Origin of the sequence: Nonomuraea fuscirosea (assembly GCF_035917475.1) — a bacterium.
Classification (GTDB): Bacteria; Actinomycetota; Actinomycetes; order Streptosporangiales; family Streptosporangiaceae; genus Nonomuraea; species Nonomuraea fuscirosea.
In genome coordinates this window covers 5,279,011-5,336,681 of record NZ_CP109074.1, presented here as the reverse complement: position 1 = coordinate 5,336,681, position 57,671 = coordinate 5,279,011, and the positions used below count along the sequence as shown (strand labels likewise).

General features: G+C 72.4%; 51 protein-coding genes (2 of these 51 only partly in view). 22 read left to right on the top strand and 29 right to left on the bottom strand.

Going from position 1 to position 57,671, the window contains the following annotated elements:
* Positions 1–363, bottom strand: partial view of an ABC transporter substrate-binding protein gene (locus OIE67_RS24475; RefSeq protein WP_326644132.1) — the 5' portion only. The gene continues 1,215 nt to the left of window position 1, outside the view; the window shows 363 of its 1,578 coding nt (coding positions 1–363); its start codon is at positions 361–363; the stop codon falls past the left edge of the window.
* 107 nt (positions 364–470) lie between these two features.
* Here OIE67_RS24475 and OIE67_RS24470 point away from each other — a divergent pair, with 107 nt between their 5' ends.
* A complete protein-coding gene (locus OIE67_RS24470; protein ID WP_326644130.1) occupies positions 471–1,115 on the top strand; it encodes an Lrp/AsnC family transcriptional regulator in 645 nt (214 codons plus the stop codon).
* Positions 1,116–1,136: 21 nt separating this feature from the next.
* On the opposite strand, the gene OIE67_RS24465 is transcribed toward OIE67_RS24470, so the two are convergent.
* Positions 1,137–1,472, bottom strand: a complete 336-nt coding sequence (locus tag OIE67_RS24465; protein WP_326644128.1) for a hypothetical protein — start codon at positions 1,470–1,472, stop codon at positions 1,137–1,139.
* A gap of 593 nt (positions 1,473–2,065) precedes the next feature.
* On the opposite strand from OIE67_RS24465, the gene OIE67_RS24460 reads away from it, so the two are divergent.
* Both OIE67_RS24460 and OIE67_RS24455 read left to right on the top strand, forming a co-directional pair.
* On the top strand, positions 2,066–2,833 hold the full coding sequence (locus OIE67_RS24460; RefSeq protein ID WP_326644127.1) for a bestrophin-like domain: 768 nt from the start codon (positions 2,066–2,068) through the stop codon (positions 2,831–2,833).
* Positions 2,834–2,835: 2 nt separating this feature from the next.
* Positions 2,836–3,711, top strand: coding sequence for a hypothetical protein (locus OIE67_RS24455; RefSeq protein WP_326644125.1), 876 nt, complete (start codon positions 2,836–2,838; stop codon positions 3,709–3,711).
* Between the two features lie 201 nt (positions 3,712–3,912).
* On the opposite strand, the gene OIE67_RS24450 is transcribed toward OIE67_RS24455, so the two are convergent.
* The 5 genes from OIE67_RS24450 to OIE67_RS24430 form a co-directional block, all read right to left on the bottom strand.
* Positions 3,913–5,511, bottom strand: coding sequence for a CotH kinase family protein (locus OIE67_RS24450; protein ID WP_326644123.1), 1,599 nt, complete (start codon positions 5,509–5,511; stop codon positions 3,913–3,915).
* Positions 5,512–5,521: 10 nt separating this feature from the next.
* The gene (locus OIE67_RS24445) at positions 5,522–6,199 is read right to left on the bottom strand and encodes a DUF4956 domain-containing protein (RefSeq protein ID WP_326644122.1); all 678 of its coding nucleotides are present in this window, start codon (positions 6,197–6,199) and stop codon (positions 5,522–5,524) included.
* A gap of 4 nt (positions 6,200–6,203) precedes the next feature.
* Positions 6,204–7,118, bottom strand: coding sequence for a polyphosphate polymerase domain-containing protein (locus tag OIE67_RS24440; protein ID WP_326644121.1), 915 nt, complete (start codon positions 7,116–7,118; stop codon positions 6,204–6,206).
* A gap of 87 nt (positions 7,119–7,205) precedes the next feature.
* Complete coding sequence (locus OIE67_RS24435) at positions 7,206–8,753, bottom strand: sensor histidine kinase (protein ID WP_326644119.1); 1,548 nt, start codon at positions 8,751–8,753, stop codon at positions 7,206–7,208.
* A complete protein-coding gene (locus OIE67_RS24430) occupies positions 8,750–9,466 on the bottom strand; it encodes a response regulator transcription factor (protein ID WP_326644117.1) in 717 nt (238 codons plus the stop codon). Before OIE67_RS24430 ends, OIE67_RS24435 begins: the two co-directional genes overlap by 4 nt.
* Positions 9,467–9,567: 101 nt before the next feature.
* Between OIE67_RS24430 and OIE67_RS24425 the strand changes: the two genes are divergently transcribed.
* Positions 9,568–10,341 carry a phosphotransferase gene (locus tag OIE67_RS24425; protein ID WP_326644114.1) on the top strand — a complete coding sequence of 258 codons (774 nt, stop codon included), beginning with the start codon at positions 9,568–9,570 and terminating at the stop codon, positions 10,339–10,341.
* Between the two features lie 27 nt (positions 10,342–10,368).
* Here the strand turns inward: OIE67_RS24425 and OIE67_RS24420 are convergent, their stop codons facing one another.
* Genes OIE67_RS24420 through OIE67_RS24410 form a run of 3 tightly spaced genes read right to left on the bottom strand, consistent with a single transcriptional unit; the run spans position 10,369 to position 13,511 of the window.
* On the bottom strand, positions 10,369–11,277 hold the full coding sequence (locus tag OIE67_RS24420; protein ID WP_326644113.1) for a carbohydrate ABC transporter permease: 909 nt from the start codon (positions 11,275–11,277) through the stop codon (positions 10,369–10,371).
* 3 nt (positions 11,278–11,280) lie between these two features.
* Positions 11,281–12,195 (bottom strand): carbohydrate ABC transporter permease, encoded by a 915-nt coding sequence (locus OIE67_RS24415; RefSeq protein ID WP_106237298.1) that lies wholly within the window; start codon positions 12,193–12,195, stop codon positions 11,281–11,283.
* Positions 12,192–13,511, bottom strand: a complete 1,320-nt coding sequence (locus tag OIE67_RS24410; RefSeq protein ID WP_326644110.1) for an extracellular solute-binding protein — start codon at positions 13,509–13,511, stop codon at positions 12,192–12,194. Before OIE67_RS24410 ends, OIE67_RS24415 begins: the two co-directional genes overlap by 4 nt.
* Positions 13,512–13,933: 422 nt before the next feature.
* Between OIE67_RS24410 and OIE67_RS24405 the strand changes: the two genes are divergently transcribed.
* From OIE67_RS24405 to OIE67_RS24380, 6 genes are all read left to right on the top strand, one after another.
* Positions 13,934–16,429, top strand: a complete 2,496-nt coding sequence (locus OIE67_RS24405; RefSeq protein WP_326644109.1) for a glycoside hydrolase family 3 N-terminal domain-containing protein — start codon at positions 13,934–13,936, stop codon at positions 16,427–16,429.
* Positions 16,413–17,435, top strand: coding sequence for a LacI family DNA-binding transcriptional regulator (locus OIE67_RS24400; RefSeq protein WP_106238197.1), 1,023 nt, complete (start codon positions 16,413–16,415; stop codon positions 17,433–17,435). The genes OIE67_RS24405 and OIE67_RS24400 overlap by 17 nt, the downstream gene beginning before the upstream one ends.
* 104 nt (positions 17,436–17,539) lie before the next feature.
* Positions 17,540–18,622: an NAD(P)-binding domain-containing protein gene (locus OIE67_RS24395; RefSeq protein WP_326644106.1), complete on the top strand. Its 1,083-nt coding sequence runs from the start codon at positions 17,540–17,542 to the stop codon at positions 18,620–18,622.
* 236 nt (positions 18,623–18,858) lie between these two features.
* Positions 18,859–20,535, top strand: a complete 1,677-nt coding sequence (locus tag OIE67_RS24390; RefSeq protein ID WP_326644104.1) for a serine/threonine-protein kinase — start codon at positions 18,859–18,861, stop codon at positions 20,533–20,535.
* 112 nt (positions 20,536–20,647) lie between these two features.
* Positions 20,648–21,658 carry a coiled-coil domain-containing protein gene (locus OIE67_RS24385; RefSeq protein ID WP_326644103.1) on the top strand — a complete coding sequence of 337 codons (1,011 nt, stop codon included), beginning with the start codon at positions 20,648–20,650 and terminating at the stop codon, positions 21,656–21,658.
* A gap of 593 nt (positions 21,659–22,251) precedes the next feature.
* Positions 22,252–22,992, top strand: coding sequence for a dienelactone hydrolase family protein (locus OIE67_RS24380; RefSeq protein WP_326644100.1), 741 nt, complete (start codon positions 22,252–22,254; stop codon positions 22,990–22,992).
* Positions 22,993–23,345: 353 nt separating this feature from the next.
* Here the strand turns inward: OIE67_RS24380 and OIE67_RS24375 are convergent, their stop codons facing one another.
* The 3 genes from OIE67_RS24375 to OIE67_RS24365 form a co-directional block, all read right to left on the bottom strand.
* Positions 23,346–23,822, bottom strand: coding sequence for a hypothetical protein (locus OIE67_RS24375; protein ID WP_106237317.1), 477 nt, complete (start codon positions 23,820–23,822; stop codon positions 23,346–23,348).
* Positions 23,823–23,996: 174 nt separating this feature from the next.
* Positions 23,997–25,487: a sugar ABC transporter ATP-binding protein gene (locus OIE67_RS24370; protein ID WP_326644097.1), complete on the bottom strand. Its 1,491-nt coding sequence runs from the start codon at positions 25,485–25,487 to the stop codon at positions 23,997–23,999.
* Between the two features lie 100 nt (positions 25,488–25,587).
* Positions 25,588–26,388, bottom strand: a complete 801-nt coding sequence (locus OIE67_RS24365) for a DeoR/GlpR family DNA-binding transcription regulator (protein WP_326644095.1) — start codon at positions 26,386–26,388, stop codon at positions 25,588–25,590.
* A gap of 163 nt (positions 26,389–26,551) precedes the next feature.
* Between OIE67_RS24365 and OIE67_RS24360 the strand changes: the two genes are divergently transcribed.
* From OIE67_RS24360 to OIE67_RS24340, 5 genes are read left to right on the top strand one after another with little or no spacing between them, the layout of a single operon-like run.
* Complete coding sequence (locus OIE67_RS24360; RefSeq protein WP_326644093.1) at positions 26,552–29,089, top strand: PA14 domain-containing protein; 2,538 nt, start codon at positions 26,552–26,554, stop codon at positions 29,087–29,089.
* Between the two features lie 60 nt (positions 29,090–29,149).
* Positions 29,150–30,217, top strand: a complete 1,068-nt coding sequence (locus OIE67_RS24355; protein ID WP_326644091.1) for an ABC transporter substrate-binding protein — start codon at positions 29,150–29,152, stop codon at positions 30,215–30,217.
* A 1-nt stretch (position 30,218) separates the two neighbouring features.
* Positions 30,219–31,766, top strand: coding sequence for a sugar ABC transporter ATP-binding protein (locus OIE67_RS24350; protein WP_326644089.1), 1,548 nt, complete (start codon positions 30,219–30,221; stop codon positions 31,764–31,766).
* Positions 31,747–32,727, top strand: a complete 981-nt coding sequence (locus OIE67_RS24345) for an ABC transporter permease (protein ID WP_326644087.1) — start codon at positions 31,747–31,749, stop codon at positions 32,725–32,727. Before OIE67_RS24350 ends, OIE67_RS24345 begins: the two co-directional genes overlap by 20 nt.
* Positions 32,724–33,677, top strand: a complete 954-nt coding sequence (locus tag OIE67_RS24340; protein WP_326644085.1) for an ABC transporter permease — start codon at positions 32,724–32,726, stop codon at positions 33,675–33,677. Before OIE67_RS24345 ends, OIE67_RS24340 begins: the two co-directional genes overlap by 4 nt.
* Before the next feature lie 142 nt (positions 33,678–33,819).
* On the opposite strand, the gene OIE67_RS24335 is transcribed toward OIE67_RS24340, so the two are convergent.
* The 4 genes from OIE67_RS24335 to OIE67_RS24320 all read right to left on the bottom strand — a co-directional run bounded on the left by OIE67_RS24335 (position 33,820) and on the right by OIE67_RS24320 (position 37,196).
* A complete protein-coding gene (locus OIE67_RS24335; RefSeq protein WP_326644083.1) occupies positions 33,820–34,047 on the bottom strand; it encodes a hypothetical protein in 228 nt (75 codons plus the stop codon).
* 167 nt (positions 34,048–34,214) lie between these two features.
* Positions 34,215–35,162, bottom strand: coding sequence for a pirin family protein (locus OIE67_RS24330; RefSeq protein WP_326644080.1), 948 nt, complete (start codon positions 35,160–35,162; stop codon positions 34,215–34,217).
* Positions 35,163–35,203: 41 nt separating this feature from the next.
* On the bottom strand, positions 35,204–36,325 hold the full coding sequence (locus OIE67_RS24325) for an MBL fold metallo-hydrolase (RefSeq protein WP_326644078.1): 1,122 nt from the start codon (positions 36,323–36,325) through the stop codon (positions 35,204–35,206).
* An 85-nt stretch (positions 36,326–36,410) separates the two neighbouring features.
* Positions 36,411–37,196, bottom strand: a complete 786-nt coding sequence (locus OIE67_RS24320; RefSeq protein WP_326644076.1) for an oxidoreductase — start codon at positions 37,194–37,196, stop codon at positions 36,411–36,413.
* 112 nt (positions 37,197–37,308) lie between these two features.
* Between OIE67_RS24320 and OIE67_RS24315 the strand changes: the two genes are divergently transcribed.
* Positions 37,309–37,878, top strand: a complete 570-nt coding sequence (locus tag OIE67_RS24315; RefSeq protein WP_326644074.1) for a TetR/AcrR family transcriptional regulator — start codon at positions 37,309–37,311, stop codon at positions 37,876–37,878.
* A gap of 27 nt (positions 37,879–37,905) precedes the next feature.
* Here the strand turns inward: OIE67_RS24315 and OIE67_RS24310 are convergent, their stop codons facing one another.
* Both OIE67_RS24310 and OIE67_RS24305 read right to left on the bottom strand, forming a co-directional pair.
* The gene (locus OIE67_RS24310; RefSeq protein WP_326644072.1) at positions 37,906–38,619 is read right to left on the bottom strand and encodes a DUF3152 domain-containing protein; all 714 of its coding nucleotides are present in this window, start codon (positions 38,617–38,619) and stop codon (positions 37,906–37,908) included.
* Between the two features lie 101 nt (positions 38,620–38,720).
* Entirely contained in the window at positions 38,721–40,004 is a 1,284-nt protein-coding gene (locus OIE67_RS24305) for an NAD(P)/FAD-dependent oxidoreductase (protein WP_326644070.1), read from the bottom strand.
* Between the two features lie 266 nt (positions 40,005–40,270).
* Here OIE67_RS24305 and OIE67_RS24300 point away from each other — a divergent pair, with 266 nt between their 5' ends.
* A complete protein-coding gene (locus OIE67_RS24300; RefSeq protein WP_326644067.1) occupies positions 40,271–41,149 on the top strand; it encodes a hypothetical protein in 879 nt (292 codons plus the stop codon).
* A gap of 35 nt (positions 41,150–41,184) precedes the next feature.
* On the opposite strand, the gene OIE67_RS24295 is transcribed toward OIE67_RS24300, so the two are convergent.
* From OIE67_RS24295 to OIE67_RS24260, 8 genes are all read right to left on the bottom strand, one after another.
* Positions 41,185–41,742, bottom strand: a complete 558-nt coding sequence (locus OIE67_RS24295; RefSeq protein ID WP_326644065.1) for a dihydrofolate reductase family protein — start codon at positions 41,740–41,742, stop codon at positions 41,185–41,187.
* A gap of 78 nt (positions 41,743–41,820) precedes the next feature.
* Positions 41,821–42,744, bottom strand: coding sequence for a sigma-70 family RNA polymerase sigma factor (locus OIE67_RS24290; protein WP_326644063.1), 924 nt, complete (start codon positions 42,742–42,744; stop codon positions 41,821–41,823).
* 410 nt (positions 42,745–43,154) lie between these two features.
* Positions 43,155–44,069 (bottom strand): zinc metalloprotease, encoded by a 915-nt coding sequence (locus tag OIE67_RS24285; protein ID WP_326644061.1) that lies wholly within the window; start codon positions 44,067–44,069, stop codon positions 43,155–43,157.
* A 195-nt stretch (positions 44,070–44,264) separates the two neighbouring features.
* Positions 44,265–47,000: a sugar-binding protein gene (locus OIE67_RS24280; RefSeq protein WP_326644059.1), complete on the bottom strand. Its 2,736-nt coding sequence runs from the start codon at positions 46,998–47,000 to the stop codon at positions 44,265–44,267.
* Between the two features lie 20 nt (positions 47,001–47,020).
* On the bottom strand, positions 47,021–47,821 hold the full coding sequence (locus OIE67_RS24275) for a carbohydrate ABC transporter permease (RefSeq protein ID WP_326644057.1): 801 nt from the start codon (positions 47,819–47,821) through the stop codon (positions 47,021–47,023).
* On the bottom strand, positions 47,818–48,708 hold the full coding sequence (locus OIE67_RS24270) for a carbohydrate ABC transporter permease (RefSeq protein ID WP_219911728.1): 891 nt from the start codon (positions 48,706–48,708) through the stop codon (positions 47,818–47,820). Before OIE67_RS24270 ends, OIE67_RS24275 begins: the two co-directional genes overlap by 4 nt.
* 2 nt (positions 48,709–48,710) lie before the next feature.
* Complete coding sequence (locus OIE67_RS24265; RefSeq protein ID WP_326644053.1) at positions 48,711–50,093, bottom strand: extracellular solute-binding protein; 1,383 nt, start codon at positions 50,091–50,093, stop codon at positions 48,711–48,713.
* A gap of 3 nt (positions 50,094–50,096) precedes the next feature.
* Positions 50,097–51,311 carry a carbohydrate kinase family protein gene (locus OIE67_RS24260; protein ID WP_106237356.1) on the bottom strand — a complete coding sequence of 405 codons (1,215 nt, stop codon included), beginning with the start codon at positions 51,309–51,311 and terminating at the stop codon, positions 50,097–50,099.
* 131 nt (positions 51,312–51,442) lie between these two features.
* On the opposite strand from OIE67_RS24260, the gene OIE67_RS24255 reads away from it, so the two are divergent.
* From OIE67_RS24255 to OIE67_RS24245, 3 genes are read left to right on the top strand one after another with little or no spacing between them, the layout of a single operon-like run.
* A complete protein-coding gene (locus tag OIE67_RS24255; protein WP_106237359.1) occupies positions 51,443–52,201 on the top strand; it encodes a DeoR/GlpR family DNA-binding transcription regulator in 759 nt (252 codons plus the stop codon).
* 10 nt (positions 52,202–52,211) lie between these two features.
* Positions 52,212–53,549 (top strand): 6-phospho-beta-glucosidase, encoded by a 1,338-nt coding sequence (locus OIE67_RS24250; protein ID WP_326644050.1) that lies wholly within the window; start codon positions 52,212–52,214, stop codon positions 53,547–53,549.
* On the top strand, positions 53,546–54,601 hold the full coding sequence (locus OIE67_RS24245) for a hypothetical protein (protein WP_326644046.1): 1,056 nt from the start codon (positions 53,546–53,548) through the stop codon (positions 54,599–54,601). The genes OIE67_RS24250 and OIE67_RS24245 overlap by 4 nt, the downstream gene beginning before the upstream one ends.
* Here OIE67_RS24245 and OIE67_RS24240 read toward each other — a convergent pair.
* On the bottom strand, positions 54,598–55,026 hold the full coding sequence (locus OIE67_RS24240) for a type II toxin-antitoxin system PemK/MazF family toxin (RefSeq protein WP_326644044.1): 429 nt from the start codon (positions 55,024–55,026) through the stop codon (positions 54,598–54,600). The genes OIE67_RS24245 and OIE67_RS24240 overlap by 4 nt on opposite strands.
* Before the next feature lie 51 nt (positions 55,027–55,077).
* Entirely contained in the window at positions 55,078–56,160 is a 1,083-nt protein-coding gene (locus OIE67_RS24235; RefSeq protein WP_326644042.1) for an epoxide hydrolase family protein, read from the bottom strand.
* A gap of 124 nt (positions 56,161–56,284) precedes the next feature.
* Between OIE67_RS24235 and OIE67_RS24230 the strand changes: the two genes are divergently transcribed.
* Entirely contained in the window at positions 56,285–57,229 is a 945-nt protein-coding gene (locus OIE67_RS24230; RefSeq protein WP_326645449.1) for a helix-turn-helix transcriptional regulator, read from the top strand.
* 4 nt (positions 57,230–57,233) lie between these two features.
* A protein-coding gene (locus OIE67_RS24225) for an acyl-CoA thioesterase domain-containing protein (protein WP_326644040.1) crosses the window boundary here: on the top strand, positions 57,234–57,671 show its 5' portion. It continues 339 nt past the right edge of the window; the window shows 438 of its 777 coding nt (coding positions 1–438); it begins with the start codon at positions 57,234–57,236; the stop codon falls past the right edge of the window.

Sequence of the window (57,671 nt, the reverse complement as noted above, 5' to 3'; positions counted from 1 at the left end):
CACCACGTCATCAGCCGTCAGCGGTGAGCCGTCGGCGAACGTGGCCCCCTGCTTCAGCTTGAGCGTCAGCGTCTTGCCGTCCTCGGACAGCTCGTACGACTCGGCCAGCGCCGGCACCGGCTTGGTCACGTCGGCCCCGTCGAACGTCAGCAGCGTCTCGTAGACCGCCTTGCCGATGATCAGTCCGGTCGGCTCGTACGTGCGGCCGGGGTCGGCCGTCTTGAGGTCGAAGGAGGTGTCGATGACGAGGGTCTTGCCCCCGGCCGCGGCCGGGGTCTGGGAGGTGCCGCCGCCGCTTCCGCAGGCGGCGAGGGCGAGTGCACCGGCGAGCAGCACAGCCGCCGTCTGCGAGCGGGTCGCCATGTAGTTCCTCCAAAATTGGACGTTCAGCAGAAGGATGTCGAGGATTGTCCGGCAGAACGTCCAGGCTCTGTGCGGCCAGCGAGACGTATATCAAGTGCGGTGAGGTAATGATGAGTGAAATTTCCAGAAATGGTGTCGGCGGTGGCGGTCAACCTGGACGGATCGGCATCGGGCTCGAACTGGACGACGTCCACATGAAGATCCTCGAGGTCCTGCGCGAGAACGGCCGGATCTCGGTGGCCGCGCTGGCCGAGCGGGTGGGCATCTCGCGGGCCAACGCCTACACCCGCTTCGAGGCGCTGCGCGCCGACGGCGCGATCAAACGCTTCACCGCCGAGATCGACCACGTCAGGACCGGGCTCGGCATCACGGCGCTGATCTTCGTGACCGTACGCCAGCAGATGTGGAAGCAGTTTCGGGCCGAGCTGGCCAGGATGCCGGAGGTGGAGTACTGCGCGATCACCACCGGCCAGCACGACGCGATGATCCAGGTACGCGTCTCCGACGTGGCCGCCGTGCACACCATGGTGACCGATCGCCTGGCCAACATCCCCGCCGTCAAGGCGACCGAGACGGTGTTCATCCTGGACGAGGTGCTCAAGCGGCCGTACGTGCTGCCGAGCGACGGCGACCGGGACCGGCCCCGCTCCCCGCGGCGACCGGCCCCTGAGACGCAGGGGGACGTGCCGCTCGGCATGATGCGCTTCGTCGGCGCCGCCGAAGGCCGCGCCGCCCTCCGCAAGGACGGCTGACCTCTGCGCTCGGCTCGGTGATCAGGCCACTTCGGCGCACACACTCACGTGCGGCGTGTCATCCCCCTCGAACGCGAACTCCTCCACCAGTCGCAGCAACCCGTCCTCCCCGGCCTCGATGCGGCTGATGCTCCTCCCGGCCGCCTTGCCCCCGGCCACCAGCGCGTGCACGTAGGTGATCGACACCTGGTCACCGTCCCTGGTGCCGACGAAGCGCCCCTGGGTCACGGTGTCGCCCGTGTAGCTGCCCCACACCACCTCGTCCTCCTCCCAGTACTCGAACCGGGTGGGGCTGTCGGGGTCCACCACACTCGCCGTGGAGCTCACCATCACGAATTTACGACCGTTGAGATTCACGCCCCCATGGTCCCCAGATTCCCGAAATATCACCAAACCGTTGGACATTTGGTGATGCTCCCCAGTCAACCCGCACCAATCCGTCCAGCAACACCCCACCCGACCCGCGATCACCACCCCCTCAGTCCACCGCCCCCACCCCTGGAGCCCGGAGCAGGGATCACCGACGCCGATGGGACTGCGGGACCGATCGGGCGATGGCGCCGACCGGGACGAGGGAACAACACCCCTTGTGAGGCGGGAGCCCTCGTGAGGCAGCACCGCTTGGGAAGCGGGATCCCTCGTGAGGCGGCGCTGCGACGTGGCAGCTGCTCCACGGGGGCGGCGTCGTGTCACGAGAGCGTCGAATCAACGGCTGACCCGGCCCACCGCCCCACCGCGACACCGGCTCGTCGGCTTCCCTGGGTCGTCCATGGGCGGCCGTCGTTGACGCCGATACCCCCTTGAAAGCCGCCTGTGCCGGTCCGGGTGTGCGACTCGCGGGGCGGGGCGGGGGCTTGCCCGGGACTTTACCTTTCACCGCCTGACGCCATCATTGCGCTGTGTGATAGTAATGTGACACTGCGTATCCGAAAGAGATCCGGGAGATCTTCATGGTGGCGTACACGCTCTCGATCTTGGCGGCGGTAGGCGCGGTGGCGCTCACCGCGCTGCTGTTCAGGCGGGTGAAGAGAGCGGGCGAGGACCGCGATCCCAGCGGCCCGTCCGCCGCGCATGCCGGGGCGATGCTGTCGGCCATGTTCCTGCTGGTGTTCGCGATCGCGATCATCGTGCCTTGGACCACGGCCGACGCAGCCCGGCTCAACACCCACGCCGAGAGTCAGGCCGCGGTCGACGCCTACTGGGCCGCCGCCGACCTGCCCGGCTCCGCGCCGGAGGAGGTGCGGCGATCGTTGCGCGAATACGTCGCGTTCGTCGTGCGGGACGAGTGGCCGGTCATGGCCGACGGCAAGATGCACCCGGTCGGCGCCGAGCGGATGGACGACCTGCGCGGCCGCGTCACCGAGTTGCAGACGCGCGACAACGACGAGGAGGACGCCAAGGCCGGCGTGCTGGAGCAGCTCAGCGCCATCTCCACGGCCCGCGCCCAGCGCACCGCCGACGCCGCCGCGTCGCCGCCTGACGGGCTGCTGCTGCTGACGGTCCTCACCGGCGTGCTGGTCATCGTCTTCCCGTTCCTGGCCGGGGCCAGGCCGCGCGGGCTGGCGATGCTGCCGCTGCTGGCGACGGCGGCGCTGCTGGGCTTCGGCACCTACCTGACCTGGGACATCTCCCACGCCTTCGCCGGTCCGCTGGCGGTCGGGCCTGAGGCGTTCCAGGGGGCGTTGCAGGAGTTCGCCCGGATCACCGGGGGGATGTGACCGTGGCAGCCGGACGCGCGCCCCTGCTGCTCGCCGCCACCCTCCTCACCGCCACCGCCGTCGGCCCCGCCGCCATCCCGGCCTCCGCAGGCGGCAGCCCCCGGTCCGATCGTGTGCCCGCGCCGACCACGGCGGTGCACCCTGGACAGGGTTCGGTGGCGGCCAGGGTGGCAAGCGCCGGGCAAGGTTCGGTGGTGCGCACGGTGGCGGCGGGTGCTGGGCGAGGGCTGGTGGTGCCGGTGGCGGGCTCTGGGCCGGGGCCGGTGACAGTTGCGGGGCAGGGGCGAGGGCCGATGGTGGTGCCGGTGGCGGGTGGTGGTCGCGGGGATTCGGTGGGCCGGGACGTGGGTGGGGGGCGGGTACCGGTGCGGGGGTGGGGTTCTGGGCGGGTGCCGTCGCCTCGGCCTGTGCCGAAGGTGTCCGTACGGCCGCCCGCCCCGCCCAAGGGCGTCACCGTGGGTCCGACGGTGAAGGTGCCCCGGGTGTCGGTGCGGCGCGCGCCCCGGCCCAAGGTGTCGATCTCGATCCCGAACGTGAACCGTCGGGCCAGGCCCAAGATCACGCTGCCCCAGGTGACGATCTACCCGGATGGCGTGTGCTCGGGCGCGGTCGCGGTGGGGGAGTGCCCGCGCCGCAGATCCAGGGCGGAGGCGCGTAAGGTCGTGCCTCCCGCTCCACCCGCGTCCCCCGTACGGCCGGTGCGCGTGTCCCCTCCGCCGGACCCGACCCCGACCGCCACGCCGTCGACTCGATCACACGTCAAACGCCTCGAACCGCCGGCCAGGCGGGGCAACCCCCTGAACACCGTGCTGCTGACCGTCGTACTGGTCACCGCCATCACCTCGACGACTGCGGTCGCGTTCCGCCGCACCCGCTGAGCAAGCGAAAGGCCGGGGACCAGGCGAGTGACTCGTCTGATCCCGCGAGGTGGTGGCGGATCGGATGCGGTGGCTCGTCTGATCCCGCGAGCTGGTGGGGGTCGGATGGGGTGGCTCGTCCGACCCCCCGAGGCTCGTCCGACCCCCCGTGACGCTGGGGATCGGGCGCGTCACTCGGTGGTCATTTGAGTGGGCCGGTGGTTAGGCGAGGGACTTGAGGGCTTCGGTGCGGGTTTCGAGGGTCTTGCGTAGGGTGGCCGCCTCCTTGTCGGCCTTGGCGGTGTCGGCGCCCTCGTTGCGTCCGTACGCGGCCAGCGCCTGGTCCAGCAGGCCTGTGGCCGTTCCGTCGCCCAGGAGTTTGCGGTAAAGAGTGGCGTACTCGCGCTCGTACAGCTTCTTGAACCCGGCGTCGGCGAGGAACTTCTCCTTCAGGGCGTGCCCGATCCGCATGCCGCCTCCCGGCCCGCCCGCTCGCTGCCTGGCCTGGGGCTGTTCCGACTGGGTGGTGCGGGGGGAGCCCATGGTGATCGTGTCGTCGGGGCCGGCGGTGGCGTCGCCGCTGAAGGCGAAGTTGAGGTCCCAGCTGATCACCTTGAATCGGGCCGTGTCCAGGTCGTACCAGAGGTAGTAGTTGCGCCCGGGGCCCGCCATGTCGTCGAAGTTGAGCAGGAGGTTCTGCAGGGCGACGTACCGGGCGAACGACTCCACGTCCAGCCGTGCGGCCAGCCCCGTGGCGAACTCCTCGGCCGAGGACCGCTCCACCCACCTGATCAGGTCGATGACGGGCTGCAGGTCGCGCTCGCCCTTGAGGTTGACCTGCTTGAAGTCGTCGACGTACTCGGTCTGGTCCTCGCCCTGGTAGGCGAACCGGCTGGAGGCCAGGGACTTGTACAGGACGCCGTGGCCGAGGCGTTCGGCGTACCTCTCGTCCAGGTACTCGACCAGGAGACGCGGTGCGGAGGCGCGGCCGTTGACCGCGAAGGAGGCGTACGCCGAGCGCTGCGTCGGCTCGCCCGCCGCGCCCACCATGGCGATGGCCAGGGCCTCGTTCAGGAGGGCCGAGGACTGCGCGGCGGCCGGGCGTACGGCGAGTTGGGTGTGGCCCTGGTAACGGCGGCCCTCGACGAACTCGTCGAAACTGATCAGCCACGGCAGGTTCTCCGGCTCCTCGGCCTTGAGCGAGGCGCCGAATCCGCCGGGCCGCCAGCCCCCTGGCTGATCGGCGCCGTTCTGGGTCTGGCCATTGTTCTGGGTCTGTCCGTCCCCCTGGGTCTGCCCGTTCCCCTGCGTCTGGCCGTCAGGTTGAGCCTGGCCGTCCGGCGGTGGGAAGCCGTTCGGTGGGCGGAGGCCGTCGGGTGGTTGCCCGCCCGGCATGCCGCCCGCTCGTCCGGACCGTACCCGCGACTGCCCCTTCCAGGTGAGCCCCTGCAGCGTCGAGTTGCCCTTGAGCCGGATGCCGACGCTCGGGATCCTGGTCCCGTCGATGGTCAGGTCCGCCTCGACGTACTTCTTGTCGCCGTCCTTGAAGTACTCGCTCAGCATGTCCTGATAGCTCTCGTCCCGGAACGTCAGGGTCACCTGGTGCGGCGCGGAGGCGTCGAACAGTTCCCTGGACCCGGTGAGGTTCCGTACGGCGGCGTCGGTTCCGGCGGTGCCGGAGGCGGTGACGTACGGGCGGATGGTGCCACTGCCGAGCACCCCCCAGCACGTCGCCAGGAAAGCCGCGCACAGGGCCACCAGCTTCCAGTGTTGCCGGAGTTTGACGGGAACGCGGTGCTTGAGCCGCTTCGGCTGTGCCATGACGGGGACCTCACAGGTCCGTCTGGTCGTATCCGGTCAGGACCGTGACCGACTGGCCGTGGTTGCGTTCGCGCAGCGCGGCGATGAGGTCGGCGGGTTCGGCGCCCTTCTTGATCTTCGTCGTGTACATGAGCTCGACCAGCGCGCCCGCCCTGATCGACTCCATGCTGACCAGCTCGAACTCGTCGGTGTGGCGCAGCAGCACGTCCTGGATCGCCTGGGTGTAGTCCTCGTCGGAGGGCACCTGCACCTTGACGACCTGGCGGCGTACGTTCAGCCGGAACCAGTCGAAGCGGTGCATCACCACGACGATCAGCGAGATCGCCACCGCGGCCACCACGGCCAGCAGGTAGAAGCGGGTGCCGACGGCCATGCCGACGCCCATCACCAGGAAGATGAACCCGACGTCGCGGGTCTCCTTGATGGCGTTGCGGAAGCGCACCACCGACAGGGCGCCGACCAGGGCGAAGGCGCGGGCGATGTTCGAGCCGACGACCAGCATGATCAGCGAGATGAGCATGCCGAGGACGACCAGCGTCTGCACGTATGACTGGCTGTAGGAGACGTTGCGGTGCGTCGCCCGGTAGACCCAGCCGATCATCGCGCTGAGCACGAACGACAGGGCCATCGCGATCGCGATGTCGGCCACGCTGAACGTGCCGGACAGGTCCTGGAACGAGAAGTCCATGGGGTCATCCCTCCGGGGGAGCCGTCAGAGCCGACGCGCGGCCGTGATTCAGATCAGAGTCGGGAAAGGGGCCGAGGTCGTGGCCGGGGATGTGGAAGATCGAGCGCGGGGCCAGCCCGTACGCCTCCACGCTCTGGCAGTACTTGGAGACCCGGATCACCTGAAGATTCCGCTTCGCGGTCAGGTCGGTCAGCCAGTACGGCACCCGCTCGTTCGCCTTGACCTCCACGATCGTCTTCCCGGCGGGCACGATCAGCCGGTTCTCGGCGTCGGCGGCGAGGTGGAAGTCCCGGTCCCGCCCGCGGACGCGCTGGTCGAAGGTCACCCGCAGGCCCACGTCGGCGCCGCGGCCCACGTACGCGTGCCGCTGGTAGCCGGTCATCGCGGTGGCCCGCAGATCGAGCCGGCAGACGAGGTCGAGCACCTCCTCCAGGAAGCCCCGCTCAGGCGGCTCGTGCTCGACCAGCTCGCGCCCGTCGCACAGCAGCAGCGCGTCCCGGTACGGCAGCCGCACCCGGCGCTTCTGCGTGACCCGGTTGACCCGCTGCTTGATCTCGACGTGCACGGGGGTGTCGGGCGTGACCGCGAACCGGTCACCGTAATGGCGCACGCGCAGTTTCCTGCGGAACTTCAGGCCCTCGACCTTCTCCCAGTAGAAGCGGAGCCGCCGGGTGTCGTAGTAGACGCTCCAGACGCCGTACCCGGCGTCGCCGCTGTGGCGGTCGCGGTCGAGCAGGCCCTCGATCTCCTGACGCAGCTCGCCGGCCGTCCGGGCGTCCACGAGATACTTGATCTCGTACCGGTTGAACGCGTGCAGCCTGCTGGGCGAGCGCAGCGCGTGCCCTCCCTCGCCGGGGGCCGGGCGGGGGAGCGCGGGCCGGTCGGCCGGGACGGCGCGCCGGCGGAATCCACGCAGCATGTCTCTCCTTCCGTGTCAGCCCACAGGTGACCGCACCAACCTGGGAATAATGTGTGAACCACCCCAGGACGGAAGGTGAACGAGGGCTCAGCCTCCGGGGCCGCGTACGGGGAGCAGGACCTGGAAGACCGTGCCCCGGCCGGGACGGCTGCGCACCTCGATCCGGCCGTCGTGCGCCTCGACCAGCGCCGCCGCGATGGCCAGCCCCAGCCCGGTCCCGCCACCCCGGCCGCCGGTCCGGCCGCAGTCGGAACCACCCGGGCCGCCGGTCCGGGAACCCCCGCCACCGGAGCCGCCACCCCCGCCACCGGAGCCGCCACCCCCGCCACCGGGGCCGTCGGCAAAGTCGCCGCCGGGGACCCCGGGCGGGCCGGCGCGATAGAAGCGTTCGAAGACGTGCGGCAGGTGCTCGGGATCGATCCCAGGCCCCTCGTCACGCACCGCGACGAGCGCCGTAGCCGGATCGCGTTCGCCCACCAGCACCCGTACGGCCGCCTCCTCCGGCGTGTGCGCGACGGCGTTGCCGACCAGGTTCTCCACCACCCGGTGCAGCCGGTGCTCGTCCCCGATCACCCGCGCCGGCTCGTTCAGCACCAGCTCGATCGAGCGCCCGGGATGCCGGGCCCGCGCGCCGTGCACCACGTCACCGGCGATGACGTGCAGGTCCACCTCGGTCAGGTCCAGCGCTCGCTCCTGGTCCAGCCGCGCCAGCAGCAGCAGGTCCGCCACCAGCACGCCCATCCGCTCCGCCTCGCTCTCGATGCGGCTCAGCAGGCGCGCCACGGCCGGGTCCCGCTCGTCGCGGCCGTGCCGGTAGAGCTCGGCGAACCCGCGGATGGAGGTCAGCGGTGTGCGCAGCTCGTGCGAGGCGTCGGCGAGGAAGTGGCGCAGCCGCCGCTCCGAGCGCTCCCGCTGGCGCAGCGCCTCGGCGAGGCGGCCGAGCATGACATTGAGCGCGTGGCCGAGCCGCCCGGTCTCGGTACGCGGGTCGCTGTCGGACACCCGCCGCTCCAGGTCGCCCGCCGCGATGGCGGTGGCCGTACGCTCCATCCTGGTCAGCGGGCGCAGCCCGAGCCGTACCACGGCGTGCGCGAGCGCCCCCAGCAGGACCAGCACCAGCGCGCCCGCCGCCGCCTCGATCAGCAACAACTGCCGTACGGTGGCGCGGTTGTCCGCCAGGGAGATCGAGACCGCGGCCCGGTTGCCGTCCGGCAGGCGCAGCACGAGCGTGCGCCACTCGCCCGCGCCCGACCTGGCCGGCACCGTGAACGGGCCCGGCGGCGGGACGGCGACCGCGCGGGCGGGAACGGCAGGCTCCTGGCCGGAGCCGGGCACGCGGCGCAGCTCCGTCCCCGACGGGGTGAAGAAGGCCACCCGGAACCGGCTGGGCAGCTCCACCTCCCGGCCCGGCGGAGCCGCCGGCGGCCGGGGCAGCGGAGGCGGCGGCGGGCCCTTGGCGAACGAGGCGGCGAAGTCGGTGAGCTGCGTGTCCACCCGCGACATCAGCGACCGGTCGAGCAGCAGCACCCCCGCCGCCGCGAACACCGTCAGCGCCGCCGCCGACAGCCCCAGCAGCGCGGCCAGCAGCCGCCGCCGCAACGGCCACACGCGCCCCATCGGGCGCACCAGCCTCATCGGCCCCGTTCCAGCAGGCTCTGGTCACGCAGCGAATAGCCGACCCCGCGCAGGGTGTGGATCAGCGGCGGCCCCTCGGCGTCGATCTTGCGCCGCAAATAGCTGATGTACGACTCCACGATCCGGCTGTCGGTCCCGAAACCGTGGTCCCACACGCGGTCGAGGATCTGCGACTTGCTGACCACCCGCTCCGCGTTGATCATCAGGTACCGCAGCAGCCCGAACTCGGTCGGCGACAGGTGCACGGGCCGCCCGCTCCGCCGGACGACGCGGGTCTCCTCGTCCAGCTCCAGATCGGCGTACCGCAGCAGCCCGTCGTCGCAGGACTCCTCGCGCGGCCCCGTACGGCGCAGGATGGCGCGGATGCGCAGGACCACCTCCTCCAGGCTGAACGGTTTGGTGACGTAGTCGTCGCCGCCCGCCGTCAGCCCCGCGATCCGGTCGGTCACCGTGTCCCGCGCGGTGAGGAACAGCACCGGCGGCCCGCCGCCGTCCGGCCGCAGCCGCCGCGCCACCGCGAACCCGTCGAGGTCGGGCAGCATCACGTCCAGCAGGATGAGGTCGGGGCGCTCCCGCCCGACGGAGTCGAGGGCCTGCGTGCCCGACGCGGCGGTGCGCACCCGGAACCCGTTCAGCTCCAGGGCGTCGAGCAGCAGCTCGCGGATGTTGGGCTCGTCGTCCACCACGAGCACCAGGGGTGAGTCGGCCGCCATGACGCCCGTTCTACCCGCTCTACCTGGGAATCCGGTGAAAAATGCGGTGCGTGGCCGGAAGACCGCGTGGCACACTGACCGGACGCGATCAAGGAGGGGCGGTGCCCGGGGAAGAGGTGCTGACCGGCGGCGGCGTGAACCACGTGGTCAGGGCGGGCGCCACCGTACGCCGCCCGGCGGGCCCCTGGACGCCGGCCGTGCACGCGCTGCTGCGGCACCTGGAGGCGCGCGGGTTCACCGGCGCGCCGCGCGCGCACGGGCTCGACGAGCACGGGCGGGAGGTCCTCGACTTCGTGCCGGGCGAGGCCGCCGACTATCCGCTGCCCGCGTGGTCACGCACCGACGACGCGCTGACCCGGGCGGCCCGGCTGCTGCGCGGCTATCACGACGCCACCGCGGATTTCGCGCCCCCGCCGGACGCGGTCTGGTACTTCCCGCCGGTCGAGCCGGCCGAGGTCGTCTGCCACGGGGACGTGGCGCCGTACAACTGCGTGTTCCGGCACGGGCGGCCGGTCGCGCTGATCGACTTCGACACGGCGCACCCGGGCCCGCGCATCTGGGACGTGGCCTACGCCGCCTACCGGTTCCTCCCGCTGCACGAGCCCGGCGACCACGACGGCCTGCCGCTCGGTGAGCAGGCGCGGCGGCTGCGGCTGTTCGCCGACGCCTACGGGCTCGGCGCGGCGGACCGCGCGGCGCTGGTGCGCACGGCACGGGCCCGCCTGCATCACCTGGTCGCCTTCATGCGCGAACGTGCCGCCGCGGGCGACGCGGCCTTCGCCGGCCACGTCGCCCGCGGGGACGACCGTTTCTACGAGGCGAACATCGAGCACCTGGGCCGCCACGAGAGCGCTCTCATAAGGGCGCTCACGTGAAGCCCGCCCATCACGCCGAACGGGAGCTCACTTGCTGAAGCCCGCCGTCAGGCCGCTGAGCAGCTGGCGGCGGCCCACCACGTACAGGATGAGGATGGGCAGCGTGGTCAGCACGACCGAGGCCAGCACCGCGGGCACGTTGATGCTGTACTGACCCTGGAACGACCACAGCGCCAGCGGCAGCGTGCGCTTGTCGGGGCTCTGCGTCAGGATCAGCGGCAGCAGGAACCCGTTCCAGATCTGCAGCGAGTTGTAGACGGTCACCGTGACCACGGCCGGGCGGGTCAGCGGGAACGCCAGCCGCCACATCGTCACCTGCTCGGTCGCGCCGTCGATCCGCATCGAGTCGAACAGTTCCTTCGGCACGTCCCTGATGAAGTTGGCCAGGATCAGCACCGACAGGGGGATCGCGAAGGCGATCGAGGGCAGGATCAGTGCCAGCAACGTGTCGTACAGGCCCAGCCTGATGATGATCAGGTAGATCGGGATGACCGTGGCCTGCAGCGGGATCGCCAGCCCCATGAGGAACAGCGAGTTCGTCCAGCGCAGGAACCGGCTCTCACGGCCCGCCCGCACGATCGCGTACGCCGCCATGAAGCTGAACAGCACGGCCGGCACGACGGCGCCGAGCGTGGCGATGACGCTGTTGACGAAGTACTGCGGGAAGTCCGCCTCGATGACCATGCCGTAGTTGGCCAGCGTCGGCGCCGCCGGCGGCGCGAGCGGGTTCTCGGCGTAGTAGTTGCTCTGCGACTTGAAGCTGGTGATGACGATCCAGTAGATCGGCACGATCACGATCGCCAGCCAGATCACGCTGCTGACGCCGGCCAGCCAGTTGGGGCGCTCGCGGCTGCGGCGCTGCCTGCGGCGGTGGCCTCGCGGCTCCGGGCCGCGAGCGGTGAGCCGCTCGGGGGCTCTGGTGGGGACGGTCGTCATGCGTCAGGCCCCTTCGAGCTGGCTGTGGGTGGAGTCGCGGCCGCCGAGCCGGCGCAGCAGCAGCGCCAGGACGAGGCCCACGAGGACGAGGATGACCGCGATCGCGCTGGCCGGCCCCATGAGGTTGGCCTGGAAGCCGCGCTTGTACATGTCCAGGGCCAGCACCCGGGTCGCGTCGCCGGGACCGCCCGCGGTGAGCACGAAGATCAGGTCGAAGAAGGTCAGCGAGCCGACCACCATGAGCGTCGACGACGTGATGATCGTGTACTTGAGCTGCGGCAGCGTGATGCTGAAGAAGCGGCGGACGCGGCCCGCGCCGTCCAGCTCCGCGGCTTCGTACATGGAACGCGGGATCTGCCGCACGCCGCCCTGGTAGATCAGCGAGTGGAACGGGATGAACTGCCAGGACACCACGAAGATGACCACGCTGAAGGCCAGCACCGGATCGCCCAGCCAGTCCTGCACCAGCAGGGGGATCTGCAGCCCCGCGCCGAGACCGAAGTTCGGGTCGAGCAGCGCCTTGAACGTGATCGCCAGCGCCGCCGAGCTGAGCAGCAGCGGGATGAAGTACAGCACCGACAGGATCGCGCGATAGCGCTGGTGCCCGGCCAGGAAGACGCCCATGAGGATGCTCGCCGGCGTCTGGACCGCCCAGGACGCCGCCATGACCAGGAAGGTGATCCACAGCGCGTGCGGGAGACCGGGGTCGCTCAGCACGGCCCGCCAGCTGTCGAATCCGGCGAGGTGGATCTCGCCGAGCCCGTCCCACTGGGTGAAGCTCAGCACGAGGACCCCGATGAGCGGGATCACGCCGAAGGCGACGAAGAACAGCAGGGCGGGAAGGGCCAGCCAGCTGAGGGAGCCGCCGCCCCGGCCCGCCTTCGCGGAGGGCCGGGTGGCGGTCGCTACCGCGCTCACTTGCCGATGACCGCGTTCATGTTCGTGGCGAACTGCTGCGGCGAGATCGACATCTGGAAGAGCTTGGCGATGTTGTCGAGCAGCACCTCGGCGGCGGTCGGGCTGAGCGCCTGGTCCCACGACTGGGCGAAGGACTTGGCGTTGACCGCGATGCCGTACACGAAGTCGAGGAAGGCCTTGTCCTTGGAGCCGGCGAACTGGGCGTCGGCGCCCTTGACGATCGGCACCGCGCCGGTCGACACCCACTCCTTGACGGACTGGTCGCTCATCAGCTCGGTGGAGAAGAACTTCTTGGCGATCTCCTTCTGCTCCGGCGTGGCCTTGGAGGAGATCGACATGTACTGGCCGGGGTTGCCGACGGTGTTGCCGGGGTCACCCTTGCCGCCGTCGATCGGCGGGAAGTTCATGTAGCCGAGGTTGCCGCCGGAGACGAAGTCGCCGCCGTCGGTGGACATGCTGCCGTACGTCCAGCCGCCGTGCAGCATCATCGCGGCCTTGCCGGTGTAGAGCAGCGCCTGGTCGGCGTTGGAGTCGGCGGTGATCGAGGAGAAGCCCTTGACGAACCCGTCGGCCTTGATCAGCTCCTGCATCTTGCCCAGGGCGTCGATCGCGATCGGGTTGTTCCAGGCGTCCTTCTCGCCGTCGAACACGGCCTGGAAGACCTCGGGGCCGCCGAGGCGGTCGAAGAGGAACTCCAGCCACATCATGTTGGTCCAGCGCGACTGCCCGCCGAGCGAGAACGGCGCGATGCCCTTGGCGTTGAACTTGGGCACCAGGTCCATGATGTCGCCCCACGACTGCGGGGGCTGGGCGCCGATCTTGTCGAAGGCGCGCTTGTCGTAGTAGAGGACGATCGGCTGCATCGTCTCGCACGGCATCGCGTAGATCTTGCCGTCGATGGTGGCCGCGCCAAAGGACGAGGGGAACAGCCGGTCCTTGACGGCGGCGTTCTGGTCGAACCACGAGGTCAGGTCGTCGACCTGGCCGGCCTGGACGTAGCTGCGCAGACCGCCGCCGCCCCAGCCCCAGATGATGGTGGGCGCCTGGCCGGCGCCGATGGCCGTCTTGATCTTCGTCTTGTACGCGTCGTTCTGGAACGTCGTACCAGTGATCTTGCCGTTGGGGTTGGCCTTGTTGAACCGCTCGACCGTCCTGGTGCGCACGCCCTCCTGTGGCTGCGTCGACAGGTACCAATAGGTCGCGCCGCCGCCACCTCCACCACCGCCGCTCGTGGCGCCGGTGCCTCCGCCCGCGCCGGTCTGGGTGGGTCCTGAACTGCCGCACGCGGCGAGCGCGGCTCCCAGGGGAAGACCCATGGAGAGGCTGAGGAAAGTGCGGCGAGACGTTGTGCTGGGCTCCACGCTGATCTCCGTACTCGAATGCCGCGGGCCGGGGGGTCGCGGCGCGTTTGGTCACTGGATGCGCAACTGATGAGATGGCCGGCGGTCGTGGAACGGCATCGCGGCGATGCCACTCTTCCACCCCTCCTCGTGTCAGCTCATCGAAACATTTTCGACATGACCGCGGGGTTCGCCAATCTAGGTTTCGGCAATAAGGGTGTCAAGACCTTGTCGATCAACGAAGCCCTGGAAATCCCGGCGAGCGCGTGTAAGGTACTCTCGCGCACGCCTTCAGCTGGCGCTTCGGATGATGAAGGTTCGGCGCGGCAAGTCGGTCACAGTCTCGAAACATTTCGAAAACTTGCGACAGCGCCGCACCTTTTTAAGGAGTGCAGTAGATGACGGCTCTAGACCGGACCCCCACGACGGACCGGGCCCTGGGCCCATGGCAGGATCCGGCGCTCGCCGTGGCCGACCGCGTCGACGCCCTTCTCGCGGAGCTGACCCTGGAGGAGAAGATCGGCCAGCTCGGCAGCCGGTGGATCGGCAACGACATGCTGGAGCCCGATCAGGATCCCGCCCCCGACCCGGGCGCGGGGCCGGAGCCCGAGACGCTCAACGTGGCCCCCATGCAGGACGTGTTCGCCGCCTCCGGCACCGTCCCCCTGGAAGAGGCCGTCCGTGACGGGCTCGGTCACCTCACCCGCGTCCACGGCAGCGCTCCGCTCACCGCCGCCCAGGGAGCGGCCGAGGTCGTCCGGCTGCAGCGGGCCGTCGTCGAGGCGTCCCGGCTGGGCATCCCGGCGATCGTCCACGAGGAGTGCCTGACCGGCTTCACCGCCTACGGCGCCACCGTCTACCCCGCGGCCATCGCCTGGGCGGCCACGTTCGACCCCGGGCTGGTGCGGCGGATGGCCGCCGCGATCGGCCGCGACATGCGGGCCGTGGGCGTGCACCAGGGGCTGTCGCCGGTGCTGGACGTGGTCCGCGACTACCGGTGGGGCCGGGTCGAGGAGACCATGGGGGAGGACCCGTACCTCGTCGCGACCCTCGGCGCCGCCTACGTGGGCGGCCTGGAGAGCGCCGGGATCATCGCCACGCTCAAACACTTCGCCGGCTACTCCGCCTCGCGCGCCGCCCGCAACCACGGCCCCGTGCCGATGGGCCGGCGCGAGCTGATGGACATGATCCTGCCGCCCTTCGAGGCGGCCATCGCGCTCGGCGGCGCCCGCTCGGTGATGAACTCCTACTCCGACGTCGACGGCGTCCCCGCCGGGGCCGACCCGTGGCTGCTGACCGAGGTGCTGCGCGAGGAGTGGGGGTTCACCGGCACCGTCGTCTCCGACTACTGGGCCGTCCCGTTCCTGGCCACCATGCACCACGTCGCCGCCGACCCCGCTGAAGCGGGTGTCCGGGCGCTCAGCGCCGGCATCGACGTCGAACTGCCCGACACCCTCGGCTTCGGCCGGAACCTGGCCGAAGCGGTGCGCCGCGGCGAGCTGCCCGAGGCGCTGATCGACCGGGCCGTGCGCCGCCTGCTCACCCAGAAGGCCGAGCTCGGGCTGCTCGACCCCGGCTGGACCCCCGAGGACTCGGTCGCCGGCGCGGAGTCCGTGGACCTCGACTCGCCGGGCAACCGCGCCCTGGCCAGGGAGCTGGCCGAGCGGTCGATCATCCTGCTCGACGCCGGGACCGCCCTGCCGCTGCTCGGCGAGGGCCGCACCGCGCCCCGCCGCGTCGCCGTCGTCGGGCCCGCCGCCCACGACCCGCGGACGTTCATGGGCTGCTACGCCTTCCCCAACCACGTCCTGCCCCGGCACCCGGGCCTCGGGCTCGGCCTCGACGCGCCGACCGTGCTCGACGCGCTCGCGCGCGAGCTGCCGGACGCCGAGCTGCGTTACGAGCGGGGCTGCGACGTGCGCGGAGACGACCGCTCCGGCTTCGCCGCCGCGCTGGCCGCCGCCCGCGATGCCGACGTGTGCGTGGCCGTGGTGGGCGACCTGGCCGGCCTGTTCGGGCACGGCACCTCGGGTGAGGGCTGCGACGCCGAGGACCTGCGGCTGCCCGGCGCGCAGGCCGACCTGCTGGCCGAGCTGGCCGCCACCGGCACACCGGTCGTCGTGGTCGTCGTCTCGGGGCGTCCGTACGCGCTCGGCGAGGTGCACGCGTCGGCCGCCGCGCTCGTCCAGGCGTTCATGCCCGGCGAGGAGGGCGGAGCGGCCATCGCCGGCGTGCTGTCCGGCCGGGTCCAGCCGGTCGGCCGGCTGCCCGTGCAGATCCCGCGCACACCCGGCGGGCAGCCGGGCACCTACCTGCAGCCGCCGCTGGGCGCCGACAGCCACGGCATCAGCAACCTCGACCCGACGCCGCTGTTCCCCTTCGGCCACGGCGCCTCCTACACCTCCTTCGAGCTGTCCGATCTGCGGATCAGCGACACCGAGGTGCCCACCGACGGGGAGTTCACCGTCTCGCTCGCCGTGCGCAACACCGGCGGCCGGGCCGGCGAGGAGGTCGTCCAGCTCTACCTGCGCGACGTCGTGGCCCAGGTCACCCGGCCGGTCCGGCAGCTCACCGGCTACGCCAGAGTCCGGCTCGAACCCGGGGAGAGCACGCGGGTCAGCTTCGGCGTGCACGCCGACCGCACCGCGTTCACCGGCCGCGACCTGCGCCGCGTCGTCGAGCCCGGCGACATCGAGGTGCTCGCCGGCACCTCGGCGGCCGACCTGCCCTGCCGCGGCACGGTCCGGCTGACCGGGCCGGCCCGCCACGTCGGCCACGACCGGCGGCTCGTGACCACCGTAGAGATCGAGAACGGGAGAACCGACGACATCGAGACCATGATCGAGGGAGCGAACGGCAGCAGGCAGGGGGGTGCCGATGCCGCCCAGTCCTAGACGGGCCACGCTGGCGACGGTGGCGGCCTCGGCGGGTGTGTCGGTCGCCACCGTCTCGAAGGTGCTCAACGGCCGCAGCGACGTCTCGCCCGCCACCCGGTCGCTGGTGCAGTCGCTGCTGCAGGAACACGAGTACGTCGCGCCCGCGCCCCGCCGCGAGCCGGCCGGGCTGGCCACCGTCGAGGTGCAGTTCGACACCGACCTGAACGCGTACTCGACCGAGATCGTCCAGGGCGCGGTGGCCGCGGGCGCCGAGGAGGGCGTCGGGATCGTGGTCAGCATCAGGAGCGGCACCGAGCGCACCACCGCCTGGGCCCGCGAGCTGGTCGCGGCCGGGCGGCGCGCGCTGATCGCCGTCACCGGCGAGCTGACCGCCGGGCAGCCCGCCGCGCTGGCCAGGGCCCGGCTGCCGCTCGTCCTCATCGACCCGCTCAACCTGCCGCGTACCCGCGTCACCAGTGTCGGTTCGACCAACTTCGCCGGCGGCCTGGCCGCCACCCACCACTTGCTGTCCCTGGGGCACCGGCGCATCGCCTACATCGGCGGCCCGGCCACCGCCGCCTGCAACCAGGCGCGGCTGCACGGCTACCGCGCCGCCATGGAGGCCGAGGGCGCGCCCGTCCTGCCCGGCTACGTGCGCTCCAGCCACTTCCGCTACCACAGCGGGGTGGCGGGCGGGGCGGCGGTGCTCGACCTGCCGCGCGCCCCGACGGCGATCTTCGCGGGCAGCGACGAGATGGCCGTCGGGATCATGGAGGCGGCGCGGGCGCGCGGGCTGCGCATCCCCGAGGACCTCAGCATCGTGGGGTTCGACGACACCCAGATCGCCCAGGTGACCTCGCCGCCGCTGACGACCATCCGGCAGCCGCTGCGGGAGATGGGCGGGGTCGCGCTGCGTACGGCGTTACGGCTGGCGGCGGGGGAGCGGATCGACTCCCATCATGTGGAGCTGGCGACGGAACTGGTCGTCCGCGGTTCGACCGCCCCGGTGCCACCGCGCTCCTGACGATCCGCTGCTGACGCGCGGTCGGGAGCCCGGGCCGGCGGCGGACGCGGAGCCCGTCCAGGCCGGGGTTCCCGTCCGCGCGCGGGAAGAGGCGGCGGGGCGGTGTGGTTGCACCGACCGTGGAGCACAGCAGCGAGGTCGTGGTGATCGGCGCCGGGCAGGCGGGCCTGTCCAGCGCGTACTTCCTGCGCCGGTTCGGGTTCGAGCCGGTCGTCCTCGACGCGGCCGAAGGGCCGGGAGGGGCGTGGCGGCACCGCTCGCCCTCGCTGACCATGGACAAGGTGCACGGCGTCTTCGACCTGCCCGGCGTGCCCAGGACGCCCGGCTCCGACGGCGGGCGTCCCGCCGCCGAGGCGGTGCCGGCCTACTACGCCGGCTACGAGCGCGAGATCGGGCTGGACGTCGTGCGCCCGGCCAAGGTCACCGCCGTCGGCCACCTGGACGCCGGCCGGCTGCTGGTCGAGTCGGACGCGGGGCGGTGGGCCGCCCGCGCGGTCGTCAACGCCACCGGCACCTGGACGCGCCCGTACTGGCCCTACTATCCCGGCGCGGCCGATTTCGCGGGCCGGCAGCTCCACTACGCCGGCTACCGGGGACCGGCCGGGTTCGCGGGGCGGCGCGTGGTCGTGGTGGGCGGCGGGGCGTCGGCGATGCACGTGCTGTCCGAGATCGCCGGCGTGGCCGCCGCGACCGCCTGGGTCACCCGGCGGCCGCCCGTCTTCAGGGACGACGACTTCGGCGAGGAGGCCAGGCGGGAGGCCGTGGCCATGGTCGAGGAGCGCGTGCGCGCCGGGCTGCCGCCGCAGAGCGTCGTCGGGGTGACCGGGCTGACCTACAGCGTCGTCGTCCGCGAGGCGCTGGCGAAGGGCGCTCTCGACCGGCTGCCGATGTTCGGCCGCATCGTGGCGGACGGGGTGGTCTGGGACGACGGCACGTACGTGGCGGCCGACACGATCGTCTGGGCCACCGGCTTCCGCTCCGCGCTCGACCACCTCGCCCCGCTCAAGCTGAGGGAGCCGGGCGGCGGCATCCGGGTGGACGGCACGCAGGTGATCAGGGAACCCCGGCTCCAGCTCGTCGGTTACGGCCCCTCGGCCAGCACCACCGGCGCCAACCGAGCCGGCCGCACGGCCGCCCGCAACGTCCGGAACCTCCTGACCGCCCGCCCGCTCCGCCCCGCCGCCTGACCCCGCTCACCTCCTCCGCCCCGCCGCCTGACCTCCGCCCGCCCGCTCAGGCCCGCCCCCTCCCCTCGGACCCGCCCTCCTGACCCGGTCTCGCGGACCCGGATCTCCTATGGATCATCGTGGGATACCGATTCCGGCATGTCCGGCGGCCGCTCCCGCGAAGGGGTCGACACCCGGTGTGACGCGGGGATAACGTCCTGACATCAGGATCTTTATCCGGTCAGGAGGTCCCCATCATGGAGGTTCCCGGCTACACGGAGATCCGGGAACTCGGTCATGGCGGGACCGGCCGGGTCATGCTCGCCGTGCGCGATTCCGACGGGCTGGCCGTCGCGGTCAAGCACCTGTCCGCCCCGCTGCGCCAGGACGCCGGCTTCGTGGCCCGCTTCCGCGCCGAAGCCCTGCTCATCAAGGAGATCGACAGCCCGCACACCGCCCGGGTGCTCGACTACGTCGAATCCGGCGACGACGCCGTCATCGTGATGGAGCTGGTCGACGGCGTCACGCTGCGGCGATTACTGGCGGACGAGGGCGCGACCGGGCCCGAGGCGGCGCTGGTGGTGCTCAAGGGGGCGCTGCTCGGGCTGGCGGAGGCGCACCGGCACGGGGTCGTGCACCGCGACTTCAAGCCGGAGAACGTGATGATCACGCAGGACGGCGACAGCAAGCTCGTCGACTTCGGCGTGGCCGCCCGCTTCGGGGAGAACGCCGAGCTGGCGGGGACGCCGCCGTACATGGCGCCCGAGCAGTGGGACGACGCCCCGGCCGGGGCCGCGACCGACGTGTACGCCGCCGCCCTGGTCTTCTACGAGTGCCTGACCGGCCACCGCGCCTTCCACGGCGAGAACGTCGCCGCCCTCGCCTACCAGCACCAGCACGTGCCGCCGCCGCTGGAGGACGTCGAGGAGCCGCTGCGCCCGCTGCTCGCGCACGGCCTGGCCAAGGACCCTTCGGCGCGGCCCGAGTCGGCGCAGGCGTTCCTGGCCAGGCTGGAGGAGACGGCGCGGGAGGCGTACGGGGAGGAGTGGGAGCGGCGCGGACGGGCCGGGCTCGGGATCCTGCTCCTGCCGCTGGCCGCCCTGCTGCCCGATGCCCGGGCGGCGGCCGGCGGCGCGGGAAGCGGGGTGGAAGGTGACGGCGGCACGGCCACGAGCCTCGCGCAGAGCACGCTCTCGCCCGCGGGCAAGCTGGCGATGACCGGCGGGCTGGTGGTGGTCACGGCCGCGGCCGTGGTGTCGGCGTTCGTGATCCTCGGGGACGGCCCGGGGCCGGGGACCGGCAGCGCCCTGCCGCCCGCCACGTCGGCTCCGCCGTTCACCGCCGCGCCCACCGCGTCCTCCGCGCCGGAGTCCGGCGCGCCGGAGCCGACGGAACCGGCCGCCTCCGATCCGGCCACCCCCGACTTCACCCCCGGCCGCACCTCGGGCCCCACGCCGGCCGATCCGCCGTCCGAGGCGGGACCCACCACGGGCGGGCCGGTCGCGACCCCGCCGCCGGCCACCCGGCCGACCAGCCGGCCCACGCGCACCCGTACGAGCCGCCCCACCGCCACCCGGGAGCCCACCCGCGAGCCGACGCGGTCCAGCCCGCCCACCAGGACCCCCACGACACCGCCGGCGACACCGCCCGTCACGCCGCCCCCTGACGACGATCCGCCGGGCAACGGCGACGAGCCGCCCGAGCCTCCCGCGACGAACCCGCCCGGCCGCGAGCCGCTGATCTCCCTGTCGGTCAGCGTGTCACTCGGCCTGCCGGTGCTCGGCGGCGAGGGTGACGGGTTGGTGGACGCCGACGTCGGGCTCGGCCTGGGCACCAGCTTGCTGGGATTCCTCGTGGTGCCCGGCTCGGTGCTGCTCGGACGGCAGATCGTGGTCCGCAGAACGCGCAAAGGACGCGATACCGGAAAATCGTGATTGCATGCCGGAACGTGTGATCTCTACTATCGTGCGTCGAATAGAGGGCGGCCCCCGGCCCGAATAGCACGTGACCGGAACCTGCCCTGCGTGCCCCAGGGTAAGGAGAAGAGTGGCGGTTGCGTCCTCTGCCGACCGGCTGCGCGCCCCGGCCCGTACGACCCTCGCCTGTCTCACCCTGGTGCTGCTGCTCGCGGCGGCCCCAGAGCGGGCGGCTTCAGCACAGGCGGCCCCCAAGCCCACCGCCAAGCAGCTGAAGAAGGAACTGGCCGAGCTGCAGAAGGACTCGGACAAGCTCATCGCCGACTACTACGAGAGCCGCGTCGCCGGGCAGAAGGCGGAGCGGGCGGAGAAGGCGGCGCGCGAGAAGCTGTCCGCCGCCCAGGAGGTCTACGACCGCCAGTCCACCGAACTGCGGGCCATGGCCCTCGCCAAGTACATCGGCGGCGATCCCGGCACGGCCGGCCTGCTCACCTCCGAGGGTGACCCGTCGGCGCTGCTCGCCCGGATGGCGCTGGCCCAGCACATGATCGACCTCCAGGACGCCAGGCTGAGCGGCTACGCCCGGGTACGCGACGATCGCCGTCAGGCCGAGCAGGACGCCGCCGCCCGTACCGAGGAACTCCAGGCGAGCACCGAGGAACTGGAGAAGCGCAAGAAGAAGGCCGAGAAGCAGATCGAGAAGATCAAGGACCGGATCGACCTGCTCTACACCGCCCCGGGGGTGCGCCGCCCCGACGGCACCTGGGTGCCCCAGCTGCCCGCCGGGACGGACAACGTCACACCCCGCATGCGGCTGGTCAAGGAGCTCATCCAGCAGCGCTTCCAGGTGCCGTACGGGATCGGGTGCTACCGGGCGATCCAGGACGGCGGCGAGCATCCGCTCGGGCGTGCCTGCGACTTCATGCTGAGCCGCGGCGGCGCGTTGCCGTCGGGCGCCGAGCTGAAACGCGGCGAGGAGATCGCCGCCTGGGCGATCAAGAACGCCAGGCGGCTCGGCATCATGTACATCATCTACCGGCAGCGCATCTGGCACACCCGCACGGGCGGCTGGCGGACGATGTCCGACCGCGGCGGCACCACCGCCAACCACTACGACCACCCGCACATCTCGGTGTACTGAGGTGCACGGCCGTCTCACCACGAGAACCCCTGGTCATGGGCAGCCGTGCGCTACTCGCCTCCGTCCCCGCCGCCGTCACCGAATCCCCCTGAGCCGCTCCCACCCCGGTCATATCCAGCGCCTCCGTCGCGGTAGGCACTCCGGCCGTGGCCGCCGCCTCCGTCTGGAGGGTCGCGCATGATGAGCGCGATGAGCAGGTAGGTGAAGAAGCCTGCGACCGAGATGGCCCAGAGTCCGTCCGCGTCCCGGGTGAGCGATAAAAAGAGGGCGAAAGCTCCCAAAGCCGTCAGGATGACTTTCGTATGCGGACGCACCACGACCTCCTGGTCTCCGGAGAACCTCACCCTTTCTCGTGAGGCATGACGAAGTCAACGCACCCTGTGGAGATCATCTCCTCGTACGGGCCGGCCTGGATCCGACGGCGATCCTGCCGCCGTGGCTCACCTCGCCCGGCTCGCGTGCGTCGCGGCGCGGGATACGGTGGGCGCGTCGGCATCGTGCTTCTCCGCCGGCTTCCTGCGCCGCGTCGCCGTGCCCGCATGATGACGGCGTCCGGGCGTGCTTGATGAGTCCTCTTTGCCAGGGAGTGCGAAATGATGATCGAGATTCCCGTTCCCGACGGCACGGCGGAAGCCTGGCTGGCCCGTCCCGACGACTCCGCCGAGCACCCGGGCGTGCTGTTCATCATCGACGCGATCGGGCTGCGTCCCAGGATCCACGAGATGGCCGACCGGATCGCGAGCTGGGGTTACGTCGTGCTCGCGCCCAACATCTTCTACCGCGAGGGCACCGCCGCGGAGACCTCGCCGACGGGTGACCTGCGGCTGCCCGGGGAGCGGGAGAAGTTCTTCGCGACCGTCGGGCCGCGGATCGGCTCGCTGACGACCGAGCGGGTGACGGCCGACAACGCGAGCTACCTGGCCGCGCTGCGGGCCCAGGACGGCGTGTCCGCCGGGCCGGTGGGAGTGACCGGCTACTGCATGGGGGCGCGGCTGGCCATCCGGGCGGCCGGCGCCCACCCCGCCGAGGTCGGCGCCGTCGGCGGCTTCCACGGCGGCGGCCTGGCCACCGACGCGCCCGACAGCCCGCACCTGAGCCTGGCCACGGCCCGCGCCGAGTTCGTCTTCGGTCACGCCGACAACGACCCGTCCATGGACCCGGAGGCCGTCGAGAGGCTCGGACGGGCGCTCAAGGACGCCGGCCTGACCGCCGCCAACGAGGTGTACGCCGGAGCGCCGCACGGCTACTCGATGTCGGACACGTCGATGTACGACGAGGCCGCCTGCGAACGCCACTTCACCACCCTGCGCGCCCTCTTCGCCCGCGCACTCTGACGACTCGGGCTGTACAAGCCGCCCGGCAGGCTGAACGCCCGGCGGGTCGGCCTGCGCGGTGATCCGGTCGGGTCGAGGACGGGGCCTGATCGCGATTCGGCCCAGGGCAGGACCAGCTCTGGGGCCTGGTCGCGCCTGACCCAGGGCAGGGCCGCTGGTCGTGGACCGGTCTCCGCCGCCTCATGCCGGGGTCATGGCTGGGCTTCGGGCTGGGGGAGGAGGCCCGGTTTCCGTCGGGTCCGGCGGGGCTCACGGTTGGTGGGCCCGGTCCGGGTCTTCGTCAGCTCGGTGGGGCTCATGGCTGGTGGGCACGGTCCGGGTCTTCGTCAGCTCAGGAGGGCCCCTGACCGGGCTCACGGCTGGGAGAGTTCGGCGTCGAGGCGGGTGAAGGTGGCGCCCTGGGTGGTGGCGCGGGCGCCGAGGACGTGGCCGTCGCACATGGTCGTCACCGTGCCTGCCCGGTCCGTCACCTTCCAGGTGACCCGCTCCTGGCACGGCTGACCGCGCCGGTCGCGTTCCCAGGTGCGGCCGCACACGCGGCAGGTCGTGACGTTGACGCTGTACGACAGGGTGTTGCCGTGCTCGGGGCACACGCCCCACGGGATGCCGCACCGGCGCTCCAGCAGGGAGCGGATCCTGGCCAGGTCGCCGGCCGCGCGCTGGAGGTCCTCGCCGCCCCGGTCCAGCCAGCCGGCGGCGTGCCGGGCGGCTTGGAGGGGATCGCGTTCGGCCGCCGCCGCAGGGGCGCTGTCGCACAGCGCCCGCACCTCGGTGGCCAGCGCCTCGGCACGGGCGGCCAGGTCGCGCAGCTGCTGCGGACTGATGCTCATGAGATGCTCCCCTCGGGCCGGGGCCGCCACGGCGGCGGGGGCGGGCCGGTCGTACCGGACCGTATGAGGTGATCTTATGCGCCGACGGACCTCTTCGCGGCGATCGGCGGGTCCGGTGCCGATCAGTCCTGCGCGAGGACGTACGGGAAGCGTCGGTGACTGGTGGCGGGCGGGTCAGTCCTTGGCGAGGGCGGACAGGAGGCGGTCTTCGGTGACCTCGGGGCCGGTCAGTTGTTCGGTGATCGCCCCGTCCCTGAGCACCACCACGCTGTCGCAGTTCTCCACCAGCTCGGACACGTCCGACGAGATCAGCAGGATGGCCAGCCCGTCCACGGCCAGCTCGTCCAGCAGCGCCTGCATCTCCAGCTTGGTCGCCACGTCCACCCCCCGGGTCGGCTCGTCCAGCAGCAGGACCTTGGGGTGCATGGCCAGCCAGCGGGCCAGCAGCACCTTCTGCTGGTTGCCGCCCGACAGCTCGCCGGCCGGCTGCCTGGGGGAGACGGCCTTGATGCCCAGCCGCCGCATGAACGTGGCCACGATGTTGTCGACCTGCGCGTCCGACACGATCCCCGCCCGCGACAGCCGGGGCAGGGCGGCCAGGGCGATGTTGTCGCGTACCGACAGAGTGGGCACGATGCCCTCGGTCTTCCTGTTCTCCGGCACGAGCCCGACCCCGGCGCGTACGGCGCTCCTGATCGACCACTTACGCGCGTGCGCCCCGGCCACGGTCACCTGGCCGGCGTCCACGGGGAGCACGCCGGCGATGGCGCGGGCCGTCTCGCTGCGGCCGGCGCCGAGCAGGCCGCCGAGCCCGACGACCTCGCCCGCGCGCATCTCCAGCGACACCCCGTCCAGGACGTGGTGGCGGGTCAGGCCCTTGGCCTCCAGGACGGGCACGTCGCCGGGCACGCCGGGCTCGCCGTGCTGGGCGGCGGGCTCCACGGGGTGGAAGGGCCGGCCCAGCATGAGCGAGACCAGCCGCAGCCGGTCGAGCCCGGCCAGCGGGCCCGTGTGCACGACCCTGCCCTCGCGCAGCACCGTGACGCGGTCGCAGATCCCGTACAGCTCCTCCAGGCGGTGGGTGACGTAGATGACCGAGCGGTCCTGCTCACGCAGCGTGGTCACGGCCGCGAACAGGGTCTCCAGCTCGGCGTGGTCGAGCGCCGTGGTGGGCTCGTCCATGATGACCAGGCGGGCGTCCGCCGAGGCGGCCCTGGCCAGGGCGACGATCTGGCGCGCGCCCTCGCCCAGCGACCCGAGCGGGCGGCGCACGTCCACGTCGAGCCCGTACGCGGCCAGTGTCTCCTCGGCGCGGGCGTGCACGGCGGCGGCGTCGATCAGCCCGAGCCGCCCCCTGGGCTCCCTGCCCAGCAGCAGGTTGCGGGCCACGCTCATCGTCGGTACGAGGTTCGTCTCCTGATGGATCGTGGCGATCCCGGCCCGCCTGGCGTCGGCCGGACCGGCGAACCTGACCGGCTCCCCGAGCAGGCGCAGCTCGCCCGCGTCCGGCTGGTGGACGCCGGACAGCACCTTGACCAGGGTCGACTTGCCGGCGCCGTTGCCGCCCACGAGGGCGTGCACCTCTCCCGCGCGCACGGACATGGTGACGTGGTCGAGGGCGGTGACACCCTGGAACGCCTTGAGAACGCCAGCGACCTGCAGCACGGTTGCCTCCGCCTCGATGGTGGTCGAGGTAGGAAACGTTATAGTAACGGGCCTGTCACATTCGATCAGATCCGGGCGTAAGAAAAAAGGGGGAATCGGGCTAGATCTCGGCGATGTGCAGCCGGACACCGCGCGCGCTCAGGTCGTCGAGCACGTCGCGGGGCGCGGCGTCGTCGGTGACCAGGTGGTCGATCCGGTCCGGCGCGACCGTCTGCACCATCGTGTCGACGCCGATCTTGGTGTGGTCGGCCAGCACCACGACCTCCTCCGCCGCCCCGGCCAGCGCCCGGTCGACGCCGGCGACCTGCATGTTGGGCGTGGACAGGCCGCGCTCGGCGGTCAGGCCGTTGCCGGAGATGAAGGCCCGGCGCACCCGCAGCCCGGCCAGGGAGTGCTCGGCCGCGCTGCCGACCAGGGCCAGGATCGAGCCGCGCAGCGTGCCGCCGGTCAGCATCACCTCCACCCGCGGCGAGGCGGACAGCACCTGCGCGACCAGCAGCGAGTTGGTCACCACGGCCAGCTCGGCGTGCCTGGTCAGACGGCGGGCGAACTCCTGGGTGGTGGTGCCTGGGCCGACCACGATGGCGTCGCCGTCCTCGACGAGGGCGCCGGCCAGGTCGGCGATGGCGGCCTTCTCGGCCGACTCGAGTGACACCTTCTGCGTGTAGCCGGCCTCGCGGGACAACTCGCCCGGCAGCGTCGCGCCGCCGTGGTGGCGGTTGAGCAGGCCCTCCGACTCCAGCGCGCGCAGGTCGCGGCGGACGGTCACCTCGGAGGAGTGCACGGCCTGGGCCAGCTCCCGCAGCGACACGGCGCCGTTCGCGCGCACCAGTTCGATGATGCGCTGCCGGCGTTCAGCGGCGAACACGGGCCTGCGTCCGTCACTCTGCGTGTCGCTCACGTCCCGATCATAGTCGACAGGCCAAGTGAAGTTCACCTCTGACCGAACGCGAACGAATTTGATCGGAAATCTTGACCGGCTCGGTCCGCTGATGCTTACTTTGGAGCGTGTCAGGGTCAAAAGCTGTCCGAACCTGATCGGCGCCTTCCGAAAGGAACTCCCCGTGCGTAAGCGCCTCGCATTGCTGCTGTCCGTGCTGATGTGCTTGTTATGGCAGACGCCGGCCCCCGCCTCGGCCGGATCCGCGGCCCTTCCCGAGCGGAACGGGCTGCGCGGCGACTACTACCTCGCCTCGGCGGCGGGCCAGTTCGACTTCGCCGAGCTCAAGGCGAGCATCATCGACCCGAACCTCGAGATGGCCGACCTCAACCCCACGTTCCAGCTGCTGACCGGCAGGGAGGATGACGTCACCGTCAGGTGGACGGGGCAGATCACGCCGAAGTACTCCGAGACCTACACCTTCTCCATCATCGGCGACAACGGCTTCCGCCTGTGGGTGGACGGTCAGCCGATCATCGACCACTGGGTGGACGACTGGGACCTGGAGCAGACCGGCACCCCGATCGCCCTGGAGGCGGGCAGGAAGTACGACGTCAAGGTCGAGTACTTCGAGCACTACGGCGGCGCCAACCTGCGCCTGCGCTGGCAGAGCCCGAGCCAGCCGAAGGCGATCGTGCCGGCGGAGGCGTTCACCGTGCCGGCCGACTTCCAGCCGGACGGCCCGTACGACGCCAGGCTGAACGCGGCCGGCGACGTCGCGACGCTCACCTACGCCAAGCCCCTGGCCCCGCTGCCCGCCGACGCGGCGGCGAAGCTGGGGTTCACGGTCGGCGCGGCCTCCTGGCCGGTAACCTCCGCAATCCAGAAAAGTCCTGAAGTAGTCGAGCTGAAGCTGAAATATCCGGTCCCGTCCAAGGCGGGCAGCACCGTCCGCACCTCCTACGACGGCAACGGCGGCATCACCTACGCCGACGGCACCCCGCTGGCCGCCTACCCCTTCGCGCACGTGGTCAACGTCTCCACCTACGTGCTCAAGACCCGGTGGGCCGACGACGTGAACCCGGCCGACCCGCTGCCCGAGTACCCCAGGCCGCAGCTCGTCAGGGACCGCTGGCGCAGCCTCAACGGCACCTGGGAGTTCGCCCCGGCCAAGGAGGGCGAGGCCGCGCCGTTCGGCCGGCGGCTGGCCGAGCGCATCGTGGTCCCGTACCCGGTGGAGTCGCAGCTGTCCGGCATCGGCCGGCACGAGGAGCGCATGTGGTACCGCCGCACGTTCGAGGTGCCTCGCTCCTGGAAGGGTGAGCGGCTGCTGCTGCACCTGGACGCCGTCGACTGGGACGCGGCGATCTACGTCAACGGCAAGCAGGTGGCCACCCACAAGGGCGGCTACGACCGGATCAGTGTGGACGTGACCGCGGCGCTCAAGCGCTCGGGCCCGCAGGAGCTCGTTGTCGGCGTCTACGACCCCACCGACGAGGGCGCCCAGGCCATCGGCAAGCAGCGGCTCAACCCGGGCAGCATCTGGTACACCGCCGTGTCCGGCATCTGGCAGACCGTCTGGATCGAGCCGGTCGGCAAGGACCGCATCGACCGCGTGGACACCACCCCCGACCTGCGCGGCCAGTCCCTGTACGTCACCGTCCACGGCTCGAAGGGCACCGCCACGGTGACCGCCAGGGACGGCCGCAGAGTCGTCGGCACCGTCCGCGGCCAGGTCGGCAAGGAGCTGCGCCTGCCGGTGCGCAACCCCAAGCTGTGGACCCCGGACGACCCGCACCTGTACGACCTGGAGGTCAAACTCAAGTCGGACAGGGGGGAGGACAGGGTGGAGTCGTACTTCGGGATGCGCTCCATCACGCTCTCCGGCAACCGCATGCTGCTCAACGGGCAGCCGGTCTTCCAGATCGGCCCGCTCGACCAGGGCTTCTGGCCGGACGGCATCTACACGCCACCCACCGACGAGGCCCTGCGCTACGACCTCGAGCAGACCAAGGCGCTCGGCTTCAACGCCGTGCGCAAGCACGTCAAGGTGGAGTCCGACCGCTGGTACCACTACGCCGACAAGCTCGGCCTGCTGGTCTGGCAGGACATGCCCGCCGCCTTCCGCACCACCGACAGGCCGCAGTTCGAGGCCGAGCTGCGCGAGCTGGTGGACCAGCACCGCAGCAGCCCGTCGATCGTGATGTGGGTGCCGTTCAACGAGGGCTGGGGCCAGTACGACCAGGCCCGCGTCGCCGACCTGGTCAAGAGCTGGGACCCGAGTCGCCTGGTGAACAACATGAGCGGCGTCAACTGCTGCGGCGCGGTCGACGGCGGCAACGGCGACGTCAAGGACTTCCACATCTACCCGGGCCCCGGCAACCCCGGCAAACCCGAAGGCACCAGGGCGAACGTCATCGGCGAGTACGGCGGCCTGGCCCTGCCCGTGGTCGGCCACACCTGGTCCGGCGGCGGCTGGGGCTACGCGGTCGAGCCCGACCCCGAGGCTCTCACCGACCGCTACGTGAACATGATCGGGGAACTCAAGCGGCTGCACGCCTGCGAGCAGCTCAGCGCCGCGATCTACACCCAGACGACCGACGTCGAGACCGAGATCAACGGCCTCATGACGTACGACAGGGCGATCACCAAGCCCGACGTCAAGCGCGTCCACGACGCCCACAAGGCGCTGACGGGCGCGATCAACCCCACCTGCACCTGATCCACCGGCGCCCGGGCCCGCTGCGGCCCGGGCGCCGCACCTGATAGGAAAGGATCCGCGATGACCCCCCATCTCCGGACAGCCACGCTGGCCCTGGCCGTGCTCCTCACCGCGGCCGGCTGCGCCAAGGCCGAAGAGCCGCAGAGCGCGCCCGCCGCCGCCGGCTCGGCCGGCCGGCAGGTCGTCCAGACGCCTTCGGGCACGGCCGGCCCGACGTGCACGCTGGAGCAGTTCGGCGGCACGAAGTTCGACCTCAAGACGGCCACGGTGGGCTTCTCCCAGTCGGAGAAGGAGGCCAACCCGTTCCGCATCGCGGAGACCAAGTCGATCAAGGACGAGGCCGCCAAGCTCGGCATCACCGACCTCAAGGTCACCAACGCGCAGTCGCAGTTCTCCAAGCAGATCACCGACGTGCAGCAGCTCATCGCCCAGGGCGTCAAGCTGCTGGTCATCGCGCCGCTCAACTCCGACGGCTGGGAGCCGGTGCTGCAGCAGGCCGCCGCGAAGAAGATCCCCATCATCACGGTCGACCGCAAGATCAACGCCAAGGCGTGCAGCGACTACCTGACGTTCATCGGCTCCGACTTCTACGAGCAGGGCAAGCGCGCCGCCGACCGCATGATCGACGCCCTGGGCGGCAAGGGCAAGGTCGCCATCCTCCTCGGCGCTCCCGGCAACAACGTCACCACCGAGCGGACGAACGGGTTCAAGGACCGGGTCAAGGAGAAGGCCCCCGAGATCACGATCTCGTTCGAGCAGACCGGTGAGTTCGCCCGCGAGAAGGGACAGCAGGTCACCGAGCAGCTCATCCAGTCCAACCCCGACATCAACGGCATCTACGCCGAGAACGACGAGATGGCGCTGGGCGCGGTCACCGCGCTGAAGGGCGCGGGCAAGGAGCCGGGCGACATCAAGATCGTCTCGGTGGACGGCACCCGCAGCGCCGTCCAGGGCATCGCCGACGGCTGGCTGCACGCGGTCATCGAGTCCAACCCGCGCTTCGGCCCGCTCGCGTTCGAGACCGCGCAGAAGTTCCTGAACGGCGAGGCCATCCCCGACAAGGTGATCATCTCCGACCGCGACTACGACACGGGCAACGCCAAGGACTCCCTCGGTGAGGCGTACTGAGTTGGAAGCGGTTCTCGAGGCAAGAGGCGTCAGCAAGCGCTTCCCCGGCGTGCTCGCCCTCGACGGCGTGTCCCTCGCCCTGCGTCCGGGCGAGGTGCACGCGCTCGTCGGCGAGAACGGCGCGGGCAAGTCCACCCTGATCAAGGTCTTCACCGGCGTGTACCAGCCGGACGGGGGCGAGCTGCGCTACCAGGGAGGGCCCGCCGCCTTCGGCACCCCCCTGGAGGCGCAGCGCGCCGGGATCTCCACCATTTACCAGGAGGTCAACCTCGTCCCCATGATGTCGGTGGCCCGCAACCTGCTGCTCGGCCGCGAGCCGCGCGGCAGGTTCGGGGTGATCGACGCGGCCGCCATGTACGGCGAGGCCGAACGCGTCCTGTCCGGCTACGGCGTGGACACCGACGTGCGCCGCCCGCTGCGCACGCTCGGCGTCGGCGCGCAGCAGATGGTCGCGCTCGCCCGCGCCGTGTCGGTGGACGCCCGGGTCGTCATCATGGACGAGCCCACCTCCTCGCTGGAGCCGCGCGAGGTCGAGACCCTGTTCGGGGTGATCAGGCGGCTGCGCGACAGCGGCATCGCGGTCATGTACGTCAGCCACCGCCTCGACGAGCTCTACCGCGTCTGCGACCAGGTGACCGTGCTGCGCGACGGGCGCCTCGCGCACACCGGGCCGCTGGCCGGGCTGGAACGGCTCAGGCTCATCTCGCTGATGCTCGGCCGCGACCAGAACGAGGTCCGCACCGAGGGCCTGACCAGCTTCTCCCGCGAGCACGCCGAAGGAGACGAGCGGGGATCGGGCAACGGCGCTCCCGTGGTGGAGGCCAGGGGACTGACCCGGCGGCACGTGCTCGACGGGGTGGACGTCAGCGTCAAACCGGGCGAGGTCGTCGGGCTCGGCGGGCTGCTGGGCGCGGGCCGTACCGAGACCGCCAAGGCCATCGTCGGCGCGCTGCCGCTGGACGGCGGGCAGGTGCTCGTGGCCGGGGCGCCGCTGCGGGCCGGCTCCACCTCGGCCGCGATCAGGGCGGGCGTCAGCCTGCTGCCCGAGGACCGCAAGGCCGAGGGCATCATCCCCACCCTGTCCGTCCGCGAGAACATCGCCCTGGCCGCCCTGCCCTCCATGGGCCGGGCGGGCGTGGTGTCCGAGGCGAAGATCGACCGGATCGTCGAGATCTTCATGCGGAGGCTGAGGATCAAGGCCGCCTCGCCGCACCAGCTCGTCTCCGAGCTGTCCGGCGGCAACCAGCAGAAGGTGCTGCTGGCCCGCTGGCTCGCCGTACGGCCCAAGGTGCTGCTGCTGGACGAGCCCACCCGCGGCATCGACGTCGGCGCCAAGGCCGAGGTGCAGGCGCTGATCGACGAGCTGGCGCGGGAAGGGCTGGGCGTGCTGCTGATCTCCTCCGACCTGGAGGAGCTGGTCGAGGGGGCCGACAGGATCCTCGTGCTGCGCGAGGGCGCGGTCGTCGGTGAGCTGTCGGGTGACGAGGTGACCGAGGAGAGAATCATGGCGACGATCGCGGAGCAGTCCGATGGCCGAGCTGACGCATGACCGGGGCGGCCCGCGGGGCCGCGTCGCCGTGCTCAAGCCGCAGGTGTTCGCCTGGGTGCAGGACTACGGCGTGTACGCCGCCGTGCTGGCGCTGCTGCTGTTCAACGTGCTGTTCACCCCCCACTTCCTCGACGCCTCCAACTTCCGCACCCAGCTCGTCCAGGTGACCCCGATCGTCATCGTCTCGCTCGGCATGGCGCTGGTGATCGGCACCCAGGGCATCGATCTGTCGGTCGGCTCGGTGATGGCGCTGGCCGCCGCGCTCGTCGTGCTCTACCTCGGGTACGGCTGGCTGCCCGCCCTGGTCGTGGCCGTGATCGGCGGTGCGGTCGTCGGGGCCGCGGGGGGAGCGCTGGTCGCCTACGTCGGGGTGCAGCCGATCGTGGCCACACTGGCGCTGCTGGTCGGCGTCCGCGGCCTGGCCAACGTCCTGGTGCCGCAGCTGGTCGAGTTCCGCAACCCCGACCTGATCGCCCTGGGCAGCAGCTCCGTGGCCGGGATCCCGGTGATCGTGCTCATCGCGGCGGCGCTGACCGTGATCGTGCTGTTCGTGGTGCGGCGCACCACCTTCGGCCGGCAGGTGGTCGCCATCGGCGGCAACCGCTCGGCCAGCGAGCTGTCCGGCCTGCCGGTCAAGCGGGTGCTGCTGCTCGTGTACGTGATCTCCGGCCTGCTCGCCGCCCTGGCCGGCGTACTGGCCACCGCCCGGCTGCAGGCCAGCGACCCGACCTCGCTCGGCATGTTCATCGAACTGTCGGCGATCACCGCCGTCGTCGTCGGCGGCACCCCGCTGACCGGCGGCCGGATCAGGGTGCTCAGCACCGTCATGGGCGCGCTGCTCATGCAGCTCCTCGCGGCCACGCTGATCAAGCACAACCTGCCGCAGTCGTGGACCCAGATGGTCCAGGCGGTCATCATCCTGGCCGCCGTCTACGCCACCAGGAAGCGGGAGACCCGATGAACCGCGAGCAGCTCAGCCGGACGCTGCAACAGCACGGCGCCGTCATGGTGCTGGGCACGCTGGTGATCGTCGGCAGCCTGGCCTTCGACTCCTTCGCCACGCCGGCGAACGCCGCCAGCGTGGTCGTCTCCTCCTCGTTCCTGGCGATCATCGCGATCGGCATGACGTTCGTGATCGTCAGTGGCGGGATCGACCTGTCCGTGGGGTCGCTGTTCGTCCTCGGCGGGGTGCTGGCGGCGTACGGGTCGCAGTACGGCATGCTCGTCGCGCTGCTGCTGCCGCTCGCGGCCTGCGGGGTCGTCGGCCTGCTGCAGGGACTGGTGATCGCGCGCACCGGCATGGCCCCGTTCATCGTGACCCTCGCCGGGCTGCTCGGCGTGCGCGGCCTGATGCTGGCGATCTCGGACGAGGGCGCGACCACGTACCTCGTCAAGGACCGCTCCTTCGCCGCACTCGGCCAGGGCGAGATCCTCGGCCTGTCCTACCCCGTCTACATCACCGCCGTCCTCGCCCTGGCCGCGATGGTGCTGCTGCAACGCACCGGCTTCGGCCAGAACGTCTACGCCATCGGCGGCAACGAGCAGGCCGCCGCCCTGATGGGCGTCCCCGTCGCCCGGACGAAGGTGTACGTGTACGTCATGTCCGCCCTGCTGGCCGGCCTGGCGGGCGCGCTGAACGCCGCCCGGCTCTCCTCCGGGGTGACGATCCTCGGCATCGGCCTCGAACTGGACGCCATCGCCGCCGTCGTCATCGGCGGCACCCTGCTGACCGGCGGCGCCGGCGGCATCACCGGGTCGGTGGCGGGCGTGCTGCTGCTCGGCGTCATCCAGAGCCTGATCAACCAGGTCGGCAACCTGACGTCGGCGTTCCAGCAGGTGGTCAGCGGGCTGTTCCTGGCGCTCGTAGTGGTCGCGCAACGGCTGCTGAGCAAGGCGCAGCGGCTGACCTGAGCCTCCGGTGTCCCCGGCCCCTCCCGGGGACACCGGATCGTCACGGCCGGAGGCGGGATCCGGCGCTCAGAAACTGACCGCCCGTCGCGACCGATCACCCGCGATCACGGTGTGGGCGGTCGCGGGCTTGTCTCGGCTGCGGTCAGCCGCTCGCTCGGCTCGGTGCAGCGGGAGCGGGCCGGAGCCAGACCGCCGAGGACCGCGCCGGCCAGCCGATGATCACGCCGCCGAGCGCCACCGATGCGGCCACGCCGGCCCAGATCCGCGCAGGGGTACCGAGGAAGGTATCGACACCCTGGCCCGCGCATTCCGCCGGCGTCGTACAGACGGGCGAGACCACCTGTGCGGCAAGGGCGACCAGGACAGACATGGAGGATCCCCTCGGCCGGACGATGGGTGCCAGCGGCGTGGGCGTCGCGGTGACTCGGCCTAGGTCGGCCGAGGCACCGGTGAGGAGCGCGAGCGCCTGGGCGGAGGTTTCTCGCGGGCGGCAACCGGAGGATCACGGCATGAAGGACCGCGCCGTGTCGTCGTCGGTCAGCGCACCCGGCCGCGCGGCTTGAGGCGGGTGCCGGGCAGGACGGGCGCGGGGAGCGGGGCGCCGTCGAAGCCCTCGACGGCGCCGAACCCCTCGCCCTCCGCCCACTCCTTGCGGAACGCGGCGATCTCGTCGTGGGAGCGCCCGACGAAGTTCCACCACATGACCAGTTCCTCCCCGAACGGCTCACCGCCGATCAGCAGCACCCGCCCGCGCCCCGACAACCGCACCGCCGCCCGCCCCGGCGGCAGGTACACCAGCGGCCCGTACTTCAGCGGCCCGTACTCCGACGGCCCGGGCCCCACCAGGGCCGCCTCGCCGTCGAGCAGCAGCAGCCCGTGCTCGTACGCCGGATCCAGCGGCACCTCGCCCGTGCCGTCCACGGCCACCTCGGCCCCGACCAGCGGGCTGTAGGCGGTCGCGGGTGAGGTCACCCCGCCCAGCGAGCCCATGACGACCGTCGCCGCGAAGCCGGGGCCCGACAGCACGGGCAGGTCCGGATGGTGCTCGAAGCCCGGCCCGGTGTGCCGGTGCGCGTCGGGCAGCGCCACCCAGAGCTGCACCCCGTGCAGCACGGTCTCCGGCGACTCCTCCGAGTGGGAGATGCCGCGGCCCGCGGTCATGAGGTTGAGCTGCCCGGGGCGGATCTCCTGCAGCGTGCCCAGGCTGTCGCGGTGCAGCACCTCGCCGGCGACCAGCCAGCTCACCGTCTGCAGGCCGGTGTGCGGGTGCGGCGGCACGCGCATGGTGGCCCGCTGCGGCCCGTACGCGTCCACGAAGCACCACGCGCCGATCATCCGCCTGTGGGCGCCGGGCAGGGTCCTGCGTACGGTCATCGCACGCGGCCCGCCCAGCGGCACCTCGCGTCCGGTCAGCACCTCGGCGCCCTCGCCCGTGCCGGTGGTGGCGCAGCGGATCTCCCGCGGGTCACGCTCCAGGTTGCTCACGCCCCGACTTTACGTTCCCGAGGCCATGGCGGAGCCCGCCGTCAGCTGAGCATCTCCCACCAGCCCTCGACCGCCGGGACGGCCGAGACGTCGACGGCCTCGCCCGGCCGCGGGACGGCGATGCGCACGTCGCGGGCCTTGGCCTCGCGCCACAGCCGGTCCACCGGCTCGCCCCACGGATGCAGGGCCAGCGTGAACGTGGCCCAGTGCACCGGCAGCAGCACGCCGCCGCCCAGGTCGAGGTGGGCCTGGACGGCCTGCTCCGGGTCCATGTGGATGTCCGGCCAGGACGGGCTGTACGCGCCGATCGGCATCAGCGTCAGGTCGAACGGCCCGTGCGCCGAGCCGATGCCCCGGTAGCCCTCGAAGTAGCCGGAGTCGCCCGCGTAGAACACCCGCCTGGCCGCGCCGATGACCACCCACGAGCCCCACAGCGTGTCGTTGCGGGTGAAGGAGCGGCCGGAGAAGTGGCGGGCCGCCGTGGCCACGAACCGCAGCCCCGCGACCTCGGTCTCCTCGTTCCAGTCCAGCTCGATGATCCGGAACGCCGGCACGCCCCACCGCTCCAGGTGCGCCCCGATGCCCAGCGGCACCAGGAACGGGGCCTTCTGCGTGCGGGTCAGCCTGAGCACCGTGGTCCGGTCGAGGTGGTCGTAGTGGTCGTGCGAGATCGCGATCGCGTCCACCTCGGGCAGCTCCTGCAACTCCACCGGAACCGGGTGGTGCCGCTTGGGGCCGACGAACTGCGAAGGGGAGGGCCGCCTGCTCCACACCGGGTCGAACAGCACCCGCCGGCCCTCGATCTCCACCAGCGTGGAGGCGTGGCCGTACCAGACGGCGCGCACCCCGTCGGCGGGCGGCGGGTCGGCGGGCGGGATCCGCAGCGGGACGGGCCCGGCCGGATGGCGCTGGCTCCTGTCCTTGGCCAGCTCGCCGAGCAGCCCGACGGGCGGCGCGGTCATCAGGGCCGCGCCCTCGGGCATCGAGTTCACGAACGTGCCGTCCCTGAACTGCGGCGAGTGCCGCATCCTCGTCGCCCGTTCCGGTCCCGACGCCAGCGGCCGCACGCCCAGCTCGGCGGGCAGATCGCGCAGCGCCCACCCGGCCGCGGCGAGGACCGCGCCGCCCGCGAGGATCCGCCGTGCCGTCCGCATCCCTGCCATAGCCCACTCTCCCCTGCAAGCTTCTTCGTCCCGCTCAGCGGGCGGGACTCCCCGGTGTTCCCTATCTACGATATATCGCGATAGGTCAGACGGTTTTCACCGCACCGCCGTCGATGAGGAAGTCGGCCCCCGTGACGCTCGCGGCATGCGGCGACGCCAGCCATGTCACGAGCGAGGCGACCTCTTCCGGCTCGACGAACCTACCGGTCGTCATTCCGGTGCCCGACGGCAGCCCCGCCAGGAACGAATCGAGGTCCACGCCGTGGGCGGCGGCCAGCGCGGCGCCGTACCTGCCGGAGCCCTCCCACAGCGAGGTGCGGGTGGCGCCCGGCGAGACCGTGGTGACCCGCACCCCCTGCGGGCCGAACTCCTCGGCCAGCGCCTTGCTCAGCGCGGTCAGCGCCGCCTTGGCCGTCGCGTAGTGGACCGGCCCGCCGCTCGGCACGTGCGCGCTGGTGGAGGAGATGTTGATCACGGTGCCGCGCCGCCGGATCAGGCTCGGGACGGCGGCGCGGGTGGCGCGTACGGCGCTGAGGAAGTTCAGGTCGTAGAACTGCCGCCACTGCTCGTCGCTCAGGCTCAGGAACCCGAACGCCTCGTCGCTCGCGTCGCCGCCGCCCACGTTGTTGACCAGCAGGTCGATCTCGCCCAGCTCGGACAGCGCCCGGTCGATCACCGCGCCGGGGCCGGCGGCGGCGGACAGGTCGGCCGTGATCGGCACGGCGCCGGTCTCCTTCAGTTCGGGGGTGATCGTCCGGGCGGCGGCGACGACCCGCACGCCCTCGCCGGTCAGCGCCTTGACGACGGCCAGGCCGATGCCCCTGCTCGCGCCGGTGACGACGGCGGTCCTGCCACTGAGTCCCATGTCCATGGTGGTACGTCCTTCCGCTATGTGCGTCAGTTGCGATGCGTCGAACATACGACTTGCAACACGGATGATGCAAGTCTGCGAGAAAGGGTGACCGTGGAGTATCCTTCGAGGCATGAGTGGGACGACCCGGGCGCTGCGGTCCGACGCCGAGCGGACGGTGCGCACGATCCTGGAGGCGGCCGAGCGCGTGCTCAGCAGAAACCCGGCGGCCAGCATGGAGCAGATCGCCGAGGCCGCCGGAGTGGCGCGCACGACCGTGCACCGGCGCTTCGCCTCCAGGGAGGCGCTGGTGGAGGCCATGGCGAGATGGGCCACCCAGAACTTCGCCGAGGCCGTCGACGCGGCCTCCCCCGAGAGCGCGCCGCCGCTCGTCGCGCTCTACCAGGTCACGGCCAACGTGCTCCGGGTCAAGATCGACTGGGGTTTCACGATGCGGGTCATGGACGCCGACCCCGAGGCGGGCCGGGTGCACGCGGACATCTCGGAGCGCTGCGACCGGCTGCTGATCAGGGCCAGGGACGCCGGCGTGCTGCGGGCCGACGCCGATCTCGACTGGACCAAGCGGGTCTTCTACGCGCTGCTCCACGAGGCCGCCGCGTACCGTGACGAGGACCCCGACGCGCTGGCCACCCGGGTGGTGGACACCCTGCTCAGGGGCGCCGGCACCGGCCGCGGCCTGTAGCCGGCGCTCGGCCGGGACGCGAGATGGTCAGCGCTCGTCCGGGATGCGGTGGGGGTGGGGCCACGGGTTGGGGCGGCAGCGGCCCAGCGACTTCGACTGCTGCGTCATGACGGGGGCCAGGCGGCCGGGCCCCGGGCAGTGGCGGTGGTGGTGGCCCAGGCCGTGGCCGACTTCGTGGCTGATCAGGTAGCGGCGGTAGGCGGTCAGGTCGCCGTCGTACTGCGGCACTCCCTCGGCCCAGCGCAGGGCGTTGATGACCGAGCGGCGGCCGTTCCAGCAGGACAGCTCGCCTCCCGTGCGCAGCGGCAGGCACTGCCGGATCGTCATGCGCGGGCTGGACAGGGCGACGCGGACGCGTACCGGGCCCGAGTCGACCCGCTCGAACCTGGCCCAGCCGCGTACGTCGTTGAGCGTGCGGTGCACCTCGGCGGCGAAGCCGGCCGGGTCGAAAGGGAGCCCCCGCTCGACCTCGACGAGATACCGCACCACCGCCCCCCGGCCCGGCCTCGCGGGCGCGCCACCGCGCACGACCACGTAACGGCCGGACGCGGAGTGCGGCACCCGCACCCGCTCGGGCACGCCGGGCGCGAGCGGCTTCGGCGTGACACCGGCCGGCGGGGTGGGCGGTGGCGCGGGTGTTCCCGATGCGGCGCCCGGCGGTCCGGGGGCGGACGGTTCCGGGGTGCAGGCGGTGGCCGCCACGAGCAGCACCAGGAGCAGCGGAAGTACGAGCGGCGGCACGGCAGCCTCCCCACGAAGTCGCGGTGGGGAGGTATCCGATCTTACGTCGCTGCTTGTCGCCCTTGATGGTCAGGGGTGCCGGTCGTCCCTGGTTGTCGGATTTAGCGCGTGTTGGGGGCGTAGGGCGTGATGTCGATCGGCGGGGTGTCACCCAGCGCGAGCGTCGCGGCGATCCGGCCGGTGAACGGGCCCGCCGTCAGCCCGTACGCGCTCAGCCCCGTCGCCACCACCACGCGCCCGGTCAGCGGGCCGATGAGCGCCGGGCCCGGCGCGTACACCGGGCGCAGGCCGACCCTCGTCTCCGTGACCGTCGCGTTGAACAGCCCGGGCGCCACCCGCAGACCCGCCCTGATCACCTCGTCCAGCCCGCCCATCGTGACCCGCGGGGCGAAACCCACGTCCTCGACGGTCGCGCCGATCACGACCCGGGAGCCGGGGAAGCCCAGCAGGTACGGGCCCATCCTGGGCAGGATGATCGGCCACCACGCGGTGTCCACGCCCTCCAGGGTCGCGTGCAGGATCTGACCCCGCCTGGGGAAGACCGGCAGCTCCACGCCCAGGGGCCGGCACACCTCACCGGTCCACGCGCCCGCGGCGACGATCACCGCGTCGGCGTCCAGCGGCACCGCCTCGCCGCTCAACGGCCGCTGGACGCCGGCGGGCCCGCCCGTGACGGGCCCGGACGGCGCGGCCTGCCGCCACGACGCCCCCTGCCCGCCGCCGTGCTCCCGGCTCGTCGGAGGGTACGCGGCGCCGCCGGCGGTCACGGCCGGGGTCGCGCCGGAGCCCGCCGTGCCCTCCGGCGCGAGACCCTGCTCTCCCGGCTGCGCACTGTCGTCGGGGTTATGGAGGAGGACCTGGCCGTCCGGGGTGAGGGCGGCGATGCCCGTGCGGACCTCGGCGCCCATCGAGACGGCGGCGCGCAGCAGGGCGTCGCGGACCGCGCGGCCGTCCACGCGCGCCGCGCCGGGCACCAGGATCGCGCTCAGGGTGTCCGACAGCGGCGGGAACAGTTCCGACGGGGTGGACACATCGGTGATCTCGCCCATCTCCGGCGCGCCGGGACGACGGCGGCGCAACAGCGCGCGTACCTGCTCCAGGTCGGCCGGATCCTCGGCCACCAGCAGCGCGCCCACCTTGGCGTAGCCGATGTCCTCGCCCAGTTCCTCCACCAGCCCGGGATAGTGACGGGCGCCCTCGTTGGTCAGCCGGTACCAGTCGTCGTCCTCCGGATGGTCCACCCACGGGCACACGATGCCCGCGCCCGCCCGCGTCGCATCGCCCTGGTACCCGCCGTCCACCACGGTCACCGCCGTACCCCGGCGGCTCAGGTGGTAGGCCGCGCCGGCCCCGACGATGCCGCTTCCGATCACCACAACACGCATGGTCACAATGATCGCAGCCGAGGTGACCTGGGCCGATGAGCGGATCCGTCCCTTGTCATGCGGATACCCCGCCACGGCCTTCTCCGTGCCTGGACACCCTCACCGGAAGATCGCCACCGGAAGATCGCCGCCAGAGCCCGGGCGCGGTCCGGATGAGGTTGGTGCCAGGGACCGAGCGAGGTCCGTGTGAGGCGCGGGTCAGGGGTCGTGCGAGGAGCGGCGCGAGGTCTGTCCGGCTCGGCTCCCGCGGGTCTAATGTCAGGCGCATGAGCGTCGAGGTCACCCGGATCGACCTGCCGTGTCCCGTTCGCGCGGCCGCGTCCGACGGGACGACCGTCTGGTGTGCGGTGGCCGGCGGTGTGCGCGCCTACACCGCCGGCGGCTCTCCGCTCGGAGAGGGCGATCCCGGGCCTGAGCTGCGGTCGCTGGCCGCCGTGCCGGGGACGGTGACCGGGCCCGCCGGCGTTCCCGGGATGCTGGCGGAGACCGTGATCATGCCCAGGTCGTTCGCGGGGGCCTCACTGTCGGGGCCGCTGCCGGAGGGGACGCTGGCCGGTACGTCCCGCGACCGCCTCCACTGGCTCGGGCCCTCGGGCGCGCCGGACGGCGACCTGCCCTTCGACGGCCGGGTGGTGGCGGGCGGGGGGGAGATCTGGGCCGTCGGCGCCGACCTGGCCAGGCGGCTGACCGGCCCCGGCCGGCTCGGCGAGCCCGTGCGGCTGCCCGCCCTCGACGCGTGCGCGGCCGAGGGGGAGCGGCTGTGGTGGACGTCCAGGCGGGACACGGTCCTGCGGGGCGGCCCGAAGGAGGTCGAGCTCGGACGGGACCGGCGCGGCGCGATGGTCGTGTGCGCGGGCTCGTTATGGATCAGTGTCACCGGCGGGCTGTTACGCGTGTCCGCCTGGTCGGGGGAGCCGGGCCGGCTCGTGGCGGCGCCGGAGGGACCGGTGCCGTTCCTCGTCTGCGCCAACGGCGTCCTCACCGGCGGCGCCCGCGACCTGTTCACCCTCGCCCCGGCGGCCGGCGCGCCCCTGCGCGTGATCGAGCTGGGGCTGGACGTGCCGCTCGCGCTGGTGATCGCGGCGGGCAGGCACGTCTGGGCCTTCCCCGACGGCCGCCCGCAGGCGCTGATCGTGGTGACATGAGCCGAGCCCCGGCCGCTGCCCGGCGAGCGGGACCGTCAGCGGCGCTCCCGTACGTACCGGGACAGGACGGCGGCGCCGGCAGGTTCGGCCGACAGGCACTTCAGGTGGACGGGCGGCCTGCCGGAGGGGAAGAGCCGGTCGCCGGAGCCGAGGACGGTCGGGAAGGTCAGCAGCCGGTACTCGTCGATCAGGTCCTCCGCCATCAGCGCGTGGACCACGCCCGGGCTGCCGGTGACGACCACGTCCCGGGGCTCGCTCTTGACCGCGCCGGCCAGGTCGCCGTCGATGAGCCGCGAGTTGGCCCAGGCCGAGGTGTCGGTCAGCGTGCGGGAGACGACCAGCTTCGGCACGGCGTTCATCCTCGCCGAGAACGGGTCGTCACGTCCCGGCCAGAGCCGCGAGAACAGCTGCCAGGTGCCGCGTCCCAGCAGCATGATCCCGTCGTCGAGGACGCGGCCGAGCCGGAACTTGTCCCCGGCGACCGTTTCCGGGCCGTGCCGGAAGGCCCAGCCGCCGGCGGGCGTGCCGGCGGAGCCGTCCGGGTCGGACACGATTCCGTCCAGGGTGACGAACTGGATGACGATGACGCTCACGGGTGTTCCTCTCGTCGGATGCTCACCCGTACGTACCGGCGGCGACGGCCGGACTCATCGCCGCCCGTCGAGAATTCTTCAGGGAATTTCCCCGGGCAGGCCGAACGCCTGGAAGACGCCGGGATCGGCGAAGACGACGTTGCGGGCGACGCGGTCACCGGCGACCGTGACGACCTGGAGCGTGTGCAGGCGATGCCCGCCCCCGGGGCCGGGCGCGTAGGCGGCCAGCGCGGGCTGGCCGTTGGCGGTCAGGCGGCGCAGGCTCCAGGCGGTACCGCGCAGGTCGAAGACGCGCCGCATGAACAGGCCGTAGTCGCGGCGGCCCAGGAACCACAGCGGCACCGGCGGCATCTCCAGCACGGCGTCATCGGTGAGCAGCCGCACGAGCGCGGGAACGTCGGCCGCCTCGAACGCCCGCATGTAGCGCTCGATCACCTCGCGTACCTTCGGGTCGTCCGGCTCGCCGACCTGCCCGGCGCCGGTGGCCTCGCCCGCCTCGGCGAGCGTGGCGCGGGCCCGCTGCAGGGCGCTGTTGACGGCCGGGACCGAGGTGCCCAGCTGGACGGCCACCTCGGCGGCGGTGAAGTCCAGCACCTCGCGCAGCACGAGCACGGCCCGCTGCCGCGGCGGCAGCGTCTGCATCGCCGCCACCAGCGCGAGCCGCATGTCGGCCCGCACCGCCACCTCGGCCCGGGCGTCCGGGAACGGCTGCAGCCAGGGGATGTCGAAGGCGGGCGTGAGCGGCACCTGCGGGTCGTCGCCCGGCGCGCCCAGCCCGGACGGCAGCGGCCGCCGCGCGCGGCCCCGCAGCGCGGTCAGGCAGGCGTTGGTCGCGATCCGGTACAGCCAGGTCCGCAGCGAGGCGCGGCCGGGGTCGTAGCGGTCGCGGGCCTTCCACGCGCGCAGCATCGTCTCCTGCACCAGGTCCTCGGCCTCGTGGAACGAGCCCGTCATCCGGTAGCAGTAGGTCACCAGCTCGGCGCGATACGGCTCGAAATCCACCGCCCCATCATGGCCCACCCGGCGTCACCGGAACGACGCCCTGTCGCCCCCGGGGTCTCAGGGGCCCGTTCAGAGGAAGGCCGGGACCGTGCGTCCTCCGCCGTCCGGGTCTCAGGGGCCTGTCCAGAGCAGGGCCGGGACCGTGCGTCCTCCGTCGTCCGGGTCGGAGAGCACGTACACGCCGGTGAACCGTTCCCCGTCCGCGGTCAGGCGGCCCGCACGGGAGGCCGCGCATCGGGCGGTCCCGCGCGGGAGGAGCCGCGTGGATGGAGAACCACCGCCTCCGCCGTCGCGCCGAGACGGCGCCTTCCCCGTGAACGCCGGTCACGCCCAGCGCGCCGTCACGATCTCGCGCGGACGGCGGAGGGGTGGCAGTCCTCTGGTGCGCGGGCGTCCGAGCCGCGGTTGGGTCAGGCGCGGGCGCCGGTCCTGGCCTGGGAGGGCAGGAACGACGACCGCGGCCCGGCCAGCGCCGCGTCCATCCGCTCCGCCTGGCCCTTCGTGAACATGAACATGGCCGCGTCCTCGACGTAGTCCATGTAGTTCATGAACATGTCGCCGTCGGGCCCGTTGCCGCAGCTCACCTGCGGGAACGTGGGCGCGCCGCGGTTGAGGCCGGCCTGGTTGGGGGTGTCGTCGACGAAGTCGGTGCCCGAGCAGCCGTCGCCGTCGTCGCCCCAGATGTGACGCAGGTTGAACCAGTGGCCGATCTCGTGGGTGGCGGTGCGCCCCCCGTCGTACGGCGACTCCGCCGTGCCCGTGGTGCCGAACGCGCTGTGCAGGATGACGACCCCGTCGGCGTCGGCGGGACCACCGGGGAAGGCGGCGTAGCCGAGAGCGCCCCTGAGCTGGCACACCCAGATGTTGAGGTAGCGGTCGGCGGGCCAGGCGCTGGAGCCGCCCTGGTCGTCGAACTTGACCGTGTCGTCGGGAGCGAACTCCGGCACGTCGGTCCGGCGGCGCACGATCCCGTCGGTCGGCCCGCCGTCCGGGGCGGTGTCGGCCAGCTTGAACTCGAGCCTGGCGTCGGCGGCGAGCTCCCGCCACACCTCGGGCACCTTGGCCGCGTCGGGGTTGGCCCGGCGGAAGTCCTGGTTGAGCACCCTGAGCTGGCTGTCGATCTGGTCCTGGCCGATGTCCTGCTCGGGCGTGTGGTGGACGACGTGCACGACCACGGGAATGGTGACCACCTCCTCACGGCCGGCGGCGCGGGCGTTCTTCCTGGCGAAGGTGTCGTTCTCGATGGCGGCCAGGGCGATGGCGTAGCGGGGTGAGGAGGCGAGGAGTCGGTGGTGGACGGCCATGGTGGCGCAACGGTCGGTCATGGGGGCTCCCTGGGGGCGGGGGACTAAGGTTCGTCACCCCTACGCCTACCCGGAGCGTAGTCGTTCAATCACTTTAAGTGACTGTCCGTTGGGGTCGGGGCGGTGATCGTGGTGCCTGCCGAGGGCCGCCCCACGATCACCGCCCACGATCAGCGGGACGTCGCGCTCACCGTACGCAAGCCCGGGACGTCGCGCTCACCGTACGGAGACCTGGGACGCCGCAGTACCGCCGCCGGACGCCTCCCAGCCGGCCACCACCGCCGCCCCCGGACCCAGCGCCCGGTCCAGCGGCACGGTCACGGTCGTGGTCCCCTTACGCGTCACGGTCACGACCCGGCTGCCCGCCGTGCCCCGCCCGTCGCGGGCGAACAGGTGCGCCTTGCCGCCGGCGGCGGCCCGCAGCGTCACCTTCACCCCGCCCGTCGTGCCCCCGCCCGTCGTACCCCTGGCCGCGACGACCTCGGCGCCGCGCGACGGCTTCGCCGCCGGGCCGCCGGCCAGCGGCAGGTGCACGCGGACCGCCTGCTCCAGCGACTGCGGTGAGTCGAGACTGGACAGCGCCGTGTCGGGGATCTCCGGGTCCGGCGGGGTCGTCGGCCGGTCGGCGGGCGGCTCGTAGCCGGGCAGGGACGCCACACCCCACCGGTACGGGTCGCCCTGCACCCCGCCCCACGTCGACCAGCCGATCCTGGTCTGGCCGGTCCTGTCCTGGGTGTCGGAGTCGTACACGAGGACGTTCAGCCCCAGATGATCGGGATCGACGGCGCCGGGCAGCGCCTCCATCGGGATGGACATCTCCACCGTGTACGCGCCGGCGGACACCTGGGAGGCCACCCGCATCCCGGGCGCCGTCTCCTCGCCCGGCCCCTGGCGGTTGTCGGCGTCGCGCAGGAAGCAGGGCGGGCCCTCGGCCGTGACCGGCAGCACCGCGGTCTTGAACGTGGTCGAGGTGTTCTCGGACGTGCCGCGCGGGTCGAGGGTGACCTCCACCGCGTCGGTACGCCAGTGCCGCTTGCAGTCGGAGGCCGCCAGCCGGGTGCCGAGCACGTCGTCCTTGACGTGCACCACCAGGTAGAGCGTGTCGTCGTGCCAGCCGATCTTCGCGGTGCCCGAGCAGTCGGCGGCCGAGGAGCAGGCCGTGCCCTCCCAGAGGCGGGAGATGTTCAGCGCGGCGCCCGCGTACTCGCCGTCGCCCTCCACGCCGTCCACGGCGGGGGCCGACGCGGCGCGCGGCACGGTGGCCGCCGGGACGAGTTCGAGCGCCGGGCGGCTGGTGGCGGTGCCGTCCTCGCTCGTGGTCGTGATCGTGTAGGCGTAGTCGCCGCCCTCGTTGGACGTCTTCAGCGCGGGGTCGGAGTTGGTGACGGTGAACGGCACGGTGGCCGACTGGCCGGCGGCCAGCCCGCTGTACGGGGCCTCGGCGCGGTCGGCGGTGAAGCCGGTGGGCAGGTCCAGGCGCACGGTGCCGGACCTGGTGGCGCCGCTGACGTTCGTGACCACCACGCCGATCTGCCTGCTGCCGCCGGACGGCAGCGTGAGCACGGGCGTGACCAGGCCGTCGAGTTGCGGCACGCCGACCTCGCCGGTCCACTCGCGGTACTGCGCCACCTGGGGGAGCGGCTGCTGCTCACCGCGTACGGACGGGCTGAGCTCGACCTGCCGGTCGGTGTAGCCGCCGCCCCGCTCCGTGGTGAGCGTGGCCGCGACGCGGGCCCGGCCGGGCTCCGCCTGCGCGGGCGGCGTCACCGTGAACGTGGCCGAGCCGCTCCGCCCGGCGCCGAGCCGGCCGAGGCCGCCGGAGCCGGTCACCTTCCACCCGGCGGGCACGCGCAGGGCCGCCGCCGAGCGGCCCAGCGGCTCACGGGGCGGCGCGGTGACACTCACCTCGACCTTGAACGGCGCGCCGGGCCGCACGTCGAACGCGCTGGTCCGCAGGCCGAATCGGGTGCCGAGCGGCGCCGTCCCGGCCGGCCTGGTCAGCGCGCCGTCGAGGACGGCCGTGGGCGACGCGGCGGCCGCCGTGCCCGGAGCGGGGAACGGCACCCGCGCGTCCACCTGGGTGAAGAAGTCGCAGCCGAGCTGCGCGGGATCCGCGGGCACGTCGGGGAAGCCGGCCCAGCCCTGGGAGGCGTACACCCGCTGGGCGTCGCGCTCGACGGCCGCCCACGTCTTGCCCCGCTCGGCCGAGGCGCGCCCGCTCCAGACCCCGAACACGTTCTGCGCCGGATAGGCGGGACGGAACGTCGCCGCGCAGTCCTGGCCGACGGCGGAGGTGCCGCGCGCCCCGCCGGTGAGCAGGCGGGCGGGCGCGAAGGGACGCAGCCCCTCGTCGCGGATCTGCTCGGGGAACGCCTTCGGATCGGCCGCCGCGTAGAACGCCTCGACGGCCAGCCGCGCGGCCTCCTGGTGGTTGCCGTGGTTGCCCGGCGTGGGGGCCGGGTCCATGGTGAGCATGATCTCGGGACGGGTCTGGCGGACGAGCCGGACCACCTTCGCCAGCGTGTCGCCGCCCCACACCTGGTCGGTGAGCGGCGCGCTGACTGTGTAGTAGAAGTCGACGTCGTCGAGGTTGAACACCTCTCCCACGCCCGCGTTCGCGACGGCCGTGCGCTCCTCGGACTCGCGCAGCAGGCCGAGCGCCGGGCCCTCCTCGGGGCCGACCGCGTTGCCGCCGCCCTCGCCCCTGGTGACGGTGACGACGCCGGCGCGGACGCCGTGCTCCTCCTTCCACTGGCCGAGCGTGGACAGGGTGAACGCCTCGTCGTCGGGGTGGGCGCCGACGAACAACGCGTCGAGATCGACCGGCTCCTTCGCAGCCGTACCAGTGAGAGGGGTGGCGAGGGAGGGGGTGGCGGGCAGGAGGGTGAGGGCGGCGACGGCGCCGAGCAGCGCCAGGCGACCCGCCGTCCGGGGCGGACCCGCGGCTCTCATGGACATCGGACCTCCGGGAGTTAGTCGCGGACCGCTCCTTGGAGCAGCCCGCGGACGAAGTGACGCTGGAGGAAGAGGTAGAAGACGACGACGGGCAGGGCCACGATGACCGATCCGGCCGCCAGCAGGGTGAACCCGGAGGTGTACTGGCCCTGGAAGAAGGCCAGCCCCAGCGGCGCCGTACGCAGCGACTCGCTCGTGACCATGATCAGCGGGATGAGGAACTCGTTCCACGTCCACATGAACACCAGCACGGTCAGCGTGACGACGGCGGGCCGGGCCGGCGGCAGCAGCACCTGCCACAGGATGCGCCAGCTCGACGCCCCGTCGATGCGGGCCGCCTCGACGATCGCCCGGTTCGAGGCCCGGAAGTAGGCCCGCATCCAGAACGTCCCGAACGCCACCGACATCGCGACCTGCGGCAGCGAGATCGACCAGAACGTGTCGATCAGCCCGAGCGAGCGCAGGTCGAAGTAGAGCGGCACCGCCACGGCCTCGCTCGGCATCATGATCCCGAGCATGAACAGGTAGAACAGCGCCGACTGGCCGCGGAAGCGCATCGTGCCGAACGCGTAGCCGCTCATGACGGACAGCACCACGCTCACCACCACGGTGAACGCCGACACGGCCAGGCTGGTGCGCAGGTAGGAGCCGAACCGGCCGATCTCCCAGGCCGCCGCGAAGTTCGCCAGCCCGGCCGTGCCGCCGCTGTCGGTGGGGCCGAGCGCGGCGGCCAGGATCACCACGACGGGATAGAGCGCGAACGCGGCGAACACCGACAGGATGACGTAGTTGGCCAGCCGCTCCCCGCGCGAGATCACGAGATCCTCCTGTCGGCGAAGCGGTTGATGGCGAACGAGATCACGAAGATGATCACGGTGAGGGTGACGCCGATGGCCGCCGCCGAGCCGACCTGGCCCAGGCCGAAGGCACGATGGTAGACCTCGTACGACGGCACCGAGGTGGACTCGCCGGGCCCGCCGCGGGTGGTGACGTACACCAGGTCGAAGGTGCGCAGCGCGGCGATCACCGTCAGCGTCAGCGCCACCGCGATCTCCCCGCGCACCGACGGCAGCGTGACCGCGAAGAACTCGCGGAGCGGGCCCGCGCCATCGAGCCGCGCCGCCTCGTACAGCTCCAGGGGGATGCGGCTCATCCCGGCCAGCAGCAGCACCGTCACCAGCCCGGTCTCGAACCAGGTGCCGACCACGCCGACCGCCGGCAGCGCGAACGTGTAGTCGCCCAGCCAGCCCCGCGTCAGCGAGTCCAGCCCGAGCGCGCCGAGCAGCCCGTTGAGCGAGCCGTCCGGCGCGTACACCCGCCGCCAGGCCACCGCCACCACGACCATGGCGATCACCTGCGGCAGGAACACGACCGTGCGGAAGAAGCCCAGCCCGCGCACCTTGGCGTGGTTGAGTATCGCGGCCAGCCCCAGCCCGATGACCAGCGGCACCCCCGCGTAGAACACCATGAGCACCAGGGCGTGGACGAAGGACGCCCGCAGCCCCTCGTCCGCGACGATCGCGAGGTAGTTGTCCAGCCCGGCCCAGGTGCCGAGGGACAGGCCGTCCCAGTCGTACAGGGAGATCTGCACGGCCCGGCCGATCGGGTACAGCAGGAAGGCCGCGTAGACGACGAAGGCGGGCAGCAGGTACAGGTAGGCGACGCGGCGGGGCTCTCCTGGCGGCCCGGCCATGATCCGGGCCATGCTCAGCCGTTGCTCTCGGCGAACGTCTTGTAGTCCTTCTCCAGGGTGTCGAGGAACTCCTGCGGCTTCGCCTTCCCGGCCAGCAGGTCCTGCAGCGCCGCGCCGAGCGTGTCGGCGAACGTCGGGGTGGCGTAGTCGAGGTAGGGCACGAGCCCGTTCTTCTCGGTGGCCGTGCCGAACGCGGTGAACACGTCCTGCTGCGGCCCCTCCTTCACCGTCTGCGCGCCGGTGTCGGCGACGGGCAGGTTGCCGGTCTCGGTGAGCACCTTCATGGCGTCGGCATTGGTGATGAAGTCGATGTACGCCGCCGCCGCGTCGGGGTGCGGGCTCTTGGCGGTGATCGCGAACGGCAGGCCCGTGCCCCCGGTCGCCACCGGCGCGGCGTCGGCCGTGGCGCCGGGCGGCAGCATGAAGCCCAGGTCGTCGCCCAGCGCCTTCTCCAGGTCGGCCAGCAGCCACGTGCCCGCGATCAGGAAGACGCCCTGCCCCTTGCCGAAGGCCTGCCAGGCCGCGTCATAGCCCTGCCCGTTGAAGCCCTTGGCGAAGTAGCCGTCGTTCACCCATGTCACCAGCTGCTCGGCGGCCTTGGTGTTCTCCGGCGTGTTCCACGAGGCGCCCTTGCGGCCGAACGCGAGCGTGCCGATCTGCTCCGCCGGGACATTGCGGCCCTGCACCGTGCCGAACACGTGCACGGCCGGCCACTTGTCCAGGTTGCCGAACTGCATCGGCACCTCGCCGCCCGCCTTCGCCTTGGCCAGCGCGGCCTCGAACTCGGCCCACGCCTTCGGCGGCTCCAGGCCGAGCTTGGTCAGCTTGCTCTTGTTGTAGAACAGGCCGACGACCTCGCCTACCTGCGGCAGGCCGTACAGGTTGCCCTCGCCGAACAGCTTGCCGTCGGCGCTGTAGCGCGAGTAACGCAGCACCGAGTCGGGGTAGCGGCTCTTCCATCCGTACGCCTCGGCGTAGGGGTCCAGCGCGAGCAGCTGCCCGGCCTTGACGAACGCGCCCATGGACGAGCGGCCGTTGTTGGCCTCGACCACGTCGGGCGGCTCGTTGCCGCTCAGCGCCAGCCGCAGCGTGGTGTTGAGGTCGTCGAACGAGCGGGAGGTGCGCTTGAGCTTGATGTTGGGGTATTTCGCCTGGAAAGCCTTGTTGAGCTGCTCCATCTGGGCCGCCTGGCCGCCGCGCACCTCCTGGTCCCACACGTTCAGGGTGACCTCGCCGAGGGAGGCGGGATCGGTGCGCACCGCCGACGCGCTCGCCTGCGGGGTGGCGGCGGGCGGCGGTGCCGAGGAGCCGGGGGCGCAGCCGGCCAGGGCGAGCGCGCCGGCGGCCAGCAGGACGAGGGTCCTGGATCCGCGCGGCTGTCGCTTCGGGGCGATCATCAGTTACTCCTTCTGCGCAGGTACGCGAGGCGTGTCCGGGTCCTCGCCCTCGGGCGGGGAGTGCGGCTCGTCGGGCCGCTTCCCGGAAGCGGGGGATGTCATGCCCACGTCGGCGTACCGGGCGATGGTGGCGACCGCGCGGCGTACCGCTCCGACCGGGACCGTGGGCACCAGCCGGTCGAGGAAGGCGTAGCGGCGGGCCAGCGAGCTGCCGTAGGCGCCGCTGTGATCGGCCGCCGCGCGCACCTCGTGCCACCAGTCGGCGATGTCGCCCCAGCCGGGCGCGGCCAGCGAGCCGCCGAACTGCTGCACCGCCAGGGCCGCGCACACCTCCGCGAAGGCCAGCCGGTCGTCCAGCGGCCAGTGGCACAGCGTGCCGAGCACGAAGCCGGCCCCGAAGACGTCTCCCGCGCCCGTCGGGTCGAGCGCCGTCACCCGCGGCGCGGGCACGAACGCCTCCTCGCCCGTCGTCGAGTCGATCGCCATCGCGCCGTTGGCCCCGTCGGTCACCACGGCCAGCGGCACCTTGTCGGCGATGGCGTAGAGCGCGTCGCGCGGCGTCTCGGTGCCGGTGTAGGCCATCGCCTCGGTCGCGTTCGGCATGAAGGCGTGGCAGACGCCGAGCTGGTCCAGCAGCGAGCGGGGCCACGCGCCCGACGGGTCCCAGCCGACGTCGGCGAAGATGAGCGCGCCCTCGCGGTGGGCCAGCTCCGCCCAGTTGCAGGCGGCGTCCGGATCGCCCAGGGGCTCCTCGGGCGACAGCGTCACGATCACGGCCCTGGACGGCGGCGGCTTGCCGATCATCTCGTTGGCCGGCATGGGGGCCGGATGGCCGTGCGTGACCATGCTGCGGTCGCGGTGCACCGCCATCGAGACCGTCACCGGCGAGTGCCAGTGCTCGAAGCGCTGCGACCGGGACAGGTCGACCGACTCCTGCTGCTCCAGCGTGCGCCAGCAGAAGTCGCCGTAGTCGTCGTCGCCGAACGCCGCCGCCAGCGACGTGCGCAGCCCCAGCCGGCTGGTCGCGATGGCCAGGTTGGCGATGCCGCCGGGGCAGGAGCCCATGCCCTCGGCCCAGATCTCCGTGCCGGCCGCGGGCATGGCGGGCAGGCCGGTGAAGATGATGTCGAGGAAGACGGTTCCGGCCAGGAAGACGTCGAACTGCGGGCCCTCCGGGGTCCGTTCGCCGGCGAGAGGGTCGTACGCCTGGACAGACACGGGATCAGGTCCTCCTCGACACGCGGGATGTGCGCAATCTTGCACGTTTGCTCGCACACTTCAAGTGTTTCGGGCGACCGATTGGCGCAAGATGCTTACTTATGCGCGAATTTGACTGATACACTCCCGGCGTGCTCCAGCGCCTCAGGCATGCCGAGATCATGCGCCGCGTCCGCAGCTCGGGCGCCTCCAGTGTGCGCGATCTCGCGAGCCAGCTCGGGGTGAGCCCGTCCACCATCCGCAGGGACCTCGAGGTGCTCGACCGCGACGGCACCCTGCGCCGCGTTCGCGGCGGCGCCCTGGCCGGCGTCGACGCCGACGCCGACCGGCCCTTCGCCGAGGTGGCGGCCACCGACGAGCAGGACAAGGAGGCCGTGGCCGCCCGCGCCGCCGAGCTCGTCGGCGACGGCGACGTGGTGCTGCTCGACATCGGCACCACCACCATGTGCCTGGCCCGGCGGCTGCGCGGGCGCCGCGTCACCGTGGTGACCTCCAGCCTCGCCGTCCTCGACGTGCTGCGCTCCGACCCCGAGGTCGAGCTGCTGCTGCTCGGCGGCATGATCCGGCGGCCCTACCACTCGCTGGTCGGGGTGCTGACCGAGGCCGCGCTGAGCCAGGTCGTCGCCGACCGCGTCTTCCTCGGCGCCAGCGGCGTACGCCCCGACGGGCAGCTCGTCGACACCACCCTGGCCGAGGTGCCGCTCAAACGCGCCATGATCGCCGCGGCCGGGCAGGTGGTGCTGCTCGTGGACCGCCACAAGTTCCCCGGCACCGGCGCGCTGCGCGTGTGCGGGCCCGAGGACGTGGACATGATCGTCACGAACACGGGCGCCGACGAGAGCACGCTGCGCGCCTGCGCGGCCGCCGGCGCCGAAGTGCTGCTCACATGAAGGGGTGAGGATGAGACTGGCCGTTCTCGGCGGCGGGGGCTTCAGGGTCCCGCTGGTGTACGGCGCGCTCCTGCGCGACACCGCCAAACCGCGCGTGGAGGAGGTGGTGCTCTACGACGTCTCGGAGGAGCGGCTGGCGGCCATCTCCCACGTGCTGAGCGGCCTGGCGGCCGGACACGACGACCCGCCCCGCGTCCGCGTGACCACCGACCTCGACACCGCGCTGCGCGACGCCACGTTCGTCTTCTCCGCCATCCGGGTCGGCGGCCTGGCCGGCCGCACCGCAGACGAGCGGGTCGCCCTCGACCTCGGCCTGGTCGGCCAGGAGACCACCGGAGCGGGCGGCGTCTCCTACGGCCTGCGCACCGTGCCGGTCGCCGTGCGCGTCGCCGAACGGGTGGCCGCGCTCGCGCCCCGGGCCTGGGTGATCAACTTCACCAACCCGGCCGGCATCGTCACCGAGGCCATGCGCCGCGTGCTCGGCGACCGGGTGATCGGCATCTGCGACTCCCCGGTCGGGCTGATCCGGCGGGCCGCCGCCGCGCTCGGCCTCGACCCCGCCCGCGTGTCGCCCGACTACGTGGGGCTCAACCACCTCGGCTGGCTGCGCGGCCTGCACCACGAGGGGCGCGACGTGCTGCCCGGTCTGCTCGCCGACGACGCCGCGCTGCGCCGGGTGGAGGAGGCGCGCCTGTTCGGCACCGAGTGGGTGCGGGTGCTGGCGGCGCTGCCGAACGAGTACCTGTACTACTACTACCTGACCAGGGAGGCCGTGGCCGCGAGCGCCGGGCGCACCCGGGGTGAGGAACTGCTGGGCCAGCAGGACCGCTTCTACGCCGCCGTACGCGAGCGGCCGGACGACGCGCCCGCCGCGTGGGCGCGGGCGCGCAGGGAGCGGGACGAGTCGTACATGGCCGACGCCCGCGGCGTCACCGACGCCGGGGAACGCGACGCCGCCGACCTGGAGGCGGGCGGCTACGAGGGCATCGCGCTCGCCCTCATGGCCGCCATCGCCCGCGGCGAGCCCGCCACCATGATCCTCAACGTGCGCAACGGCTCCGCCGTGCCGGGACTGCCCGAGGACGGGGTCGTCGAGGTCCCGTGCGCGGTCGACGGCTCGGGCGTGCGCGCCCTGGCCACCCGGCCGCTGCCCGGCCGCTTCCTGGGGCTGACGCAGCAGGTCAAGGCGGTCGAGCAGACGGTCATCGAGGCCGCGCTGACCGGCTCGGCCCGGCTGGCGGCGGCGGCGTTCGCCATGCATCCGCTGGTGGACTCGACGAGCACGGCGGAGCGGCTGCTGGACGGCTACCGCGCCCGCATCCCGGAGCTGGCGGCCGTCTTCCCGTGACGACGCCGCCGAGCGCGGGCGCCGGCCGCGCGCTGATCCTCGGGGTGGCGGCGAGCGCCGGCCTGACCGCCCTCATCTGGGTGCTCGGCAGCCGGCTGCAGGGCATCGAGTTACGGCCCGACCAGGGCGCCTCCTGGTACTACTGGAAGCTGCCCGACCCCACCCTCTGGACCCGCCTGTCGGCCTGGACCGGCTACGCGGCCCACCAGATCGCGTTCTGGTGGCTGATCCATCACGCGCAGACGCGGGTCCGCCGCTACACCGGCGGCCTGCACCGGGTCAACGTGGTGGCGCTGGCCGTCAACGCCGGTTTCGTCGCCCTGCACGTCCTGCAGACGCATCTGTTCTACGACGGTCTCGCTCAGGACGTGTCGATCTACAGCTCGCAGGGCTCGGTGGTGCTGCTGCTGGTGGTCGTGCTGCTCATGGAGAACCGGCGGCGCGGCCTCTTCCTCGGCCGGCCCGCCCCCATCGGCCGGGCCGTCGTGGGCTTCGCCCGCCGCTACCACGGGTACCTGTTCAGCTGGGCGGCCGTCTACACCTTCTGGTACCACCCGGCGGAGGGCACCTCCGGCCACCTGATCGGCTTCTTCTACATGTTCCTGCTGCTGGTGCAGGGCTCGCTCTTCCTCACCAGGGCGCACACCCGCCGCTGGTGGACCTTCACCCTGGAGGGGCTGGTGGCCGTGCACGGCACGCTGGTCGCCGTCATGACCTCGGGGCCGGACGGCGCGTGGCCGATGTTCCTGTTCGGCTTCCTCGGGGTGTTCGTGCTCACCCAGATGCACGGCCTCGGCCTGCCTGTGCCCGTCCGCTGGGGCCTGGCCGCGCTGTACGCGGGGGCGGTGCTGCTCGTGTACGGGCTGCGCGGCGACCTCGGCGCGGCCGTGGCCGAGCCGGTCAGGATCCCGGCCATCGAGTACGTCCTGGTCGGTGTGCTGGCCGTGCTGATCTGGCTGGGCCTGCGCACCGCCGCCCTGATCCGCCGGCCCGCCCCGCCGTCCCCTTCCGCCCCCGGCCGTACGGACGGGGGCGGTACGACGGCCGGCTAGCGCGCGCCCCAGCCGTGGGTCTTCATGAGCCGGGCCGCCACCCTGGCGAAGCGCTCGCCGTCGAGGATCGCGCCCTCGCGCCTGATGTCGTCCTCGTCGAGCACGAAGACCCGGTCCAGCCGGACGTAGGAGATCCGGTCGTCGCGGCCCCACTCGCCCAGCTCCAGCCAGTCGTCACCGTCGTCGCCCTTGCTGGACAGCATCATGCCCAGCAGCCGCCGGCCCGTGCGGCCCACGATCAGCAGCGGCCGGTCCTTGCCCCTGGCCGGGTCCTCCTCGTACGGCACCCACGCCCAGACGATCTCCCCGGGGTCGGCCATGCCGTCGAGGTCGGGGGAGTAGGCCAGCGTCGCGGGCCCGTGCAGGGAATGGATCTCGCGTACCGCGCCCCGGGCCGGCCGGGGGTCCTCACCTAGATCACGCATTGGGGGAGCTTACGGCGCGAGCCCGGCGGAAATCCACCCGGCCCCCTCGCGTCACGGCCGCAGGCCGAGGAAGAACTCCCTGACGTCCTCGATGAACAGGTCGGGGGCCTGGAGGGCGGCGTAGTGACCGCCGCGCGGATACTCCGACCAGCGCACCACGTGGTGCACCCGGTCGGCGTAGCGCCGCACGGTCGTGTCGCCGGGGAAGAGCGCGAAGGCGGTGGGCGTCGGGTCGGGCGCCGCCGGGGGCGCCCAGTCGGGGGCGCTCTCCCGGTACAGGCGGCCGGCCGAGCCCGCCGTGCCGGTGAACCAGTAGAGCGAGATGTTCGTGAGCATGTCGTCGGGCGTGAGCCCGCCCGCGTCCCGGCCCCAGGAGGCGAACGCGTCCAGGTTCCAGGCGAGCTGCCCGGCGGGGGAGTCGGCCAGGGCGTAGGCGAGGGTCTGCGGCCTGGTGCCCTGGATGACGGCGTACCCGTTGACCTCCTTCCACCGCTCGACGCCGGCGGCGCGCTCCCGCTCCTCCTCCGTCAGGCCCGACAGGTCGTCGTCGGGGAACGCGGTCACGGAGGCGTTCAGATGCACTCCGGTCACCCGGCCAGGGGCGGCTCTGGAGACGGCGGCCGAGATCAGCGAGCCGAAGTCGCCGCCCTGCACGCCGAAGCGGCCGTACCCGAGCCGGTCCATCAGCGTGATCCAGGCGGCGGCGATCCGCCGCACGCCCCAGCCCGGCTCGCGGGTGGGCCCTGAGCAGGCGAAGCCGGGGATGGACGGGACGATCACGTGGAAGTCGCGGGAGAGCGGCCCGGCCACGCGGGAGAAGTCGGCGAACGAGCTGGGCCAGCCGTGGGTCAGCAGCAGCGGCGGCGCGTCCTCGCGGGCGGAGCGCAGGTGCGCGAAGTGCACGAGCTGACCGTCGATCACGGTCGTGTACTGCGGCAGCTCGTTCAGCCGCGCCTCGTGCTCCCGCCAGTCGTAGCCGTCCTCCCAGTACGCGGCCAGCTCCCGCACCGCCTCCGGCGGCACCCCGTACGACCAGCCCGTCCCGTCGAGCGCGTCCGGCCGGCGCGTCCTGGCCAGCCGGTCGCGCAGATCGTCGAGGCAGTCCTGGGAGATGTCGATGACGAATGTGTCCATGCCCGGCACGTTAGGCGGCATCGCGGTCAGTTCCAGGCCGCGATGGCAGGCTCGCGACGGAAGGCGCCGTGACGGCCGGCATCGCGGTCAGTTCCTGGCCGCGATGGCGGGCACAATGGCCGGTGTGCTGGACACCTCGGCCAGGCTGCTGCGCCTGCTCTCCCTGTTGCAGACCCGGCGCGACTGGGCCGGCGCCGATCTGGCGCGGCGGCTCGGCGTCGCGCCCAGGACGCTGCGCCGCGACGTCGGACGGCTGCGCGAGCTCGGCTACCCGGTGCACTCCACACCGGGCGCCGCCGGCGGCTACCGGCTGGGCGCGGGCGCGGAGCTGCCGCCACTGCTGCTCGACGACGAGGAGGCCGTCGCCGTGGCGCTCGGGCTGCGCACGGCCGCGAACGGCACCGTGACCGGCATCGAGGAGACCTCGCTGCGGGCGCTGGCCAAGCTGGAGCAGGTCCTGCCCGCCCGCCTGCGCACGCGGGTCGGCACGCTGCAGGCCCACACCGTGCGCATCAACCGGGCCGGCCCCACCGTGGACGCCGACGTGCTCACCCACGTCACCGCCGCCTGCCGCGACCGCGAGCAGCTGCGCTTCGACTACACCACCTACGACGGCGAGACGGCGCAGCGGCGGGCCGAGCCGCACAGCCTCGTCAGCGTGGGCCACCGCTGGTATCTCGTCGCCTGGGACGTCGACCGCCGTGACTGGCGCACGTTCCGGGCCGACCGGATCCGGCTGCGCACCCCCAACGGTCCCCGCTTCGCCCCGCGCGAGCCGCCCGCGCCCGACGTCGCCGCCTGGCTGCACGACCGGCTGGCCCACGGGATGTGGCCGATCGAGGGGCGGTTCCTGCTGCACGCGCCGGCCGAGCGGATGGCCGGCCGCACCCAGGGCGTGGTGCAGCCCGCGGGCCCGGACCGCTGCGTGCTCACGCTGCGCGGCGACGACCCGCACCTGATGGCCGTCGTCGTGGCCTTCCTCGACGTCGACTTCGAGGTGATCGAGCCGGTCGAGCTGAGAGATCACCTCCAGGCGCTCGGCCGGCGGCTGCTCTCCTCTAGAATCTGATTCTGTGCCGACGTCAGCGTTCTTCACCAAGAAACGGGACGAACTCGTCCCCGCGCCGCACGCCCGCGGCCCCTGGTCCCCCGACATGCTGCACGGCCGCCTGCTCGGCGGGCTGGCGGCCCGAGCCCTGGAGGAGCGGCACGCCGGCCCCGGCCTGCACTTCGCCCGGCTGACCGTCGACCTGTTCCGCAACAGCCCGATGCTGCCCGTCACCGTCGAGACGGCCCTGGTCAGAGACGGGCGCAGGATCCGCGTGGCCGACGCCGTGATCTCCACCGACCAGGGCGTGATCGCGCAGGCCCGCGCGGTGCTGCTGCGCCGGGGCGAGCAGCCCGAGGGCGAGCGCTCGACCGTGACGCCGGCCTGGGACGAGCCGCCGCCCTCGGGGCCGCCGCCGGCCGACGGCGTGGGCTGGAAGCCGCCGTTCGACCTGTGGCGGGTG

Coding starts and splice junctions, on each gene's coding strand:
- OIE67_RS24400 (WP_106238197.1), top strand. CDS start 16,413: ATGCCGCCCAGTCCTAGACGGGCCACGCTGGCGACGGTGGCGGCCTCG.
- OIE67_RS24450 (WP_326644123.1), bottom strand. CDS start 5,511: ATGGCACAGCCGAAGCGGCTCAAGCACCGCGTTCCCGTCAAACTCCGG.
- OIE67_RS24320 (WP_326644076.1), bottom strand. CDS start 37,196: ATGGACATGGGACTCAGTGGCAGGACCGCCGTCGTCACCGGCGCGAGC.
- OIE67_RS24355 (WP_326644091.1), top strand. CDS start 29,150: ATGACCCCCCATCTCCGGACAGCCACGCTGGCCCTGGCCGTGCTCCTC.
- OIE67_RS24240 (WP_326644044.1), bottom strand. CDS start 55,026: ATGCGTGATCTAGGTGAGGACCCCCGGCCGGCCCGGGGCGCGGTACGC.
- OIE67_RS24335 (WP_326644083.1), bottom strand. CDS start 34,047: ATGTCTGTCCTGGTCGCCCTTGCCGCACAGGTGGTCTCGCCCGTCTGT.
- OIE67_RS24380 (WP_326644100.1), top strand. CDS start 22,252: ATGATGATCGAGATTCCCGTTCCCGACGGCACGGCGGAAGCCTGGCTG.
- OIE67_RS24405 (WP_326644109.1), top strand. CDS start 13,934: ATGACGGCTCTAGACCGGACCCCCACGACGGACCGGGCCCTGGGCCCA.
- OIE67_RS24470 (WP_326644130.1), top strand. CDS start 471: ATGATGAGTGAAATTTCCAGAAATGGTGTCGGCGGTGGCGGTCAACCT.
- OIE67_RS24340 (WP_326644085.1), top strand. CDS start 32,724: ATGAACCGCGAGCAGCTCAGCCGGACGCTGCAACAGCACGGCGCCGTC.
- OIE67_RS24300 (WP_326644067.1), top strand. CDS start 40,271: ATGAGCGTCGAGGTCACCCGGATCGACCTGCCGTGTCCCGTTCGCGCG.
- OIE67_RS24305 (WP_326644070.1), bottom strand. CDS start 40,004: ATGCGTGTTGTGGTGATCGGAAGCGGCATCGTCGGGGCCGGCGCGGCC.
- OIE67_RS24460 (WP_326644127.1), top strand. CDS start 2,066: ATGGTGGCGTACACGCTCTCGATCTTGGCGGCGGTAGGCGCGGTGGCG.
- OIE67_RS24325 (WP_326644078.1), bottom strand. CDS start 36,325: ATGGCAGGGATGCGGACGGCACGGCGGATCCTCGCGGGCGGCGCGGTC.
- OIE67_RS24250 (WP_326644050.1), top strand. CDS start 52,212: ATGAGACTGGCCGTTCTCGGCGGCGGGGGCTTCAGGGTCCCGCTGGTG.
- OIE67_RS24440 (WP_326644121.1), bottom strand. CDS start 7,118: ATGCTGCGTGGATTCCGCCGGCGCGCCGTCCCGGCCGACCGGCCCGCG.
- OIE67_RS24410 (WP_326644110.1), bottom strand. CDS start 13,511: ATGGGTCTTCCCCTGGGAGCCGCGCTCGCCGCGTGCGGCAGTTCAGGA.
- OIE67_RS24345 (WP_326644087.1), top strand. CDS start 31,747: ATGGCCGAGCTGACGCATGACCGGGGCGGCCCGCGGGGCCGCGTCGCC.
- OIE67_RS24315 (WP_326644074.1), top strand. CDS start 37,309: ATGAGTGGGACGACCCGGGCGCTGCGGTCCGACGCCGAGCGGACGGTG.
- OIE67_RS24265 (WP_326644053.1), bottom strand. CDS start 50,093: ATGATCGCCCCGAAGCGACAGCCGCGCGGATCCAGGACCCTCGTCCTG.
- OIE67_RS24430 (WP_326644117.1), bottom strand. CDS start 9,466: ATGGCGGCCGACTCACCCCTGGTGCTCGTGGTGGACGACGAGCCCAAC.
- OIE67_RS24235 (WP_326644042.1), bottom strand. CDS start 56,160: ATGGACACATTCGTCATCGACATCTCCCAGGACTGCCTCGACGATCTG.
- OIE67_RS24375 (WP_106237317.1), bottom strand. CDS start 23,822: ATGAGCATCAGTCCGCAGCAGCTGCGCGACCTGGCCGCCCGTGCCGAG.
- OIE67_RS24420 (WP_326644113.1), bottom strand. CDS start 11,277: ATGACGACCGTCCCCACCAGAGCCCCCGAGCGGCTCACCGCTCGCGGC.
- OIE67_RS24280 (WP_326644059.1), bottom strand. CDS start 47,000: ATGAGAGCCGCGGGTCCGCCCCGGACGGCGGGTCGCCTGGCGCTGCTC.
- OIE67_RS24390 (WP_326644104.1), top strand. CDS start 18,859: ATGGAGGTTCCCGGCTACACGGAGATCCGGGAACTCGGTCATGGCGGG.
- OIE67_RS24285 (WP_326644061.1), bottom strand. CDS start 44,069: ATGACCGACCGTTGCGCCACCATGGCCGTCCACCACCGACTCCTCGCC.
- OIE67_RS24270 (WP_219911728.1), bottom strand. CDS start 48,708: ATGGCCCGGATCATGGCCGGGCCGCCAGGAGAGCCCCGCCGCGTCGCC.
- OIE67_RS24435 (WP_326644119.1), bottom strand. CDS start 8,753: ATGAGGCTGGTGCGCCCGATGGGGCGCGTGTGGCCGTTGCGGCGGCGG.
- OIE67_RS24445 (WP_326644122.1), bottom strand. CDS start 6,199: ATGGACTTCTCGTTCCAGGACCTGTCCGGCACGTTCAGCGTGGCCGAC.